Source organism: Dolichospermum planctonicum (genome assembly GCF_005402965.1).
Classification (GTDB): domain Bacteria; phylum Cyanobacteriota; class Cyanobacteriia; order Cyanobacteriales; family Nostocaceae; genus Dolichospermum; species Dolichospermum planctonicum.
The window spans coordinates 1-57,671 of sequence record NZ_BJCF01000016.1; the positions used below are offsets into that span (position 1 = coordinate 1).

The window sequence follows — 57,671 nt, forward strand, 5'->3', positions numbered from 1 at the left end:
CCCCACAAGATTTAACTATTTTAGGATAAGTCTGGCGGGCAAGATGCCCACCCCACAAGATTTAACTATTTTAGGATAAGTCTGGCGGGCAAGATGCCCACCCCACAAGATTTAACTATTTTAGGATAAGTCTGGCGGGCAAGATGCCCACCCCACAAGATTTAACTATTTTAGGATTATACAATTTAGGTGCGTAACAGCTTATCTAATAATTGTAATTGTCTGGGTGCGAAAAAAGATTAATAATTAAAAACGAGGAGAAAAACACAATGATTACCTGTACAGTTTGCGGCTATGATCAAAATTTAGACAATTCAGGATTTTGTAATGCTTGCGGTTCAGAACTACAAACCATAGCACAAATCACAATCACACCACAACCAAAAATAGAACCAACTTTAGCGCCTACAGTCATTCAACCAACCACACCACAACCCAACTATCCCCCAATTACCAACACATTTACCAAAGCCAAACTAACATCCAAACAAACAAAGGCCCCCATACCAGAATTTATCATAGATAATAACGCTATTGTGGGCATATTTGATCCAGACACAGGACCAGTAGAAATTGATTTAGAACAATTTTTCGGTGGAGAAACAGTTTCTCGCAATCATGCGGAAATTTATCAAGAATTAGGAACATGGAAAATCAAAGACTTAGGTTCTACCAACGGAGTATTTATCAAAGCACCAGGACAAACTCGCTTTAGTGCTAGAATTACCATACCCACACCCTTAAATTCGGGTGATGAAATAGCCTTTGGTAAAGTTAGATTTCTCTTTGAAGCCGGCTAAAAAAATCAAAAAGATTCTCTGGTGGAGTGGGCATCTTGCCCGCAATTCACTACTATAATTCTTATAAATCCATGAATGAACCCACAAATCAAAACCCATTAATAATTAAAGAAAACATCTGTTTTCAACTGCAAAACCTGCAAATAGAAATCATTTCCTATTTAGGACAACTCACACCTAATATTGATTATTTTCAGGTCAATATCGCATCAGAAAAACCCGGTTTACTGAGAATAGGTGCAATTGACAGCGCACTTAACCGAGAACTAGAACTGAGAAAAAAACTAGGTGATTACAAACTAATTACCGAACTACTGGCACACAGCGAAGACAATATAACTATTGATATTAAATTTGATATTAAATTTGATATTAAATTTGATATTAAACCACAAAATACACCAGAAATTGAAACTACCATTTCTCCTATTGCAGAAATAGATACAGCTTCAGAATATTTAGCAGAGGAATATTTAGCAGAGGAATATTATCCAGAAACAGAAATTAGCACCAATATATCAAATCAAAAACTGCTAATTCTTACCTATCTTCCCAGCGAAAATCAAACCTTAGAAACTTGGTTAAAAACTGAACACACTTTAGAAGAATCATTATTAATTACCGGGCAAATTTGTCAATTATTCCGCTATATATCCCAAAGAGAATGGTGTGTTATTAATATCTTACCGCAATTTATTAAAATAGGAACACCCATAGAATTTTTCGACCTGACCAATGCCTATCCTGTGAATGAAATTCTCACTTCTGGACTGGTGGGAAATTATTGTGATCCTGAATTAGCATACTGTAAAAGTCCTATTCAAGAAACAATGAGTAGTTATACAGTTGCAGCATTATTATATCAGATAATTCACAAACAAACATTACCAACAGACCAAAGGGAAGAAATAGAAATTAGTCCTATTCCTATTATCCATCAAATTCTCAAAATTTGCTTATCTACCCTACCACAAGAAAGATTTACATTAGAACAACTCCTACAAATATTAGTTAACACCCGTCAAGAAATCAGCACACCAAAGATTAACTGGGAAATAGCCAGCAGTTCTACGGTTGGCTTATCAATAAATAGGTTAAAAAATGAAGACAACTATGGCATTAAATACCAAAAAATCAGTGATACAGAAACTATGATTTTAGGGGCTATAGCTGATGGTATGGGGGGAATGTCCCAAGGAGAAATAGCTAGTAAATTGGCAATAAAAACAGTTTTAGAGACAGCAATTTTTCCCGAATATCCAAATATAGAACAATACCAGGAATGGTTAACAAACTTATTTACTCAAGCTAACGAAACAGTATCTAATCAAGTTAAGGAAGGAGGAACAACCCTAAGCGTTATTTTTGCCAGATCCCAACAATTAATAATTAGTCATGTTGGTGATAGTCGCATTTATTTACTACGTCAAGGAGAAATAAAACAACTCAGCGAAGATCATTCGCTTGTGGCTATGTTAGTAGCTAGTGGACAAATTACACCAAGCCAAAGTTTAGAACATCCAGATAGAAATGTGCTGATAAAATCCATCGGTACAAAACGCAGATTAAGTGATGGTTACGTCCAAAATCTCAAACAAACTACCCCAGAATTATCTATGCAACTAGCACATCAAGATATTCTTTTATTATGTTCTGATGGTGTTTGGGATCTTGTTTCTAAAAACGAACTAGAGGAAATTTTCACCATTGATCATGATCAAAACTTACAAACATCAGTGAATTTGACTATCAATAAAGTTTTAGAACGTGGTGCATCTGATAATGCTACCCTGTTAGCATTACAATTTTTAGTTAATACCTAGATTACTGACTATTACCCATTACCGATTATGTCTATTCAATGTCCAACCTGTCTGACTGACAACGATGATCATGAAAGTAGCTGTATCGCTTGCGGTACACCTTTAACCTCTTCTGCGACTACATCAAATCTGCATTTATCACCGGGAACATTATTAGGAAATGGCAGATATAGAATAGATAACATATTAGGACAAGGTGGGTTTGGTATTACATACACAGCCACTTATATCTCCAATTCTACCAAAGTCGCTATTAAAGAACTATGGCCAGAAAATGCTGCTAGACAAGGTAATACGGTTTTGTGGCCTATGTCCATTACTCCCGTACAGCGTCAACAACAACTACAACAGTTCCAAGTAGAGGCTCATTATCTACAAAAATGTGTTCATCCTCATATCGTCAGAATTTATGAGTGGTTTACAGAAAATGATACCGCATACATGATAATGGAATTACTTGTTGGTAAATCATTAGATAAAATCTTACTAGAAACAGGGATACTGGCGGAAAATCAAATTAAAAATTATTTTGTGCAAATTGCTGGGGCTTTAAAAGTTATTCATAGTCATAATTTACTGCATCGAGACATCAAACCCGAAAATATTATTATTGTTCCCCCGGATAAAGCCGTATTAATTGATTTTGGTGCAGCTAGAGAATTTATTGCCGGTCAAACTGGGGATATGACGCGAATATTAACCCCTGGATATGCACCTTATGAACAATATATTCAAAAAAGTAAGCGTTTTCCTAGTACAGACCTTTATGCCTTATGTGCATCAATGTATGAATTATTGACTGGGAAATTACCAATAGAAGCTACGGATAGAGCTAGTGCTTTTTTACAAGGTAGTTCCGTGGATAAATTAATATCACCCCGACAACTACGCTCTGATTTAAGTTTTTTAATGGAAAAAGTTATTCTCACAGGAATGCAATTTAGGGTAGAGGATAGATTTCAAACGGCTGATGAATTAATTAATGCACTTCAAGGTAAATTTGTCACTCCTCAACATCAACGGGCTAAAGAATTAGTCAAACAAGGTCAATTAGTTGATGCTGTTCAAGCATATCAAAAATATTTGCAAGTTGCACCAGATCATGGAGAAGCAGCGGTAGAACTAGCATTATTACAAATATATGTTGATGATCAACAAGCAGAAATAGCGGCAAAAAAAGCTATTCAATTACAACCAAATGACGGTAGAGGTTATGGAGTTTTAGGGTTGATTAATTGTCGGCAAAAAAATTGGCAAGAAGCAGTTAAAAATCTAGAAAAAGGGGTTAAATTATCTCCTGAACAAGTGTGGATACAGACTAATTTGGCGTGGGCTTTAGGTAAAGCTGGTAATTTAAAAATGGCGGAAAATACAGTCAATCAAGCATTACAGTTACAGCCTGATTGTACGTTTGCGTTGGGTTTACAAGCTTGGATATATATACAGCAACAACAATGGAAATTAGCCATTCGTGCGGCTACACAAGGAATTTTTAAATCACAGCAAATCCAAAATAATAACTATAATAATAACTATGATCATTTACCTTGGCTATATCCTTATTTGATTCTAGCTTTGGAAAAAGCCGTTTTTACTAAACAGGTTAATGATGTAGATAGAAGAATTGAGGAATTTATTAATCAGGTGCCTGATAGTGCTTTAGCTTGGGGTTTAAAGGCTTGGAAACAATGTAGTCAGGATTTATGGAATGAGGCCTTAACTAGTTTTCAACAAGCCAGCAGTCACAAGTTAGTTCCTGGATGGGTGTTAATTAATTATGGCATTACTCAGGAAAATTTACAAGGTTATCAAAGTGCTATTCAAATCTATGAGAATTTTTTACAAAAGTTTACTGAACCCCAAGCCCTTCAGGCTTTTGTTTTATTTCGTCTCGGTACTTTATATGGCCAGGTAGGAGAGTTGCAGAAGGCAAGGTTATGTCTGGAAAAAGCGATTAAATATAATCCTGGTTATGCTGAAGCTTATCATAATTTAGGTTGGGTATTGCTGAATATTAAAAGTCAAGATGGACAGGTGGAAAACAGCCGAGAAATGTTATCTGCTTATGGTAAAGCGGCGGAATTATATGCAAAGGAACAAAAATTACCAATGAGTTTAAGTATTAAACAGGCTTTTCAATTCATAGGAGTGAATATTTAGTTAAAGGTTGTTGATGCGCGATCGCTTACGGTGGGTGCTTTGCGCCATCGCTCTTTTTTTGTTTCCCGCAAAGACGCTAAGGAGCAAAAGAGGAAAATAAGGGTTTTGGGAAATGATACATAACATAAATTAACTTGTGGTTTCTACTTCCCATTCTTCTGTAGAAAGTTCTGCGGTTTCGATAGCTTTAATACAAAAAGCATTAATATCCCTCGCTGATAAATTTACATTAATGAACACCCCATTTTCTAATTTTCTCGTATCCCGAAATTCTTTTCCATCTCTACTAATAAAACGGGGAAATTGTTCCATAATATCTTTAAATTTATCTGGTTCTAAATCAGCGATCGCATTTAAAGTTGTTTCTAAAACATCCCGCCAACTTTTGACAGGATATTCCTTACCAAAAATTTTTAGTTTTTTGGGAGTTATACCAGTTAATTTACTTTTGGATGAAATGATCAGATTTTCATTACCAAAGTAAGGCCAAATTTGTAAAACTATCTCAGATAAATCTAAACTTCTTTTTTCTATATCCTCTCTTTTCCAAGTTTCTTGATTTTCAAAGTATTTATTGATTTCTAAATGACTATTAATCAATATTTCTTTTTTCTCAACAAATTCCAAATTATATAATTCACCATTGTAAGCTGTAATAGTTAGATTACCCAAAGAATGAAGTAGTAAATCATGAGTTATCCCCCAATCTTCGCCTAAGTGTTGTTGCCACCATTTATTTATAGTTTGTGGCATAATATGTTCAATCTCCAGTCCATCCAAAATGACCTGTTCTTTATGATTAAAAGATTCTTCAATAGATTTTAAAATTAATTGACCTTTTTTAGAACGTCCAGTACCGTATAATTTAACATCCAATAAACCTTTCTGAAATTCTGTATCTTTGGGATAATCACGATTTTGTAAATCTAGTTTTAATCTTTCCACAAAATCAGCATGAGCTAAATTACTTGCTTTGCTAACTTGAGAATACAGTACAGAAAAGATTCTATTTAATCCCCTGGTTTGAACATTACAAACAAATCGGCGAATAATGAAATTTTCTAAAATCTGCAAAACAGAAATAAAATCTGCTTCTGAAAGTTTATTTTCTTCATAATCATGATAACAATTAAGTAAAAAAGGATAAACAGTAGCTATTTCTAAACGGTTGATTCTTTCTAGAAACCGACGAATTTTTAAATTATCCTCTTTTTCAGGATCTAAAAGTTTTGCATAATATTCTGAAAATTTATATAAATTTTGTAAATAAGAAAGAGCTTCACTTTTACTCATTCTTTCTTTAATTTCAAAATAAACTTGATCTTTCTTAATTTCCAAACCATCTTTTGTTAAGTAATGCCTGATAAACTCTGTTAAATTATCATTATCATTTAGAGTTTCTTGCATTGGTAGCCAATATTTTTTATAAGCATTGTCTTGATTATCTGTATTAATTCTCATGAAGAAATAGTTACGAATTAAATCAGCTTGTGTTAAAGGTTCACCTTTAGCATTGAGACTTTCAAAGACTAAATAAGGATTATCTTCTGTGCTTAAAACAACGCTCACAATAGATAAATAACTAGAAATTACTTGCTTTATTCTCCCAAATTCCAGATTACTTTGTCTAATTTTCCTATCAAAAAATAAATAGCATTTTTTAATAATTGGGGCATTTTTATCAATATTATGTACTGACGTATCTAGTGAATTGATCAAACTATAAAATGATTCTCTGTCTACTTGAGTAGGTTGTAATTTATAAATTTCAGGATCTTGCTGATATTGATTAATAAGAAATTTATTATGTAATTCTTCTGCTAATTGCTTATTAGTATCTTTAACTTGATCTCGCAAAGCCGAAAACAGAATAAAAATAGTAGTTAATCTTTGTTGTCCATCAATTAATAAATATTTGCTGACTCCTTCTGGCAATCCAGAAACTGGTATAGTCACAATAGAACCCATAAAATGAGGACGAGGATTTTCCGTATTACATAATTCTAAAATATCATTCCATAATGCTTCCCACTGGGATTTTTTCCAACTGTACGGACGTTGAAATAAAGGTACAATATATTGTTTATCACCTTGAATAATCTCTCTGAGCTTAGTTTCTGATGCTTGCATTTTTAATGTAGCCTGATTTACTAAATAGTTATGCCTTTAGTATACAATAATCTTGTATAAATAGCACAAGATAGCGTAACAAAATTAAACATTTCTGATATCCAGGGAATAAATTAAGAGTCTAAAAGCAAAAGTCGGTTTTAACCGACTCATGAAAAATATCTTTTCCTCTTTGCGTGAGAAAATATTTTAACTTTGATTCGCTATCCAATTTACCAAATCATCAGGTTGTGAAAAATCCAAAATAGCTTCCGAAAGCTCATCTAACTTTTCACCAGATAACTCTTTAATTTGTGACTCCAATTTTGCGGAAATATCGCCAATACGACGTTTCAACAAACGGGAAATAATCTCTAACTTCCCACGGTTAATAATCTCCTGATAAATCACAGATTCTTCCATAGTTTCCTCCCGAAAATATTGTTTAATCAACTGTTTCTCAAACTTTAAACCAGCCAATAATTCCACACAAGCTGCTATAGTATTTTGTTGCGCTTGTTATTCTATTTTATCTATTTCTAAAGCAACTTGCTGAAGTAACTTATTTGGTTCATCTGTCTTGGCTAAAACTGCCAAAGGTAATAAAGCAGGAGATTTTAAAAGTGTTTCGCTGTCTTCTTCCCATACTCTAATTACTTGATATTGATGTCGTGTATTCCCCACTATCAATCTATCAACAAAAACATCAGGTGAATTTGTTTCTTTGAGAAAAATTACCACCTGTTGTATAGGACACAAATATTTACGATAAATCCTCAACCAATAATCTAACATTCTCACAGGCATGGGAGTATCAGATTTTGGTGTAGTTTGAATTTCCAAATGCAAAATGCGGTTTAATTTCGGTAGTCGAAACAACGCATCAGCACGAATGGGGTTAATAGGTAACTCGGTAGGTAGCACCTCAATTTCATTTATATCTTCTGCAATTAACCATTGCACAAAAGATAAAGGGTAAGTATCCGTGAGGTATCGGCAAATATTATCGTAAGCCAAAAGTTTTTACTAAATATCTAACATTGTTATATTATATAATATCGTGCAATACGAATGATGATCACAAACCCATGAGTAAAGAAAATATTACATTTAGAATAGACAGCAGCAAAAAAGCGGCTATAGACGCATTAGCAAAAGGCATAAACAGAGATAGAAGTTATATTCTCAATGAAGCAGTCAACGCTTATTTAGAGATGTATCAATGGCAAATCGAAGAAATCCAAAAAGGTATTGCTGAAGCGGATGCTGGAGATTTTGCCAGTGATGAAGAAGTAAAAGGGACATTTGCAAGGCTAACAAATGCAGGTTAAATGGCTACGTCGGGCGCTGCGTAACTTAGAACAAGCGCGTAACTACGTTTTCCAGGATAATCCTACCGCAGCACAGGAATTAATAATCAAGATTCAAAATGCTGCTAATCAATTACAAAATTATCCCTTTATGGGTAAAAATGGCAGAGTTGAAGGTACAAAAGAATTGATAATTTCTAATTCACCCTATATTCTGATTTACCGAATTAAAGAAGAAACTGTAGAAGTTCTGCGAATACTGCATACATCAAAATTCTATCCAAAATAACTAAAAGTAATAGTCGGTTAAAACCGACTATTTTTGTTTTTTAGTATTACTCTAGTTCATCAGGATTCACACCTAAAGCCTTTAATTTTTCAGCTAAAAGTTGCGTTTTTCTCCTTTCTGCGGCTAATGCTGTTTCTGCTTGTTCTAGAAGTTGGCAAATTTCCAGATATGAAGAAAATCTATTACCATCGGGACGATAAATTTGTAATTCTTCCCCTGATAAATCAAACTTAATTCCTAACCTGGGACTAACCCAATTTTCTATTTCTGAAATGACATCTAAACCATCTTCCGTTTTTAACCATCCTTTCAACTGATTGTTTTGAGGATTGTAAATATAATATTCTTCTACTCCATGTCTTTCATAAAATATCAATTTCCTCTCCATTTCGGTTTGGGAATTACTAGGAGAAAGAATTTCAAAAACCACCTGGGGGGCAATATGATTTTCTTGCCATTGTAAATAAGAACCGCGTTTACCTTTTGGTCGTCCAAATACAACCATAACATCTGGTGCATTGACTATATAATTTTTCCCTTCTATGGGATACCAAAATAAATCACCAGCCACAAAAACATCAGGGTTATCTGCAAATAACCAATCTAAATTTTGTTGAATAACTAATATCCAACGAAACTGTTCTGTATTATTAGCTATTGGTTGTCCATCACTGTCTGGGTAGATGACCTCTGATGTACTTAGCGTTAGAGGTTGAGTAACCATAACTTTAAATTAGTTAGTTGTTTACTTTACCAATATCTTAGCACTAAAGAATAGATACATTATTTCTTAATATCGGAAACTGCTGTATTTATTGAGAAACTTCTAAAAATCCTCATCATCAACAAAAAACTCGGCATCTTCATCTATTCCAGATTGGGACTCTCCCAACTCCCAAAGAGGCTGTAAAACGGCTGTAGCTAACAAACCGACGGCCACAGCAAAAGCTAACATTAACCCAAAGGGAATTTGTATTGATTGAAAAACCAAAAACTTTAAAGATACAGGAGTAGCATTTTGGACAGAAATGAGAGCGATCGCTACTACCCAAACAGCTATAATTAGTAATATTAAAAAATTGGCCAATATTTTGAATATCATAACTTAAATCTTTAAATAAATATCATCCCCCTCCTCGTTTGCGGGGAGGGGTTAGGGGTGGGGTTCTATGCTAACTTAGCGATTTCACCTTCCATGAATTTAGCAATCTGACTAAGTTTTTCTGGTGAGTTAGTTTCCATGTACACCCTCACCAAAGGTTCTGTACCAGAAGGACGCAGTAACACCCAGCTACCCTCTTCTAAATAGAGTTTAATACCATCTTTCCTTCCCACCTCTTTCACCTTAATTCCTGCCACTTCTGAGGGGGGATTTTGAGTATAACTATCAATCACAGCGATTTTATGAGCTTCTGTGAGGTGTAAATCCAAGCGATTGTTATACAAAGGACCATCCGCTTCGGCTATAGCTTCCTGTACCAACTGACTTAAAGGCTTACCTTCATAAGCGATCGCTTCAGCCACTAGCATATCTGCTAAAACCCCATCTTTTTCAGGAATATGGCCAATGATACTTAAACCACCGGATTCTTCCCCACCAATCAAAACGGCGGTTTCCCGCATTTTCTCACCAATGTATTTAAAACCCACCGCAGTTTCATAAATTTCCAGCCCATACTTAGCTGCAAAATTATCTAATAAGTGCGTAGTTGCCACAGTCCGAACGATCGCACCGCTTTTACCCTTGTTTTTAATCAAATGTCGTGCTAGGAGTAACAAAACTGTGTTGGGAGTGAGGACATTACCTTGTTCATCAACAATACCAAAGCGATCGCTATCACCATCGGTAGCCAAACCCAAATCCGCATGATCAGCCTTGACAGCGGCCACCAACTCAACTAACTGTTCCCCTTTGGGTTCAGGCATACCACCCCCAAAAAGCACATCTCGCCAGGTGTGGAAACTTTCTAATTGACAACCACACTGTTGCAGGACTTCATCTAAATAACCACGAGAGGTAGAATAAAGGGCATCATATTTGACCTTTAAATTTGCACTTTTAATTTTTTCCACATCCAACAAGGTGTAGATAAAATGCAAATAATCGGGTTTGGGATCAAAAGTAGAAATTGTACCAGATGGGTTACTTCCAGGTAATTCATCGGATGCCGTTTCTATATTGGCGACAATAGTATCAGTAATTTCTGGAGTTGCCGGACCTGCATAATCGGGTATATATTTAATCCCACAATAAGGTGCAGGATTATGACTAGCAGTAAACATCAAAGCCCCTGCGGAATTGAGGAGACGGGCATTGTAGGCAATTACTGGGGTGGGACAATCCCGGTCAGTAATTTGTACATTCCAACCCAAATCTGCTAAAACTGCGGCAGATGTTTGGGCGAACTCGTCGGCTAAAAACCTGGTATCGTAGGCGATTAAAACAGGTCTGTCCTTAGTATAGGCAGTTTCCAGATAACTAGCGATCGCCCTGGTTACTTTCCGCACATTTGGAAAAGTAAAATCATCAGCAATAATTCCGCGCCATCCATCAGTACCAAATTTTATCTTACCGGAATTACTAGGGTTGCTCATATTACCACTCTCTCCCGTGCATCATTATTACTATTTACTATCAGGAAATATGCCGCAAAGCTGTAGAACAGCCACTAAGCTGCAATTATCCCCAACGTAATTTCTCTCACTTAACAGTCCTAATGTCAACCGTTACGCAGCTAAATTGTACAATTCTAATATGGCCAAATCTTTATGGCCAAATCTTGTGGTGTGGGCATCCTGCCCGCTATAATTGTACAAATTAAATGCAGTACAGCTTACCTCCTATATTTTCCTGGATTTCCATTCCCACGCAGAGCATAAGCATAATGGCTTAGAACCTCCCGGTGGACTCCCAGTCTGGAGACTGGGAACGAGAAAAAGACCGGAAGAAAGGAAAAATAACCTTAAAAAGGCGGTAATTCTTTCAGGATTGTAAACCGAATATGGTTAATAGCTAAATCACCTAGTGAAATATCTTCTTTAGTCAAGCGAACTCCATTCTGGCTTAAAGTTTCAAAGGATATACCTTTGCCAATTTCGATATGATACCAGCATAAACCCATGAAAAAGCGTGTAGGATATGGTCCACCTTCTTCGAGATCATCAGGATTAGATTCCATGGGCAACCAACCCATACCGGGAATATAAAATTCTAACCAAACATGATTAAAATCGGGTTGGAGGGGAACTCCCTGATGTTCAGCATAAACTGGACATTTATATCTACCAACGGTGCGACAAGGAATACCATTCAAGCGACAAAGTGCCAGTAATACACCCACATATTCTCCACAGGAACCAACACCACGCTCTAAAACCACATCTGGCGAATCAATATGGGGTTTAATACCATAGGATAATTGATCATAGACGTAGTTGCGGATACTGTACATTTTCCGTAACAAGTTAGTTTCTGAACCGATAGCTGTCTTGGCCGCACGGATCACAATATCCGTATCCATTGCTAAATCATCATCATCTACCAGATAGCGAGTTTTTAATTCTGGTGGCAGTTCTGGTAACTTTTCCACGTCTCTGGGAGTAATGCGATATTTAATACTCCACACTTCCACAAGTGCTTTCCAGCCAAATATGTGGCGTTCTCCGGGGGTGAGGGTGTCAAATTTAAAAACCGCTACCCTTTGTCCGTCAATGATTTCTTCTGTGAAGGGTAAGCCAATCGCTTCAACTTGCTTAACTTTTTGCCGTTCCGTTTCTGAGGGTAGGGCAATACGCCATTCTATATCGCTTAAATAAACCTCATCAAGGGGGGAAATTTCCTCAAGATAAGACATTTCTATGAGATAACCATTAGAAAGGGCGTAGCGTTTATCCTCCTGGTAATGATATTGTAGAGCATGAATGAATGTGCGATCGCGGTATGTTAACTCATAACAGGGATCAGCATTAGGGTTATCGCGGATGTAAGGTTCTTCACTGGAGTATGCCACATAAAGACGATCTTTACCTGCGTCCTCCTGTCCATAAACAGCGATACCCGTTGGGGAATCAAAAGGAGTAATAACACTGAAACGGACTTCCCCGGTTGCCCTATCCATAGAGTAAACAGTTTGTTCCGTGCGATCGCATATCCACAGAGTTTCTTTTGTCACTGCTAAATTTTCTATGCCGACACCAGGGGCGTAAAATCTAGTGATTTCCCTGCGGGTATCACGGTCAAAAATTAAAATATAGCCAAGTCTTTGACAACTGACATAAACGGTAGATTCCCAAACAGCAACCCCGTCAGCAGGGTATGGTAAAGTCACAAAATGTTCTAAACCTAAAGAGGCGAATTTGCAAGAGTAGACACTATTACCACGAGTTACCCAGAGATAACCTTGCGACATAGCTAACCCGGTAACTTCCTTAAATTCACGGACTTGGTGGGGATTGATAATTTTGCTGTTATCGCTGAGGGGGTCAATTTCTAATAAATGACCTTTAATTGTATCAATAGCAATGAGTCTATTTTCGGTAAAAGCGATACCGTACAGGGTAGCAGCAGTAATTGGCCTAATAATTCTTTGCTGTTCAAAATTTTGGTTCACTGTCAAACTGGGTAGTGGGAAACTCGTGTTATTGAGCATAGTAGTCATAAATTATTACTTTTTAACGTCAGTTGTTATTTAGGGAATAGGACTTACGCAAAATATCTCCCAAAGCCTCTCTTATTTGTGATCTTCGCTCCTCTTGGGGAGGCTTTGCTGCAGCTTTCGCTTGCTTCGATGGTTCATTATTCCCTGACCTGTGCGTAAGTCCTGGAGAACAGGGAATAGGGAACAAGGAAGAATCTTTCCTAATTACCCAATTACCCAATTACCCAATTACCCAATTACCCAATTACCCAATTACCCAATTACCCAATTACCCAATTACCCAATTACCCAATTACCCAATTCCACATTTTCTGACCGAAAAAAAATCGGATACAAGCCCCGTCCTTCTAGGACAGCTTTATAGTAAACTAGATATAGTCGCCACAGGGCATTGGGAGACTATAAACGGACACTCCAGACTAGATCAGACTACTCTTAGGTAGCACCAGTCAGTGAAGTGTCAAGGAATCCTCGCTCATGAAAGGAAGAGAAGGTATGTCAATAACCCCACTCTGTCAATAACCCCACTCACTAATAACTAATAACCACAAATTCCCCATTTTCGGACATTGCTAAATTATGATCGAATCTTGTAACCATTTCCTGTAACTTACACAATGTCTGCTCATTCTTTACCTGAAGCTACCAACATCTGGCATGGTTTGGCAGTTGATAAAGCCCTAGAAATGCTAGATAGTGACGCAAACAACGGCTTAACGTCCCAAGAAGTTGAACAGCGTCGTCAAAAATATGGAACGAATGAACTAGAAGAACATGGAGGTCGTAGCCCTTGGCAAATTCTCCTAGATCAGTTTACCAATATCATGTTATTGATGTTGATTGCAGTTGCCTTCATTTCTGGTTTTTTGGATTTGATGGCTTTGTCTAGGGGGGACTTAAAACCCGGTGAAGTGCCATTTAAGGATACAATTGCCATTATGGCCATCGTTATTCTTAACGGTATTTTGGGCTATGTCCAAGAAAGCCGGGCCGAAAAAGCTTTAGCAGCTTTGAAAAAACTATCTTCTCCTTCGGTGCGAATCCTGCGTGACGGTAAACTGGGGGATATAGCAGCCAAGGATCTAGTCCCAGGGGATGTGATGCTGCTGGAAGCTGGAGTGCAAATAGCCGCTGATGGTCGCTTAATAGAACAATCTAATTTACAAGTGCGTGAATCTGCTTTAACGGGTGAAGCTGAGGCTGTTAATAAGCAAGCTATAATCACATTACCAGAAGATGCACCTTTAGGCGATCGCCTCAATTCAGTTTTTCAAGGCACGGAAGTTGTCCAAGGTCGGGCTAAGGTGTTGGTAACTAACACGGGAATGGCCACGGAATTAGGTAAAATTGCTATCATGTTACAATCTGTGGACGGTGAACCTACACCCCTACAGCAACGCATGACCCAACTGGGTAATGTCCTGGTCAGCGGTTCTTTAATTCTTGTAGCCATAGTCGTTGGTGGTGGACTTATTCATGATCTAACTAAAGGAATAGGCTGGAAAAATTTACAAGAATTAGTAGAAGTTTCTTTAAGTATGGCTGTGGCGGTAGTTCCCGAAGGTTTACCGGCTGTAATTACCGTTACCCTGGCTTTGGGAACTCAGCGCATGGTCAAACATAATGCTTTAATTCGCAAACTCCCAGCAGTAGAAACACTCGGTTCTGTAACTACTATTTGTTCTGACAAAACCGGAACTCTGACTCAAAATAAAATGGTAGTCCAGTCAGTTTATACCAATAATTCCACCTTTCGTGTCTCTGGGGATGGTTATACTCCTATTGGAGATTTTCACTTACATGGTAAAAAAGCCAGTTTAGATGAATTTCCAGAAATTTCCGCCCTGCTTGTTCCCTGTGCTGTTTGTAATGATGCTGTTTTGCAACAACAACAAGGACAATGGGTAATTTTAGGCGACCCCACGGAAGGGGCTTTAGTTACTTTGGCGGGGAAAGCAGGAATTGAGCAAGACCAATGGTATAGTAAATTACCTCGTGTAGCAGAATTTCCCTTTTCCTCTGAACGGAAGCGCATGAGTGTGATTTGTCAAATAGAAGCTGTGGCTACTGGCGAATCTTCTTTAATAGCTATTGACCCTGCTATTACTGGTTTTGTCGAATCGGAAAAATATCTCATGTTCACCAAGGGTTCACCAGAATTAACTCTGGAAAGGTGTACAAAAATCCATTTAGGTGATAAGGCTGTTTTTATCAACGCCGAACAACGCAGCCAAATTCTAGTAGCTAATGACCAAATGGCCAGTCAAGGTTTGCGGGTCTTAGGTTTTGCTTATAAACCCTTGAGGGAAGTTCCTGCCGATGGTTCAGAGGACATTTCTGAGGTAGATTTAGTTTGGTTGGGACTGGTGGGAATGTTAGACGCGCCCCGGCCAGAAGTGCGGGCTGCGGTCCAAGAATGTCGCCACGCTGGTATTCGTCCGGTAATGATTACTGGCGACCATCAATTAACCGCCCAGGCGATCGCTATTGATTTAGGAATCGCCCAAAAAGGTGATAGAGTTCTTACTGGTAAGGAATTGCAACTACTAAGTGACCAGGAATTAGAAGCACAGGTAGACCTAGTGAGTATTTACGCCAGGGTCTCCCCAGAACACAAATTAAGAATTGTGCAAGCATTGCAGCGACGCGGGCGATTTGTGGCTATGACAGGCGATGGCGTGAATGATGCTCCCGCCCTCAAACAAGCTGATATAGGCATTGCCATGGGCATCACAGGTACAGATGTGAGCAAGGAAGCCAGCGACATGATCCTGCTAGATGACAATTTTGCCACCATAGTCGCTGCCACTAAGGAAGGTAGAGTTGTTTATACTAATATTCGCAGGTTTATCAAGTATATTCTTGGTAGTAATATTGGAGAAGTTCTCACCATTGCGGCCGCACCCTTGTTAAATTTGGGCGGTGTTCCTTTGAGTCCTTTGCAAATTCTCTGGATGAATTTGGTTACAGACGGTTTACCAGCTTTAGCACTGGCTGTAGAACCTCCTGAACCTGATGTGATGCAGCGTCCCCCCTTTAGTCCCCGTGAAAGTATTTTTGCGAGAGGTTTGGGTGCTTATATGATTCGCATTGGGATTGTTTTCGCCATTATTACCATTATTCTCATGCAGTGGGCTTATCAACATTCTCACGCACCTGGATATCAAGGACATGAAGATACTTGGAAAACAATGGTATTTACTTCATTATGTCTAGCACAAATGGGTCATGCGATCGCCATTCGTTCTAATAATAGACTTACCATTGAAATGAATCCTTTCTCTAATATCTTTGTATTGGGGTCAGTCATTGTGACGACAATTTTGCAATTGATGTTAATTTATGTTCCCCCCCTGCGAAGTTTCTTTGGTACTCATGCACTCAGTTTACAAGAACTAGGAATTTGTATTGCATTTAGTGCTTTAATGTTTGTCTGGATTGAAGGTGAGAAATTATTTTTCCGCTTTAGGGGACAAAAAAATGTTTAATGGGTAAATTCTCAGAATCAGGACTTGCAAATTAACAGGATTTCAGAGGGAACAGGGAACGGGCAACAGGGAACAGAAAAAACTCATGTTTAAGTTTAAAAACATGAGATTGAAATAATGACACTGTTTTTTTTCGTGCTACGCATCTTTTAAAAACATCTTTTTCTTGACTGAGCTTTAAACTCAGTAACTTTTGTTTCTTATCTGTTCCCTATTCCCTGTTACCTGTTACCTGTTACCTGTTATCTGTTATCTGTTACCTGTTACCTGTTACCTGTTACCTGTTACCTGTTACCTGTTACCTGCTTTCACAGACAACTTATTCAGCAAACCCTAATTAGGAAATAGATATCATGGGTGAATCGAAACGTAGAAAACAACAAGATCCCAATTACGGGAAAGTTAAAAATCCTGTCAAAAATCTGATGAAAGTTTTTTGCCCGTTTTTTGAAGATTACGATAATTTACCTGATCTCAATTCTGATAATATATCATTGATGATCGCCAAAGCAGGATACAACAAAACGGGCTTGAGAGGAATAATTTTAAAAGGATTTCTAGCAGAACATTTAGTCAAAGATTATCCAGAGGAATCTGAACTAATACAAGCGTTCAAACAACATGGAAATATTTATGTAACTTCAACATTAGCCTCAGCTTATTTAGAAAATGCTATCAACAAAGAGGATAATCTGAGCAAATTTGCAACCTATAACCCGGAAAATGAATTTATACGCATTGACAGCGATTCTCAAAAGTACCAATTAGATTTGGTGACAGTACCTTAAGCAGGTTGGCGTTAAAAATTGTCGTTATAACAAGGGAACAGGGAACAGGGAATAGGGAATAGGGAATAGGGAATAGGGAATAGGGAACAGGAAGGACAGAATTGATACCTACTGAGTCTTGTATGGCTACGCCACGCAAGCTATCAAAAATCAAATAGGAGTCCTATATATGTTATATATATGTATTTAAAAACTTTACACCTGAAACAATTTCGTAATTACCAAGATCAAAAAGTTGAATTTACCGCTGCTAAAACTATTTTGGTGGGTAATAATGCTCAAGGAAAATCAAATCTATTGGAAGCTGTAGAATTATTAGCAACATTGCGATCGCACCGCATGACACGAGATCATGATTTAATTAAAGAAGGTGAATCTACAGCCCAAATTAGTGCTAATTTACAAAGGATTCATAGCAATAGTGATTTAACCCTCACTCTCCGTCGTCAAGGTCGTCGCACCGTCGCTATTAATGGGGAAATAGTTCCTAAACAAATGAACTTTTTAGGTGTCCTCAATGCAGTAGAATTTTCTAGTTTAGATTTAGAATTGGTGCGGGGTAGTCCGGTCGGTCGTCGTCATTGGTTGGATACATTATTAATTCAATTAGAACCAGTTTATGCCCATATTTTACATCAATATAACCAAATTTTACGCCAACGCAATGCTTTCTTAAAACGCTATATCAATACACAAGAAAAGTCTCTACAATCAGAATTAGCTATCTGGAATGCACAATTAGTTACCGCTGGTACAAGGGTAATTTTGAGACGAGATAGAGCCATTCAAAGATTGTCTCCCCTAGCTTCTGCATGGCATAATAGTATTAGTGGAGCATCGGAAAATCTAGAGATTAAATATGCTGCTAATATTCCTTTAGAAAAAATAGAAAAAAATTCTGCCCATGAATTACAAGGTGATTTTTTTGCTAAACTACAACAAAGAGCGATTACTGAATTACATCGAGGCATAACTTTAGTTGGACCCCACCGCGATGAAATAGAATTAATTATTAATCAAACTCCGGCGCGAAAATATGGTTCTCAAGGTCAACAAAGAACATTGGTTTTAGCTTTGAAATTAGCCGAATTACAATTAATTGAAGAAGTGATTAATGAACCACCTTTGTTATTATTAGATGATGTTTTAGCTGAATTAGATCCATCCCGTCAAGGTCAATTACTTGATGCTATTCAAGACCGATTTCAAACTTTGATTACTACTACTCATTTAGGTGCTTTTGATTCTCAATGGTTAAAATCTTCCCAGATTCTATCTGTGAGTGCGGGAAAAATATCAGAAAATGGTAATGGGTAATGGGTAATGGGTAATGGGTAATTGGTAATGGGTAATTGACAACTAATTAAATTTTTCTAGTCTTTTAAAGATGTGTAAAATAATTACAGTTAAAATAGCGCCCATTAATCCTAATTGCCATAAACCACACCCAGCAGCAATTCCCAAAGCAGCGGATACCCAAATTGCAGCAGCAGAAGTTAATCCGTGAACTTCTGGAGATTTTGATGTTTGGGAAGATTGACGCAAAATCTCCCCAGCGCCTAAAAATCCCACTCCAGCAGCGATACCTTGCACTACACGACTAATAGCATCAGCACTAAGTTGTGTTCCACCTGTTTGGATAGTAATTAGAGTAAACACAGATGAACCCAAACTGACTAGCATATGAGTTCTTAAACCAGCCGGCTTGTTTTTAATTTGCCTTTCCAGGCCAATTATAGCCCCAATAAACAAGGCCAAACACAGACGCAGCCCGGTATTCAACCAATCACTGCTGGTAATATAATAAGGATTTGTCAAGTTCTGTAGGTGTTAAATAGTTCAACGGTGGAATATGTGGAGTTAAAAACAAATAAAAACAAAATATAGTTCATTTTTGATATTAATTGGTAGTATAGTAACAAAAAGTATTTAATCAATAATATTTAATAATTTAACTTGTCTGACTACTTACTGACTCCCCCATCAGTCATATTTAACAACTTTCAGGTAAAACAGAATTACCATATAAACGGACACCTAATGAATTGAGTGGATAAACTCTATTGGCTTGACAAAATCACACTACAAGACCGCGCTAAAGTCGGCGTTTTAGCGTTTTACTTAAGCAAAATTCAACAACGAGGCTACCCTGTTCTCCCTGGTTTTGTGGTAGCAGCGGATATTTTACAGCAATTCCTAGAAAATCTCAACAGTTCAGAGTCTTTAATTGCTGATTTACCTCATTCTTCTCTACACTTAGATGTAAATAATTGGCGACAACTTCAGCAGGTAGCTGGCCGCTTGCGTCAGGAAATTATCTCGGCCAGTGTCCCACCTCATTGGCTAAGGACAATTTTTGCAGCTGCTAAACAATGGCCAGGAAGTAGTTTAATTTTGCGCCCTAGTCTGGCAATATCAAGTAATCAAGAAATGAAAAATGTGACCGGGTTATTAGATTCGGTATTTTGTCCTTGCGAAGAAGCGGAAATTGGGGCAGCTTTAAAGTTACTTTACAGTCAATTATTCCGTGCTAGAAGTTTACTATATTGGCGGAGTATGGGTATTACTTTACCACAAATTAATTTAGGAGTATTAGTACAACCAGTTGATTCTTGCATTGCCTCTGGTGTCCTGAATATTAACCCCTTGGCTTATGATATTGAAGCTACTTGGGGCGATTGTTTAGCAATTACTAATGGTGAAGTATTACCAGATGTTTACTACATAGAACCGGAAACCGGGGTGGTTTTAGAAAGACAATTGGGGAATAAAATTTTGGCTTATGGTCTTGATAATGGCACACATTTAGCCAGTGAAGAATTACAGCTAACATCAAATCATAATTGTTTACCGACTTATCTTTTACCAGAATCTCAACAACAAGAATACGCTTTACCAGAAGCATATTTACAAGAATTAATTGTTTTAGGAAATCGCCTAGTTGGTGAACTGGGTACAACTTTAACTGTAAAATGGAAACTTGTCCCCTCATATTTAGCCTCTACCTCTAAAATCTATATTACAGAGGTTACTGTTCCCCAACCGATAAAACCGAATATCCAATTTATTCAAGGTATTGGGGCAGCTAGGGGCAGAATTATTGCTAATGCTTATATTCTCAATTCAGCGCAAAAATTGCTACAAGTTCCCAAGGATGTAATTCTGATTACATCAGTCATTACTCCTGATTATTTACCATTATTACGGGGTGTTGCTGGCATTATTACGGAACAAGGCGGATTAACTAGTCATGGTGCAATTTTAGCCAGAGAATTAAGTATTCCTGCGGTGATTAGTGCCACGGGTGCGACGACTATTTTACAATCAGGTGAAAAATTATTACTAGATGGTGACAAAGGAGAAATATATCGTCTGACAGAAGAAGAGGAAAATTTTCCGATTGCGGAGATGGAAAAAACAATGAATGATGAGAAAATATCAGATCATCAATTTACAAATTTACCAATAATTGCCACTAGGTTAATGGTAAATTTAAGTCAACCTCAATTAATTAAACAAGTACAAAGTTTACCTGTAGATGGTGTGGGATTATTACGTTCGGAATTGATGATATTAAATATCCTCAAGGGAAAACATCCTCAACAATGGTTACTAGAAGGAAGAAAAAAGGAATTATTAGAGTTATTATCTGAGCAAATTATGGAGTTTGCTCGCGCTTTTTTACCTAGACCTATTTTTTATCGTTCTTTAGATTTACCAGCCTATAATTTAACATCATTGAGTGCAGATTCCCTCTTATCACAGTCATCAATTCTCGGTGAGAGGGGTGTTTTTAATTATATGCAGTATCCGGCGATTTTTGAATTGGAATTACAAGCTTTAGCGATAGTCCAAGCATCTGGTTATAGAAATATTAATTTGCTATTACCTTTTGTCCGCACTGTGGAAGAATTTGTATTTTGTCGTGATAAAGTTGCGGAATCTGGGTTAATAAAAAACCATCAGTTTCAATTATGGATCATGGCAGAAGTTCCTAGTATACTATTTCTTTTACCTGAATATATTAAAGCTGGTGTGATGGGTATTTCCATTGGCACAAATGATTTAACTCAATTATTATTAGGAGTAGATCGAGAACAGGGAAAATTTGCAACAATATTTGATGAAAGTCATCCAGTAGTCATGAAAGCAATATCTCAATTAATTAAAATGTCTCAAGCTGGAGGTATTCCCTGTTCTATCTGTGGTCAAGCTCCGGCACTTTATCCAGAAATAATTGATAAGTTAATAGAATGGGGCATTACTTCTATTTCTGTAGAACCGGAAGCTGTAGAAAAGACCTATAAAGCGATCGCTCGTGCTGAACAAAGATTAATTTTAGCAGCAGCACGCAAGCAACTAGGAAATTTGTAAATTTTTCTTAATTCTATCATCAATAACATAAAAAACAACTATTATAGATAATATAGCAATCCCCATAGTTAATTGATTTTTATATAAATGTCATTATAAATGTCATTCCCAAAATTTCAACAACATCTGACTAATTTAATAACGACAGCAGAAACTATGCTGGCTTCATCTCGGACTGGTAAACCAGAAGAAAATACAAAAGATAGTCTGATTGTCCCTTTTCTCGATGCACTAGGTTATACAACAGAATATCGGACACTTGAAGGATCAATTCGCAGCTTAATTGGCACTACTACATGGGTAGATTATTTATTACGTAATCAAGTAGGAAAACATCCAAAATTGATGTTTGAAGCTAAAAGTTTATGGGACAAAAATATCTGGGAAACCAATACACAACAAGTTTTAGATTACCTGAGAAACTATAGTTTAGATATTGGTACACAAGAACCTGTACTGTGGATTATTTTATCTAATTTTCGGGAATGGCACATTTTAAGATTACAAGATAGAAAACCTTTTTGGTCATTTACACTTGAGGATCTAAAAAATGATCCTGAACTGGTAAATAGAGTATATACTTGTCTGCATCGTGAAAATTTATCTAGTAACCGTTTAGAAGCATTTTATAGTGAAAAAACTAGAGAAGAATTAGGAACAAAATTTTTAGCAGACTTGAAAATTTGGCGCGTCATTCTTGCTAATGGTATTAAAAAATCCCAACCTGATTTAAGTTTAGAGAAAATTCGTGAAGCAGCGCAAATCATTTTAAATCGTTTTCTATTAATTAGACTTTTAGAGACATTTAGCCGAGAAATGCCATTTAATTATCTGGGTAGAGTTTATTATAACTGGCAACAAACTTTTCCCAACTTGCCTTTTATCGAACAACTAAGACAGGCTTTTCGGAGTACATGGTTAGACTATAATACTGAGTTATTTCAACCTTCTTGGATTGATGAATTAACAATTGATGTTGAGTATTTAGAATCAATTATTGTCATTAATGCAGTACCACAGCCAGGTATACTTGATACAATTACTGGAACATTAGCTAATTATCGTTCAATTTATAACTATGATTTCACCACTCTAACCCAGGATATATTAGGTACTGCTTATGAACAATTTTTAGCCCATCAATTAATTCTTGTTAACGATGTTGTGCAAATTTTAGAAAATCAAAAAAACCGCAAAAAAGAAGGTATTTTCTATACTCCTAACTATATAGTCCGTCGCATTGTTTATCAATCTTTGCAACCATTAGTAAAACCTAAAATTGATCAAGCTATTGGGTTATTAGAAAGGGGTGAATTACAGCAATCTCATGTAGTCGCAAAATCAGTTTTAGAAATTACAGTTCTTGATCCTGCTTGTGGTTCAGGTTTATTTTTATTAAGTGCATTTGATTATTTATTAACAGAAATTAAACGTTATAATCTCGCTTGTCAAAATGCGAAAATACCCAAAAATTTTGATTTATTTAGTCATGTAGCACCTCAACCAATTATTAATCCTGAAGAACAAATTTTAGTCAAAATGCTACATGGAGTAGATCGAGATCCCCAAGCAGTATTATTAGCAAAATTATCACTATGGACAAGATTATTACGTGCGCGTCCTGGAGAATATGGTAGACGCAATGGTTCTATATATTCTCATTTACCAGCGCTGACTTTAAATATTCGCGTTGGAGATAGTTTAATTCATAGTCCCACTAATTTAGAACTTTTTTCTCAACAATTAACAATAGTCGCAAATTTAGCTAATATTGCTAGAGATACTAGTCAAAGTGAAATAGAAAGAAATCAAGCAGTTAGTAATTTAGAAAATACAATTGCTGTGATTAATCAACAAGTTAATTCTGTTTTAACTGCTTTTTTTGCTAGTGATGAAAGTATCAATTCAGTAGTTTATGCAATTAAAAATAGAGCAGCTGAAGGAGCAGAAATAGAAGCAATTCGGCAATTTATTACAGAAAATATTAATTCTGAACAAACTTTAGAATCAACTTTAGAAAATTGGACATCTGCTGAATTAGCGAGAGTTAAATCTGAACTTATGAGTTTAGAAACTGCTCAAGAAGAGGTAATTATTAAACGTCCATTTAATTGGGAAGTTGAATTTTCCCATATTTTTGATCCGAGATTACCAAAATCGGAACAAGGGTTTTCTGTAATCATTGGTAATCCTCCTTATTTTAATGTTGATTCAACCTTTGGTAGAGGTGCATTAGAATTAAAATGGTTAAAATTTGCCTATCCTGATATTTACACTGATAAAACTGATATTTTGTTTTATTTCTTCCGTCGGGGATTTGAAATTTTAAAAGTAGATGGTTATTTAAGTTTTATTATTTCTCGTGCTTTTATTCAAGGTGATAAATCTAGAAGTTTGCGAGAATTTATCTGTAAAAATACCAAAATAGTCAATATTATTGATTTTTTAGGACATCAAGTTTTTCAAGCGGGAATTGCTACTTGTATTATTGAATTTCAAAGAAAAAAACCTCAACCAAAAGATACATTTACAACTTTCTATGTGTTGGATCTTGATGTTGTCAAAAAAACTTTTATCAGTGATGATTGTTCTTTACATTTAAGTCAAGGTGTAACTCAGGTAAATATTACTCAATCTAACTTAAATGATCATCGTTGGCAAATATCTCCATATAATGATATTTTTCATAAAATTGATTCTCAAGGTGTGAAACTCAGAGAATTACCTGAATGTGATTTAGTAGAGCAGGGTATTCAAACAGGAGAAAATAAGATTTTCGCACCTGAGCAGGGTTTTCCATCTAACTTTACCAAAGAAAAACTATACCAAATAGTCAAAAATTCGGGAATTTTAGCCTATGGCTTTATACCCGATAATTCTCAACTATTGTATATTGAAAGTAGTGAAAAATTTGAAGATTTATCAATAGCAATTCAAGAGTATTTACTTGCAAATAGAAACAAGCTAGAAACCAGAGCAGCTTATCAGGAAGGAAGTTGTGAATGGTATGCTCTACACAGATCAAGACGTAAAGATCAACACTCTCATTTTCGACCTAAAATTTTATGTCCATATCGTGCCACTAGTAATAGATTTAGTGTTGATTTAGAAGGTAATTTAGCAGGTTTAACAGATACTACAGCTATATTCCTACGAGATATATATTGTTATGATCCAGATGATTTAAAACTTGATAAACTATACGCTTTGGTTGCTTTACTTAATTCTCAAGTCCTGGAATTTCGTTATACTGCATTAGGTGGAATTGGTAAATTGACAGGAAAAGGAATATTTGAATATTTTGAAAATCAAGTTGGTGATTTACCAATTCCTCAGTTTAATGAAGAAAATCATCATGACTATCAAGAGTTAGCTAAATTAAGTCGTGAAGCTCATGATATTTGGCAAATTCGTTATCAAATTATCACAACTTATCAAGGTAAATCTTCAGCATTTCCTAGTAAAGAAGTATCATTAAATGAATATCACAAATTATCTAGTGATTATGCTGTAGATATTGAATGGGAAAGTCCTCATGCTAATGAAGAAGGACATTTACTAGAATTGAAAATTGAACCTAGTGCAAATGGATATATTATTTGGGGAGAAGTAACTGATGATGAAGATTGGAAGGAAAGTGATAGAAAATGGATAGAAATAGCTAATGTGAATATTCCTAACCCCTATTTACGGAGATATATGTTAGTAAGACTGATTTATTTAACTGAATTTGATTCATCTTTTCGTCGTAAACAAAAATTATCGCGGGAAATAGGAAACTTAGTTAATATTACTTTTGATGTTTTAAAAGTTAATAGATATGATCAAGACAGATTTAGTAATCTTAGGGCTTTAGAAATTATTGCACAGAGAGTTAAGCAGGAAGTTGGTAGATCAGATTTAGAAACAGTTTTACTTAGACAAATGGAAATCAAAAATCAAATTGACAAAAAAGCTTACCGGATGTATAAAGTAGAGGAATATGTAGATATAATTGAACAAGCTTTAAAAGTTGTTTTGTAATTTTAATCTCTAACCCCAGCGCCAGGAAGGAGGGGACTATTTTCCCATTACATACCTCTATTGGGTGTGTTGTCCACGAAAGAAAACACACCACTAGAGATTAATATCAATTAATATCAAATTAATATCGGCAAATAGCCGCTACTTTGACTCCGCTAGGCATTGCTTCTGGTTCAAGAGTATAAACTCTACCACCATTTAATATGGTGTGAATCACGGCAAAATCTAACATATCTTCATCATCTGGTGCTGGTTCTGGGTGTAATTCAACTGTGGCATTTGGTAAATCAAATTTACCCCATATATGTTGTTTTAAAGGCACAAACAAGGTATCAACTCTTTGATAATAAGCAGCAGGAATAATTGTTTTTATGTCATTAGTAATCTTGGTACTTTCTTCCCCCGCTAATTGCAGATAAACAGCCATTATATCTTCATATTCCTGTTGAAATAAAGGAGAAACAATTTCCCAAGCTGCACGATTTAATTCTTCGGTTTTCATCAATTCCACATTGCCAGTAATACCTGTTTCTAAAAAATGTGGATAGGTATTAGCCTTTTGGTAAATTGGTAATAAATAATCTACTCCTGCTAATATTAAAGGGGCTTTTTCATCTCGTAAAGTTTCATGTAATGCAGTATCAACAGCATAACAAAAATTTAAAATCTCTCGCTCATGTTTTTCCCGATCTGAACTACCCTGTCCATGGACAGAACCCGGTTGTTGAGCGGCATAACTTACACTTCTAGGTGTACCAACTCTGTGCTGTACACCTTTTTGAAATTCATCTTCTAGAAGTGTTTCCTCTAGATTTTGCGGCATATTTTCTACTGCTATTTCATCCAATTTGTAGCGCGTTCCTGAGTAAAATTTGACATGATTTTGACTCAATGCTAAAATATAGAATTTTCCATCATTATTAATCAGTTCTAGTAAAGGTTTGATATGAAAATTCTTGCCAACAATTGCCAATTGGGGAAAGGAAATTGGTAAACAATAGTAACGAAATAGATTGGGGGAACTAAAAATTACCAATCCCTGATTTTGATTTTCCCAAAAACCAATATTGTCTAATTCCATCGCTGGTTTAAGCAAATTTACCGACTCCGTAGGACGTAAACCGATTTCATCTAAGCGTTTTTCCGCTTCCCGAATTAAATTTTTAAACCGAATGGGATTTTGTCGTGTTTCTCCTCCCAATCTTTCTACAGGTAGATACAGGGAAACGCAGGGATACTGAGGATTTTGGACTAAATTTTTGAGTTCATCAAGAGAAAATATATTCATAGATTTTATCCACAAAGGATGACTAGAGAATATAAATTCTATTCAACTCTTGATATGGCAATTTTGCATCTTTCTTTTGATAAGAAATTACCCGCTTTATCTGCCTTTTTATAGATAGAATCAGATACGGGTGTACAAATACATACAGATTGTGATTATTTCCAGCAGGAATTATTGCTTTTTCAAAATACTGGGAATTGTTGTTAAGATGCGGGTGGCAATTTCTGCTGGTGTTTCGGTGGCAGTAATGGTAATATGTAAATCAGCTTGGGAATACTTATGTTGACGTTGTTCTAAGAGCGATCTTAATTTACCTTGAGGATCGGCATTTTGTAACAGTGGTCTTGTATTGTCCTCCGCCAAGCGCTCTAATATTATTTGGATTGGTACATCTAACCAAACTACCAAACCATGATGAAGATAACCCCAATTTTGCTGCTGCATGACAATACCGCCACCCGTAGCTACAATTAACTTAGTATAGGCACAGACTTGAGCTAAAACATCACTTTCCAATTGACGAAAATCATCTTCACCATTTTCGGTAAATATTTCGTTAATAGATTTACCTGCTGCTTTAACTATGATTTCATCTGTATCAACAAATCTATAACCGATTTCCTGTGCGAGTAATTTTCCTACCGTTGTTTTCCCAACTCCCATCATCCCAATTAAGTAGAGGTTAACCCCTTTTAATAAATTAGTCACCAGTCTTTTTCTCCTGTTAAATTATTAATTATTATGGCTTTTTTTGATTAATTTTGGCCATTGTAGTCGTAATCCACACCAGAAACATAAGGATTAAATCAACCGCAAAGACTCTTCATAGCATGAAGAAGGAAGAAAGGAAATCTCTTTGTAATAGTCTTAAATTAGCGTTTAGGCGGTTTATTTTCGTCCTTATCCTCAAAATCATCATCTTCAAAAAAATCCCAATCGTCATCATCTGCTTGATTTTTGCTCGGTTCTTTATAGGGAGGAATAATTACCCGATAATCAGCATCATAAATCGCCTCCGTTTTACCGACAGCAGTATTTTGTGGTGCTTGGGAACTGTAGGAATAAACGGAACTAGTTCGGGAATTACTTGTGGGAGAAGTTTTTGGTACTGATTCTAAATTTTCACCATCATCCCAATCATCTTGATCTTGATTTGTATTCCAATCATCTTGATCATTAAATTGACTCACGGGAGGTTGGGGGGGACTGCTGGGGGGTCGAGTATTTTGTTTAACACGCTGGGCAGTAGTCGGTGGCGATTTGGGTATAGATTGTTGTTCTGGTAAATTCAAATTAGTAGCAAATTTTAATAACCTGGTAATTACTAAAGATGTCAAAACACCAGCGATTATACTCAATAAAACCCACAATCCTAATGGTAATGATTGACTTCGCATTCCCAAAAATACCAGGGGCAGCGAATTCCCAAAATTTTGAACTAATATGATTATTAGTCCTAGGATTGTTGTCACCAAGATAATTAAGCGAATTACATCCATAAAAAATTTAAAGTTAAAGTAGGAGTTAAAAATACATTAGGGGAAAATCGCCATACATCAACCACTTCCATCTGAAAAATCTGATGTTTTCGGAATTAGAGTCACACCAAATAAATCATAATAAATCATAAAGTTGATCAAATTTATCTGCGGTAGTTTACTAAAAACGGAATTAAAAATTAAAAATAGAAGAACTCAATTTTTAATTTTTAATTTTTAATTTTTACTGACTACAAATGACCTTGCCATCGCTGTATAGGAATACAATCAATATCCAACTGATCTAAGGCACGAGCAACCACAAAATCCACCAAATCCTCAATAGTTTGAGGATTGTGATACCAAGCGGGAATAGCGGGAACAATTCTCACGCCTGTTTCTGCTAGGGTGGTTAAGTTACGCAGGTGAATTAAGCTAAAAGGAGTTTCTCTGGGGACAATTACCAGTTTACGTCCTTCTTTAATTTGTACGTCTGCTGCTCGTTCCAGTAAGTCGGAACTTAGTCCTCCAGCAAGTTTGGCAACTGTACTCATACTACAAGGAATAATGATCATGCCCAAGGTGCGAAAAGAACCACTGGCGATACCGGCACCAACGTCACTCCAAGGATGACAGCGGAGTTTACCTTGTCGGGGAACTTCCGCTTGTTCTCGCCAAAATTGCTCTTGTTTATCTGGTTCTCCTGGCATTCGGATTTCCTGTTCAGCTTGCCAAACTGTGTAAGTTGATTTAGAGGCTACTAATTCAATTTGATATTCTGCTGCTAAGAGGAATTTAAGAGCGCGAACGGCGTAAATTAGACCAGATGCCCCGGTTACGCCTAGGATTAAAGGTTTGGTTTTATTGGTCATTAGTTTACGGCAATGGACAACGGACTATTCCTCATCATCAAGTTCTGGCTCAAAGGATTCTGTTTGATTTGGTGGATCAATATCTGCTGCATCGTCATTGGTCGTATTTGCGCCCGTACTTTTGGGTAAACCATCAGCACCAACGGTAACTAAATCAATTTGTTGGCGGTAATAATCAACGCTCTTGACTTGCACCATACAGCTATCGCCTAATCGGTAGGAAGCGCGATTTTTCCGCCCAAATAAAGCCTGTTGTCTAGCGCGATATTCATACCAATCGTCTTTCAGGGAACTGACGTGAACCAGTCCTTCTACCCGTAAGGTATTAGCTAAGTTGTCTTCTGTGGGCGGTTCTATTGGTACTTCAATTTCTACAAAAAAGCCGTAGGATTGAACACCAGTAATCACCCCAGGAAATATTTCACCAATGCGTTGTTTCATTAATGAGGCTTTTTGTAGTCCGGCTAAATCTGCTTCAGCTTCTTGAACTTCTTTTTCCCGGTCGTTAATCTGTACTAGAACTCTGGTTAGGTCACTTTGAAGTTCTTGTTGCAGTTCTGGGGGGAGAACATTCCAATTAATTTCTTCATGACAGGAGGAGTGGCGCAGGTTAATCCGTTCTTTAACGCGGGTAGTCCGGCGATCGCGCCCATATTCCAGTAAGTTATGATACACCCGTTGCAGGAGAATATCTGGGTAACGACGCAAGGGGGCGGTAACGTGAACATATTGGGACAAAGCCAGTCCAAAATGAGAACTTTTAGTAGTGCTGTAGACAGAGGGTTTGAGTGTGTCCTGTAATAAATAGGTGAGAACTTGCTCCGAAGGAGAATCAGCAAAAGCGGCCGTTAAGTGTTGATAATCTAGGGGTTGGATTTCCAATTCTGGATCTAGTCCTAATTCCACACCCAAATTAACGGCCAGTTTGAGCATTTCCTGCACATCTTCGGGGTCAGGTGTGCCTTGGACTCGCCAAAGACAAGGAACTCCCAGAGCGCTCAGGTGATCGGCCATCAGTTGATTAACTAATATTACCAACTCTGTTATTAGCGATCGCCCAGGTAAGTCATTAACCACCACAGACCCCAAAGCCCCTTCATCATAGTAAGGATTATGACTGGGTGGGAGATTCAACTGTAAGCTACCACGATTTAGGCGCGTCTGTTTAATAGCAACAGCTAAAGTTTGCAAATCTTGTAATTGCTCTTGTACTTGGGCAGATACTTTAGTAACTTCATCGCAGAAAATGCTATGTAATTCTACTTGATTAATCTCGTAGTCTACATTGATTACACTCTCGTGAATTTCCCATTCCACCACTGCTCCTGATTGGGGGTTAATGGTAATTATGAGAGTCATACTCAAGCGATCGCTACCAGGGACTAAAGAACACCGTTCTGTTACCATGGGCGGCAACATTGGTAATAATAATTCTCCCAAATACACCGATTTACCGCGCTTGAGTGCTTCCCTGTCTAGGGCTTCATCTGGTTGAATATAGTGGGAAACATCCGTAATGTGAAATAGTAATCGCCAATTATCGGTGCTAGTTTTTTCCACACTGAAAGCATTTTCAAATACAGACTCATCACCGTTGACAGTTTTGATGGTGAAAGTAAAAACATCACGTAAATCCAGACGATTTTTCAGGTCTGCCTTGAGGAGTTTCTTGGGTAACTTGGATGCTGCATCGAGGACATGATCGGGGAAAGTGCGGGATAAATCATGTTTACAAGTTACCAAATCTATATCGGCTGCGGCTTCGGCATCACTACCCAGGATTTGCACCACTCTCCCCAAGGGGGGATATTGTGCTAAGGGGTAGCGAAGAATTTCCACGTGAGCTAAATGATCAATTGCTGCTTCCAACTTCATGCTGTTGAGTTGTAATTTCAGTTCAAACAGCAATCTGTCATCTAAAGGAACAGCCCGAAAACCTCCATCTACCTGTTTAATTCTGGCTAGTAAAGTGTGATTAGATCGTTCCATGATCAACTTAACTTCGCCCTCTGGTGAGCGCCGACGACTACCTTCCTTGAGGACCCTTACTAAAACGCGATCGCCATTCCAGGCATTACTCAAATGACTTTCGCGGATGTAAATATCCTCCGAGCCTTCGCTATCTTGAATTGCAAAGCAAAAGCCCTTACTGGAACAACGCAGTTTCGCCTCAATCAAGCCCTCCTCGGTGATGCGGCGGTATTTCCCCCGTTCCTTAACCAAAAGCCCAATTTTTTCCAGGACATCCAAAGTAATTTGTAGTTTTTCTAGACTTTCTTCATCCTCACAACCTAGTTTCTTTTCTAGAACCTTACGAGCCACCAATTTATCATCTGTGAAATTGGCAAGAAGTGTAGCGATTGAAAATTCCATGCAGTGAACCGACCTTTGGTCAAAACATCATTTTTTAGGGAATAGGGAATAGGGAACAGCATGATTGCCTCTTGCCTCCTCTTGGGTTACATCATGCCAGTCCGCCCTCATCTGTGACACGAATTACCCCTACTTCGCGCGTAGTGTTTTGTAGAGAAAGTAAGGCTGCCGATAGCGCAGCATGGACTTAACCATAGTTGCGGTTACGCTAGGAGAAATCTCCCCTTGTGACTTCTCACAGCACAACAATTTCAGAGTTTGCTGGCGTGACCCCTAGTTTTATCTAAACAATACCCATCATGCACTCCTGATACTCAATGATTAACCACTCGGTAACTTAGATTATGGGTTAGTGAGAGACTTAGTTTGAAGAACTCAAGGTTAGCATCCAAAAACTATACACAGCTTTAACCACAGGTGTTTAGTCCTTGAGAATGAAGGTAATTTCACGCCATCAGATACTGATAGCATAGCGTGGCGTTAGCCATATCTTCACCCTAAGAAACTGCCGAAAACCCCCAATTTTTCCTTTATGTAGAATTGATAACAATCAGGTAAGCAGTAAAACACCAGGAGCGAGGGCGAACCCGATCTTTATTATTGTAGATTTCGGGCGCACTTGGTGAGAAAATACTTCTAGATATCTAATTGGGTATTTAGTATAGCATTTAAGGGTAGAGGAAAATTTATCTAGTCAGTTGACGGTTGACAGTTATGAGTTTTCAATTGTCTATTGTGCATTTTTCCATAAGTGGCAAGGTGTGTTATTTTTGAAAATTCAGATAAAAATGATTGAAAGTATGATGTTGGCGCAATTCCATAACTTGTACCCCAACGGCTGTATAATATCAGAGCTAATAGAAATTTTTCAAGGGAAATATATCGTCCGTGTTAGTATACAACTCGAAGGTATCACCCGTGCGACGGCGATCGCCGGAGCAGAAACAGTAGAAGCGGCGGAAGATCATGCCATAAACCGAGCTTTGACGGTGTTGGGGATCAAAAATGTAGCGACAGAAGTGACAAAATCTATCTCATCATTGGTTGCTCCACCACCAATAAAATCTAACTTAGAAGAATCAAAACCTGTTCCTTCTGTCAGTAACACACAGATACATACACCCCCCTTACTAGAAGATAAAATTGATACTAAAGTTGCAAAACCAGAAATATTTTCGAGATTTTCGAGTGCAGAACCAGAGTATCAACCCTTGTCAGAAGTCTCTCCTAGTGATCCTAGTCATGTCACACCTTTTACTCCTCGTAGTTATACCCCTGAGGAGGATACTGGTGTACAGTCAACCCTTGGTAAAAAGAGGAGACAAAAAGAACCAGTAAATTTATCTGATGTCATCGCCCAAACAGATGTAGAAATCGAGCGGTTAGGCTGGACACCAGAACAGGGAAAAGATTATCTGGTGAAAACCTACAGTAAACGAGGGCGTTCTCTGCTCAGTGAAGAAGAATTAAGGAGTTTTCTCACTTACCTCAAATCTCAACCAGATCCAATTGCGGGATTTTAGTTGGTGTCAGTGGTCAGTGGTCAGTTGTTAGTTAACCAATGACCACTAACTAATAACTAATAACTAAACCAGAGCTACAGGACGACTACCGGCGGCGTGACGGTCAATTACTTGGTCAATTAAGCCATATTCCCTGGCTTCATGGGGAGACATAAAGAAATCACGTTCAGTATCTTCAGAAATCCGCTCATAAGGTTGACCAGTATGTTCAGCTAGATACTGATTGAGCCGTTGCTTGTGATACAAAATTTCTCTAGCTTGAATAGCGATGTCGGTAGCTTGTCCTTGAGCGCCACCCAGAGGTTGGTGAATCATAATCCGTGAATGAGGTAAACTCATGCGCTTACCCTTTGTACCAGCACTGAGGAGAAAAGCGCCCATACTGGCTGCTAATCCAGTACAAATTGTACAGACATCGGGGCGGATATGCTTCATAGTGTCAAAAATACCCATTCCCGCTGTCACCGAACCACCAGGAGAATTAATGTACATATATATGTCCTTCTCCGCGTCCTCGGAATCTAAAAACAGGAGTTGGGCAACAATCAAGTTAGCCAGATTGCTATCAACCTGTTCTCCCAAAAAAATAATCCGCTCACGCAACAGCCGTGAATAGATATCAAAGGCGCGTTCGCCTCTACCCGATTGTTCAATAACGATAGGAATCATTTAGCGTGTTTTTAGCTATTTTCCATTTATTCTATCGGTGACAAGGGGTGATTGTGTTGAAGTTGTTAAGAGGATGCTTTAAAAGTATTTTTCTGGTAAATATTAACACCAAAATCTTCAGAATCTAACCCCCCGGTTTCAAAATATCGGAAACTGCTGTAAGAAGGGAAAAGATGACAATGTATTTTATAGATTTTATATAAATATCAGTATTTTTACTGGTTTTCATGGTTGGGTAACTAGAGTAAAACAGTTGGTTAATGGCATAAACTTAAAAATAAATTTATATTTTCAGGACACTTTTTCAGGAAAACAAACGTCTAAGTTGTTAGGTAAATATAAAAAGAGAGCTAGATCACATTTGAGAAAAATGTTCTCAAATGTTCTCAAATGATATTTACCTAATCCGATAGATCGAAAATACAAATTGTATTAAGAATAACAATTTCCAGAAGAAATTCCATCCATATATCCATATAAATAAAGAGAGGTACTATGCTAGAAAGACTTATACAAGCAGCCTTTATTACATTTTTGTTGCAACTGATAGCAGTATTGAGTAATACTACTCACCTTCCGCGACCCAAAGCCATCTCACATATTTCTCAAAAGCCAGTACCTATAATTAGTTCGACTTTTCAGGGTTCGGACTAGAATTTAGGGAACTCTTAACTCTTAACTCTTAACTCTTAACTCTTAACTCTTAACTGGGAACAGTTTTAACTGTCTGGATATCCTCAATTTTCCAAATCCGACAAAGAAAAATGCAATTCATTTAATTCTTGTGTCATTTGCATTAGGCTCCAATTTAGCTATATTAATTTAGCTATATTTTAGTTTTAATTCCGCTCTGGAGTGCTAGTGACGATTTTACTTTTGATCTTCTGATTATTTCCACCTGTAATGCTGTGGAAATATAGACCACCAATAGTAACGAGAAATAGTAAATATCCCACAAATTGAACAATATAAATTTTATCTCGATAACCAAATAAAGATTTAAGCATGATACCGGGAAAATGTTCATCAGAGAGGATTTTTTCGGTATTCCAGACTATTGGACCTAAGATACAGGAGTGAATTTTGGTAAAGTGTTCGTAATAGAAACAAAGATTTTCTGAAGAACGACTACTCAAAGCTAAATTAGCTATAGCTTCATCAAAATGATGCAACCCAGAAACCACTAAACCAGAAACAATTAATATTAATAAAACGCCCATAATTTGGAAGAATTGGCGGATATTAATTTTCACACCCCATTTAAATAATAAGACACCAATGGCTGCGGCGGCGGCTAAACCTGCAAGGGCGCCTAAAGTTGGTAATAAACCTTGTTGAAAATTAGCTGCAACAAATAAAACGGTTTCAAATCCTTCGCGGACAATGGCGACTAAAATTAAACTAAAAACTCCCCAAGCTGCATTTGTATTTTTACCTAATGCGTCGTTTACTGCTCCCTCAACTTGGGCTTTCATGAATCTGGCTTGTTTTGTCATCCAAATCAGCATCCAACTGAGCATAATTATTGCTAATATGCTAAATACACCTTCTAATGTTGGCTCAACTACAGAGGTATATTCAGGATTAATAGATGCTAGGAATTTAATGATCCCGGTAAATAAAATACCGATTAAACCACTAACAATAATACCTACGACCACACCAGCATACACCCAAAGATTGAGTTGAGATTGTTTGGCTTTTTTCAATAATGCGAGGACAATACCCACAACTAGAGCGGCTTCTACACCTTCTCGGAGGGTAATTACAAAAGTAGGTAAGGCGGTACTAAAATTCATTTTATTAGTTAGTTATCATTTATCATTTGTCATTTTTCAGTTGTCAGTGGTCAGTTGTAGATTTTGCTGCTCCTGACTTCTGACTCCTGACTCCTGCTGTATTAGCTGAAATCCCGTAACATTTTTTTGAGTTCGAGATTGTGCATTTCTTCTTGTCCGATCATACCACGGGTAAATTCTTCTAGATAGATACTAGCATTAGTGACTGTTTCTAGAAGACTTTTGTACATATCCAAAGCTTTCTTTTCATGGGATAAACTTTCTTGTAAGATGTCTTTAACGTTATGTTTGAAAGTTTCTTCTATGGGAGCGATTCTTAATGTAGGATGTCCTTCTAAACCTGTGAGAATTTCTCCTACTTGTTGAGCATGAAGTAAAGATTCAGCGGCTTGGGCTTTGAAAAATGCCACAATAGGAATACGATTAGGTCCTGTCACCATTAAGGAATAATGGGTGTAGCGAACTACCCCTGCTAGTTCAAATTCCATAATGGAATTGAGAATATCAATGGTTTTTTGGTGGTTAAGTTCTTGCATGAGTTGTTAAGTTGAGCAAAATTACATGAGCAGAGTTTTTAGATACTAATTATGAGTGAGAAGTTATACTTTTTTCTGGTTGGGAAAAATAAAAGAAAAATAAAAATATTCTCACTCTTAGCTATCAATTATTTTCTCTCTTATTTATGATTTTAAACTGTTTATTCTGGACTTATAATAGTGTGAAAATACTAACTCATGCTTTGACTGTGAGTTTTTTCTCGCACTTTTCGAGTATTTTCCTCGATGGTTTTTACTAGTTTGGTAACATCTTCTGGAGTTTTGACTGCTTGCGCTGGGGGAATAGCAGCAGGCCAAACTTTGACTAATTCTCCAAAAGCTGTATCTATGGCTTTGTGTGCTTCGGGATTTTCTTGGATCATTTGGTTAGAAATACTTTTATATATTTCTTGAGAATAGATTACAAAGCCACGAGAATCTTGATATTCAATGGGGGCGGTAATTTTACCTTTTGCTACCGCTGCACCATATTCTGAGTTAGCGGCATCTAATAAACTGTTGATTACTGGTAGAATAAATTCCGGTTGGCTACGTTGTTCGGTTGGTAAAACAGCGATCGCATTATCAACAGCTTGCATAGCAGTGGTAAAATTAGTTTTTATTTTAGCATCCTTGGGATTAGATTTGACTAAATCTGTTAAACTGACTAAGTTGCTTTTAAATTCTTTAACTTTACGTTCTTCTAATTGTTCTTCAATATCAATATAAATCTCTTCTACTGGGTGTCCAATATGGGGTTGAGCTTGTTTGGGTTGATTTTGATCTAACAGTTCTTGGGCTACCAAAAGATGTCCTTTCATTAATCCCAATTTTGTCATATAGTCAATATCTTTGGCTTCACCTGTTAACACCACTTCCTCCACTGTCACCATATCTTTGATTTGGTCAAACTGTGGTTGAGTAATTACTTTTTTGCTGACTAAGTCTTCGGAACTAGCGTAAGGACGGTTAGCCTGAATTTTATTTGATAAAGCCGGAATTCCTAATGTGGCCTCCAATTTATCTAACTGCGACAAAATTGCATTATTGATATTAATTTTAGCTTTACCACTATGACCGCTATGGGTGCTAGTTTCTGTCGCTTGGGCTACAGTTGGTGTTGATTTAATATCTGATTTTACTTTATTGCCGGTACAAGAACTCAAGGAAATTAAGGTACAAGCAGCAATAGACAAGAATAAATAACGGAATTTAATCATTTTTACTCCAAAATAGGGATTTAAGTCAAAGTTTTGGCTATTTTTCTGATATCCAGTCAAAAACCAATAAATATTCGCAATAGCTATCTATGGTAATTTACCATAAATAAAAGTTTTTATCAACTAGTTTAGAGAAATTGAGTATAATTTGAATATTTTATTTTTATTTTCTCTTAATGCTCCGACTTCAAGGTATTAAAGCTTATAATCTAATTGGGTACTCATTCCCAGGTGGCCGCCTGGAAATGAGAAACTAAAAACAAGAAAACCTAGTTAGACTCCATTGCAAATGCTTGTGTCAAAGCTGCATGGGGTCTTTACTTTGCAGAATCGGAGTAATATTTGCTTTCAGCGGGTAAGGACTTAATATAAAAGCCCTTAAACTTTTCTTTCTGGCTAACGCGCATCATAGATGTAGGATAAGTAACAGTCAAGAGAGAAAAAACCCCAACTAAAAGCCAGATATATTTGTGTAAATCTCTCCCTGATATCTTTTCTTTGCTAGTATTCTCTGTTGTTTGTGTTTGCATAATTCAGTCCTTTGATTTTTTGCTTGATTTAGGTTAATGGTAAATAGGGAAAAAGAGGATGCCAACTCATTGCTGTAGCAGCAACCATTAAGGCAAACAGCCAAAAAAATATCGTTCTCGATTTAATCTTTTTGTTGTTCCAAAGTAGGGAAAGAATAGCCCAACTCACCAACCAACTAATAAGTAAGATTGTTTCTTTCCCAGAATAACTGCCAATATTACCCCACATTTTACTGGGGTTATGGCTGCCTGGTATCCAACTTCCCAATGACCAAATCATTTTCTCTATGTTTTTATTAGTATCAGAAAAATGATGTGCCACCATCATTGTAAAACATCCAATTGCTGCACTAATTAAAGCTGCCGCTGCCGGTCCAGAAACCGTTGGTGGATGATTTGAACCTGCTGCTAAAAATCGGGGAAATTGTTTACATGACTGCCAAAATCTACCATATATAGGTTTTGGTTCTGGTGCGATTTCAGAAAATTGAGATTGTTTATTCATCAAATAATCCTCAAGAATTTAATTACAAAGCTAATTACAAAGCGTGAATTTTAGCGACACCAATTCCAGTTACTAAACCACCCATGGCAAAAAACATCATGGCTATTAAAGCCACACAAGTAGCTGTGAGAACGGGACGGTTTTGTTTTTCTAAAATTGAGTCGCCATATTGCCATAAAATCCAGCTACAAGCTACCCCTAATGGCAAGGTAAATAAAACGCTAAATTCGTGGTATTCCATAAGTACATATTGGACTAAAGGGGAGTTTTCTTTTAGCCAAGCTCTTGCACCACCAAATTCTATTCCAGCCCGATAACGCATATATGCTAAATTGCCTGTAGCGATACCCAAAAATGCAATTACACTAGACCAAAATGTTAGGGTACGCATCTGCGGTAATATCTTACTTGCACCTCGTAGCAAGGGAAAGGCTAAATGTCCTGTATACACAGCAACAACTGTTGCCAGCAATGCTCCTACGCCGTGAATTGTGCCTATGGAACGCTGCCAAGGGCTGGGATGTAAAAGATTAAAAAATGGCAAAAATAGAAACATTCCTGCTGATAAAATACTCAATCCATACACAGTAACTTTGGCGATATCTAGCTGTTTGGGAAAGGTTTCTGAAGTTGAATTAATGCCTGAGTCTAACACTATCAATGCTCCTGTAATGATGTGATCAAAAATCCTCATTCAATTACCAAAATCTCTATTTCACCTATAACTGCTAAATTTACCCCAAATAACTCCTAAGTTTGGGAATTTTTTTAGCAGAATTAACTTTGTCTGATGTGCTATTAATTTGATAATCGGATGATATTTTTGTGATTATTAAATCATACATTCTTTTAGCAAAAAAGAATTTTTTTTATTTTTTTATTTTTTATATTTTCCTTTATTTATGATAATTATTACTTATATATGAAGCTAATAAATTTGTCAGAATATGAAAATTTATAGAACTATAATAGAACTATATTTGATCTGGGAACGGGTTTTTAGATAAAAACTTGATTCCATAAATATTTTAGTCTCAATATATTTTCAAAATATAAAATTCCTAACTTTTTCAATACTCAAAGTTTTAGGAGTCTTTTTCTGAAATTACTGCAAATTGTCCCATACAACCGCTTTCAGCGATCGCATCTTGGTGAGGATGAAACATATACTTACCTGGATACTTAAAAGCAAATTCTAAAATATGTCTTTCTGCTACACCCATGGTTAAAACATCCGTTTTTACACTGGGATTCATTGTCATTCCCGAAGGATAAACATCGAAGAAATTAGCGTGAAGATGAAACGTTACAGCGGGGTCAAATTCAATAATATTCAAAACATAGGCACGAATTAACTGATTTTGATAAATTTGAATAGGATGGTGCATATAATGATGTGGCACGCCATTAAAAGCATAATACTCATTGCGGTTATCATCATTTACATCATAGCCAGACATGATTAAAACAATTTCGTCAGCAGGGGGACGGGGTTTAGGAGGATCAATAATAAACATTCCATACAATCCCTTGGCAACGTGACGAGTAACCGGAGCGACATGACAGTGATATAAATGAACGCCATAGGGTTCGGCATCAAATTCATATATAGTTGCTTTACCATTACCTATGGGTTTAATACCATCCATTTCAGCGGGATGAACTCCATGAAAGTGCAAAGAATGGGAATGTCCAGCATTATTGAGAAAAAGTATTCTTATTTTTTCTCCTTCCTTAGCCCGGAGTGTGGGGCCAGGAATGCGCCCATTTAAATCCCAAATGTTATAGGAGACAGCGCTATTCAGCTGAATGGTGGAAGTACCAGCAATTAAGCGAAATTCCCGGACTGTGCGCCCATTTTCCTGTTTAATTGTCCCATAATCAAAATCTCGTAACACCTGCATGGGGTTAGTAGCACCATTAGAAGCTGTTATTTTCATGGGTGGTATTTTGACACTGGCATAATTTTTGCTGTTTAACATTTGCCAAATTGTCCCTGTCGTGATCATGAATGCACCGGAAAGTCCCAGTTGTAGCAGTTGACGACGATGCCAAATTTTATCTTTACTCTCAGTAAAGTTGTCAGACATAAGACTAATAGGGGTATGCAGGTACGGTAAATTGCAAATAATTTGCAATTAGCTTTATATATATTAAAGGAATCAGGAATTATTGTCAATAACTTGGAAAAATAATTTTCAGGACTATTTATGATATATTGGTTCATTTACCGCTGACTAGAGAACAAATGGCACTTGCACCCTAGTACATTGGGGATTACAGCGGATACAATGGCGACTGTGGGAAACTTTGAGCAAATTTAGCGGTTGAGGTCAAGGATAGCACTACAGGGGCAGCTATTAAAGATGTAAGATTGCGAGTAAAAGCGATCGCTTTGGAAGATAATTTAACAGTATTTAGACAAGAGGTAGCATCTGGAAAACTACAATTTCTAAATCAGGAAAATCTAAAGGAGATATGTTTTGATGTTCTGTGATAATTTCTCGATTTTGATAACCTTCTGCTGTGGGATTTCTAAATACAATTAACTCGCGTTTCACTACATCTAATACCCAATAATCCTTAATTCCTGCTTGAGAATAAGCTTTAGCTTTGATTTCTGTATCTAGTTTTAAACTACTATCTGCAACTTCGATAATTAAATAAATTTCTGCTGGAGTAGGATGATGATCTGCATAGTCTAGGGGATCTATTTTCACTACAGCAATATCTGGTTCTGGTTCAGACCTTTCATTTAATTTTACAGGGTCTTGAATAGCTATGCAAGCTTTATGACCAATTCTATTTTCCAACAACTTATATGTTCTTCCCACTGCTGAACGGTGGGCTGTTCCTTTAGCAATCATCCAGATTATTTTCCCCTCTAATAATTCTACCCGTTCACTTGGTTCAAATATTCCTGCTTCAGCCATTCTGTGGTATTCATCAACAGTCCACAGCCGTAATTGTAAGGGTGATTCTGTGGTTTGCATAGTTAATTAAGGTGAATATTTATTCACTATTATATGATATTTTATTTGTCTGAATCAGGATTTACAGGATTTCAGGATTTACAGGATTTTTTATGAGATAATATAAACAAAGACTTAAACCTGATTCTCACAGCTATTTAATCTATCTTTACTAGTTGAGCGATGGTTGGATCAAGTATCTTTTGACCTCGTTCATTGAACCTAATTGCTAAAGATACTTTGTTTCCTAATCCAAAAACATGAGTTATTTGACCAGTACCAAATGTTTTGTGCATTACATGATCACCTACATTCCAGAGTTGCTGTAATTGTTTGTGAGATTTATTATTCTCTTGCAGTTCAAGTTCTCTAATTCTATCCAGAGCATATTTATAAAACTTCTGATCACCTTGTCTATAAGATAAATCAGCAGCTTGTTTAACATCCTCAATTGCACCTTGGTTATCTCCCAAAAAATATCGTGCTTGTCCCCGGTTTTTGTAAATAACAGCATCATTAGGATTTATTAGTAAGGCTTGATTATAATGAAAAACAGCACCTTCATAATCTTTTTTATCAAGACATTCATCGCCTAAACTGATATATTTATCAGAATCGTAAGATACTAAACTATCTAAATAACCACGCAAACCACCAGAATAAAGTAATTCATCTATTCCTACTATAGCTTCATTAAAAGCAGATTTAATTATATTGGTTGGTAAAAAACCAACCATAATCAAACGATAGTCTTTTTCCATTTCACTAAATTCTTCTTGACATAAAATACAAACTAAAACAGCATTTTTTTCAATTTCTTCTCGGCTAATTGACCATTTAATTGTGTCAAAATTCCCATAACGGGCTTTAACCTGAATACCAATTGATGAATCAGACGTTAAGGTAAAATCAATTTTTCCATCTCCACCAATGCGTTTTTCATAATCAACCTCAGTTACAAAATCACCTAAACGGATTTTAACAACTTCCTCACCCAGCTTTCCCTTCATATTGTTGATAAAGACATCACGAATAGGATTTGAAGAAGTGCGTCTATATTTTTCAGCCATATCCCAGCAAAAATCCCGTAATTGCTGTAACTTCTCTCCAGAGATAACCGTCAACTCACTATGCTGGCCTTCCTTCTCACAATGGAGTAAGTCACCAGATTTCAGTCTTTGAATAAAATCAGTCTGCTGTGCTTTGAGTATAGTTGTCCAGTCCATTTGTCAAAACTCACCTTTATCTGGCAAAAAGTATTTATTCTATTATTCCCTATTAAGCAACAAAAAGCACTAATCTAGATCACATTGCAGTTTTTTGAGTCCAACCGAAAAGTATTGAATCCTCAAACCCTAAAAACGCAACTCAAGCAAACATCCTGTAAATCCTTAAATCCTGGATATCCTGATATGGCTACGCCACGCTTCGCTATCAGACAATTGAGATTTAATTAACTAACAGCAAAATCTGTATATTTGCGGACTGAAGGCAATTGAAAACCTAAAACAATATCTTCTTTTGGTACACCTAATTCAACCAATTCATTAGCAATTCCCACCTCTGTACCATCCTGCTGAATCCAGATTTTATCATCAATAATATCTAGATGTAAAACAGGTCCATAAATACGAGTTTGATCACGCCAACCTAGATAAATTAATTGATAATGGTTATTTTCAAGATCAAAAATTGTCTGTGCTTGAATGCGTTTATCCCAAACCATACTAGCGTGTTGTTTCAGTAAGTTCTGAATATATTGCCGATATTCTTCTAATTTTGCCATTCTGCTATTACCTCTTTTTCAATATTATAAACTACTAAATAAAGTTGATTCATTTTAATCACTGCTTGAATAAAAGGCAGTATAAAAAATTCATTGTAAACAGTAATAGGAACTGCTAAATATAATGTCCGTTCTGGTTCTTGTTCTTGTAAAGCAAGACGATAAATTATAAATTGTCCTAATGCAGCATAAAGTTCTGTAATTTTTGAAGGATTAAGAAAACTTTTGATTTCTATAGCTATTTTTTGTCCTTCTTTTTCGGCTGCAATAACTTTTTCTGCTCCTAAATCAATATATAATTCTAATGTTCCCGCTTGCAATGGATAAGGATCATGACTGATGAACCAGCCCTCTTTTTCTAGTGCTGTTTTGACAATGTTATGAAAAGCATCTTTAGCTAATCTCTTGCAGCGGATAGAAATCTGAGAAGATGTCATAAATATTTATAAATGTTAATAATTCACAAAATAAATATATAATTTGACGTATTTTTTATTACAAAAATTCTCTAAATAAAATCCCAAAACATCTACCAATAGGGTATTCTCAAGACAGATAAATTTTAGTTTGCTATTAATTTTGTTAATTGTTACATAGCTGAAATTAGTGTAAAGAAAACACAAAAGTAGGACTTTTCATGCACATACCTGATGGATTTGTTTCTGTACCAGTTGCCGCAGTCACCAGTTTAGCCAGTGCGGCGGCTTTATTTGTAGCTTTTGATCGATCGCAAACAGCTTTTGGTATTCGTCGCGCCCCCATATTAGGTTTAACCACAGCCTTTATTTTCGCCGCCCAAATGGTTAATTTTCCCGTAGCGGGGGGGACTAGCGGCCACCTATTGGGAGGGGCTTTAGCAGCGATTATCTTGGGTAGTCCTTGGGCGGGAATGTTATGTATTGCGACGGTTTTGATCATTCAAGCCGTGTTATTTGCCGATGGTGGAATTACTGCCTTGGGAGCAAATATTTTTAACATGGGAGTCATCGGCGTGTGGGTAGCTTGGGGATTAACCCAAACTTTGCAAAGACTCTTTGGCGGTTTTCAAAGACTTTTACCCCTAGCGGCGGGAATAGCAGCGGGAGTTAGCGTAGTTGTTGCCGCTATAGCTTGTGCTATTGAATTAGCCCTTTCGGGGACAGCACCAGCCAACCTAGTGTTACCCACGATGACAGGTATACATATTTTGATCGGTGTTGGGGAAGGGGCGATTACCGGAGGTGTTCTAAATTACCTATCTACAACTCGTCCAGATTTATTACCAGGTGAAGAACAGAAAATTAGAGGTTGGTTAGTTCCCGTTGTCAGTATTTTACTGATTTCAGGTGTATTATCCCTATGCGCTTCGGCTTGGCCTGATGGTTTGGAAAAGGTAGCAGAAAACTTAGGATTTATTGATTTAGCGGAAAACGTGCGGGTAATTGTGCCGACACCTTTAGCTGATTACAATATTCAGGGTTTGGGGAAAATTGGCACTAGTATTACCGGGTTGGTAGGTGCTACAGCTTGCTTTGCTGTGGCTTTTGGCATTGCCAAAATTATCAGACCGAAAAATGCTTAATTAATTATGATGCAAATTTCCTTGCCATTACGCTTGCAATTGTCCCTAATTATCGTAATTGGGGCAGCTTTTTTAAAGTATCATAGTTGGTCTAATTTACTTGTCTATGGAGCGATCGCTCTTGTGTGGGTTTATTTGTTACAAATACCCCTACCCAAATTAGGCGGTCTACTGGGTGCAGAATTAATTTTTTTATCCTTCGTGGCCTTACCATTGGGATGGGAACGAGCTAGTTTTTTGCTTGTGCGTTCCCTAATTTGTTTAATTGTCATGAATGGCTTTTTATTAACCCTACCTCCCCATAGTTTGGGTATCGCTCTCAAAAGCTTACCGATACCTGCACCATTAAAAGAAAACCTGATTCTCGCTGGACAATACTTAGAAATATTACTCTTAGAAGTGACGCGAATGCAGCGCAGCGCCCAACTACGTGGTTTAAATGGTACAGCAGGGTGGCTACGTTATGCTAGTGCTGCCATGATTGGGGCTTTATATCTCCGCACCCTAGACAGAGCCGAAAGAGTTTATGCTGCTATGGTAGCCCGTGGATATAACGGAAAATTACCCCTAGATTCCCCCCTCAAACCGAAAGAACGCTTTACCCTATTAATAGCTGGGGTGATAGCTACTTGTTTAACCCTAAGTTCCTACCTTACTGTTATTTGAGTGGTGAATCTTGACATCATTAACTTCTAATCCCCAAATTTCCCTTTCGCAACCCCATACTGCTGTTGTTGAAGTCCAAAATCTGGCTTACGCTTATTCACAACAGCACCCCGTATTACAAGAAATTTCCTTTAGCTTACAAACAGGCGATCGGGTCGCTTTAATGGGAGCTACTGGTTCAGGTAAAAGCACCTTATTAGAAAACCTGATTGGCTTAAAACATCCCCAAAGCGGCAAAATTTGGATTAACGGTATACCGATATTGCCAAACACTTTACCGCAAATTAGACAACAAATTGGTTTTAGCTTTCAAGATCCTAATGACCAATTATTTATGCCCACAATCCTGGAAGATATCACCTTTGGACCCCTTAACTATGGCATTTCCCCCATAGCTGCAAAGGATAAAGCCCATCAACTATTAGCCGACTTTGGATTAGAAGCCTACGCCCACCGTTCTGCTCATGAACTTTCTGGAGGACAAAGGCGTTTAGCCGCCTTAGCGGCGATTTTAGCCCTAGATCCTGACATTCTCATCTTAGACGAACCCACCAACGGACTAGACCCAGCATGGCGACGACATTTAGCCCAAGTATTATTAAAATTGCCTGTAAAAGTCATGTTAATAGCTTCCCATGATCTCCAGTGGCTAGGAAGAGTCACCCAACGGGCTTTAGTCTTATCTAATGGTAAAATCCAAATAGATAGCGATATTCAACCACTGTTGCAAGATGGCAAAACCTTAGATAAACTGGGTTTGCCAGTAGATTGGTAAACTGGGGCTAACAGTGATTTTGCTGGCCAATGAACCACGGTTTTTGTTTCGCGCAGAGGCGCGAAGTAGGAAAGGCGCGAAGGAAGAAGGTAATCTGCGGTTTAAATAGATAAAAACTGCTGTGATATCTCTAATCTATGCTCTGCTTCCTATTTTCCTAAATTTTGGGGTTTAAGTCCCCGTTTCCCACTCTCTTGAATTTTAAATTTTTAAGTTCTTAAATTCTTAAATTCTTAAATGTTGTTTTCTCGTTATCCAGTTATTGCTCCTGTTACTCTGAGCATTGCTTTATTAATTACTAGTTGTAGTGACAGTAAAACCTCCCAATGTCAGCGACTAATTAAAGCCGTTAATCAGGGTACATCACTGATTGATACGAAAAAAGGTCAGCAAGTATCAACTAGTTTAAAGTTATCTAAAGACTTGAAAAATGTCACTCAGGAACTTCAGAAATTAAACTTAAAAGATCCTAAATTAAAAGAATTTGAAAGCGGTTTTATCAAAGTCTTTGATCATCTCAGTCAGGCCATAGGTAAAGCTGCTAAGGCTCTTGGTGATACTAAAACAGCAGAAGCATCTTCAGATGGTAAAATCACAATTCAAAAAGCTAGAAGAGAAATTGATTCCGCACTGACAACCGCAGCCAAAACCGCTGGTAAACAATCAGATACTTTAGCTGTTGAGTTGAATAAATATTGTAGCCAAGAACAATCAATTAAGAATTAAAAATGATCATTAACAAATGATAATTAATTTCTACAATTATCACAATGTCCACAACGCCAATTAACAGTTGGTGTTTCAAAGCCAAAAGCATTTAATAAAAACCGCCAACGACACTGTTTAGTAGTGAGATATTCACTCAGTTTACCAGTTTGTAATTGGGTTTGTGCTGGCTTTCTTGACTGAGAAGAAATAGAATAATGAAAAGGATCAAGCCATTCCAATTGTCCGTTACTATGGAGAAGAGAAAGAGCCACCGCACTATTGGGAAATTCTTTAATTACACTATTTATTTCCCCTTGGGGTGGTAATTTCTTGACTAATTTTCGCGCTCTTTGTTGTTGTAATTGTAGTTGTTGTTCAAAAAATTTTTGTCTTTGTTTATCCCCATCATCTAAAAATCCTGTCGGTTCACTGACCAAGGTTAAAACATCAGCAGGTTTCCCGTCTCTTCCCGCTCTTCCTATTTCTTGTACATATTCGGATAATAAATATGGTGCATGAAAATGAACCACCCAACGCACATCAGATTTATTTATCCCCATACCAAAAGCACAAGTAGAGACCACAAACAGGATTTTTCCACTTAACCAATTGGCTTCAATATTCCGGCGCTCTGTAGGGCTTAATCCTGCATGATAACTAGCAGTATGATAACCCCTTTCTATTAACCATTGGCTGAGATATTCGCTATCTTTTCGAGTTCTTACATAAATTAAACCAACTTGATTTGGTCGTTTTTGTATAAACTTTAATAATTGTTGTTTTCTTCCTCTAGGAGTCCACGCAATTCGGACAATAGGGTTTAAATTTTCTCGGTAGGGATTAATCTTAAAAATATCAGGTTTGTCTAATTTTAAAACTTGAGAAATAATCTTTTCAGCTAAAGGATCAGCAGTGGCGGTAAAAGCTGCTAGACTAATTTTTGTTCCTGGTGGTTTTGATTTTAGTAAAGCTTCCCGCACAGTTCCTAACCGTCGGTAAGCTGGACGAAAACTATCACCCCATTGGACTAAACAATGGGCTTCATCTAGTATTAAACCATTAATTTGTAGTTGAGGATTAGACAACTTTTGCCAAACTATTGGACTCAGTAAGGTTTCAGGAGATAAATATAATAATCTTAATTCCTTGTTTTCCAAAGCTTGCAAAGTTTTTTGTCGTTGTAATGCGGGTAATTCACTGTGTAAAAGTCCTGCTTTTTGCTGTTTTTGACGTAATTCCTCAACTTGGTTTTCCATGAGCGCCACCAAAGGAGAAATGACTAAAGTTAATCCTGTGTTTAGTAGTGCGGGAAGTTGAAAACAAATAGATTTTCCCCCACCTGTGGGCATAATAATTAAAGCATCTTTTTGTGATATTAAACAGTTAATAATTTCCTTTTGGGGAGGACGAAAATCGTCATATCCCCAAATTGCTTTTAATGCTGTGCGAAGATCATGATCAGATTGTGTTAAGGGAATACTCATTTTTTACCCATTACCCATTACCCATTACCCATTACTAATTACCCATTACCCATTACCCATGACCAATTAATTCTTGATCATTCCATTCTAAAGTATCACCAATGTTTTCTCCATTATGGTAAGCAGCCAGTAATACCTCACAGGTTTTACCATAGGATATCATGCCAGTGGCATCTAGAGCGATCGCTCCAAAATCCCTGTTATTTTGCCGCGCTTCTGTAAATGATTTCTGCATTGCATCCTGTAGGGACATTCCATCTGTTACCCTCACCACAACCTTAGCGGCTAAACACTCATCAATAATATCTTCACCAATACCTGTACAACTAACACCTGCATGAAAATTTGCATAATTACCCGCTGGCATCGCTGAATCACTAACGCGGCCAATTCTTTCAAAGCCTTTACCACCTGTAGAAGTACCAGCAGCTAATTTACCATCACCATCTAAAGCCACAACACCAATAGTTCCCCTCCCCGCATTACTACTTAATGCCATCTCTGGTTCTGCTACCACACCAGCCATAGTTCTTTGAAAATTACCTTGACGTTCTAGAGTCCATTCTTGCAACCGCAAATCGGTTAAACCATTGTAACTAGGCATTTGTAACTCCCGCGCTAACTCGGCCGCACCATAATCAGACAAAACCCGGTCATCGGAATTTTGTAAAAATAGTGCCATTTCAATGGGGTTTTTTACCCGTGACACATTAATTACACCACTAAAACGGCCAGTAGTCCCATCCATGATAGAAGCACTCATGCGAATTTGTCCATCAGATTGCAGTACAGAACCAGTACCAGCATTAAAGCGTGGTTCATCTTCTAACATTTGACAACCCCGAACTACAGCCTCGGTTGCATTTGCACCATTTAGTAAAAGATCATAAACATCCGCAACGATTTTAGATAGAGAATTACGAACCGCTATCAATCCCCCCTTACCTTGCAGGGAACTACCAGCGCCACCATGAATAATTAATTTAGGTTGTACTTGTAATGTCATGTTATCTTCTTATTTGTTCGTTATTATGTTAAATATTAATTGTCAATTAACCATTGTCAATAGGACTGATGCAAGTGTCACAAAAAATTATAGATAAAATCAAATAAAATCAAATAAAATCAAATAAAATCAAATAAAATATTTATAAATATAATTTGTTTGTAGTCAGGGCTAAAGCCCTGATCAGTCTTACCATAGTGTTTGGCAGATAAGACTAAAGTCTTACAGCAGTTTCCGATATTCACAAAGTACAGATATTAATAATAAAACTCTTGTGGTGCGGGCATCTTGCCCGCACAAAGTGTACCTCACTCAAAGCTACTTACTGTAACTACGATTTCATTTTATTATCCCAGTTGCGTCAGTCGTGGTCAATGTTCCCTAAGTCTCATTTTGAGCGTGAGAACGACGACGACGACAACGTTCCGAACAATATTTTACTTCATCCCAACAATCTTGCCATTTTTTCCGCCAAGTAAAAGGACGTTGACAGACTACACAGACTTTTTCCGGTAAATCGGATTTAGAACGAACACGACCCATAATAATCAAGGTAATTGGTAATTGGTAATTGGTGATAAAATCCCTGTTTTCATCCTTGAATCATAAATATCCTAATTCTGACAGTATAGTTATAGCTTTTTTGATCTTGTATAAACTGTTTACTGTTTATATGTTATATAATAAAGTCGTTTCAGTCTAAGCCCATTTGGGGAAAGCTTTTTTGTGGTCTGCACTTCAACAAGCTCAGACACAATAAACTAGGGATTTCAGCCTCGACAGTGTTTAAGTCTTAAAATCTGACAATTTTACTGTTTTTTAACTTAAAAGGCGAAAAAAATGACTCAAAATCAGAATTACATCAATAATCTTCTGAATCCAGCCATTCCTGGCGTTTATGATACCTTATTTGAATATGCTTGTTCTCAGAATTTCTGGACAATATTAGGGACAGCTTTCGGGTCTAGTTACAATCGCTTACAAGCAGAGTCTATTCTTGCTCAGTGGAAATCAAAAAATTTCAGTGCTTTACCAAATATTCAAGTCGTTAGTGGTACAGTGCTAGGGAACGCAAGAGGAGGCTATGCTGCAACTCAGAATAAGATTTATCTATCTGATAGTTTTCTCAATACTGCCACTGTAAATCAAATTCAGGCTATTCTTTTAGAAGAAATTGGGCATTATTTAGACGCTCAAATCAACCTCACAGACACCAGAGGAGATGAAGGTGAATATTTTTCTGCTTTAGTGCGTGGTGTATCTGTAAGTGCTACGGAAATAAATCGTATCCAAAATGAAAATGATCATCGGACTATTACCCTAAATGGCCAAAATATTGCCATTGAAGAAGCGGGGATTACCGTCTATGAGACAGTTAAGTTAGCTAGTTTGGGAAGTGCTTCTTTGGGAGGTGCTTCTGTTAAATCTTCCGGTAGTAATTACGTTTGGGTAGCTCGCAAGGGAGCAAATTCTGTTCTTAACCTCTACAACGGCACAACAACATTACCAATTGCCAATAGTGTTTATTCAGGTTTCGATGTTCTACCTTTAGGTAGTCTAATTTCAGATTCAGATGCAAACCCTTCAACTACTCTAAGTAATATCAGCATTTCTGGTAATACAGTTGTTTATGCCAAAAAAGATGGTAATGACTACGAAATTTATCGTTACAGTGGTGGCACAACAACCAAACTGACCAATAACACAATTAACGACTACGCACCTCAGATTGCTGGTAATAATGTCCTCTGGTATGCTAATGATGGCACGGATGTGGAAATATTCCGCAATAATGGCACAACCACAACTCAACTTACCAATAACGACACAGACGAAAGGGATTTAAAACTATCAGGTAGTAATGCTGTCTGGGTTGGTTGGGATGGTAATGACTACGAAATTTATCTGAACAACGGAACTACTACAACTCAACTGACAAACAACACCACCGACGATTATAGTCCTGTTATTTCTGATAATAAGGTGGCCTGGTTTAACTGGAATGGTACGGCAGAAAACTTGTTTTTCTACAATGGCACAACCACTACCCGAATTACCAATAACATTGAGGTTTATAATCCACTAGTTTCTGGGGATAAGGTTGTCTACTCTAAATATAATGGCACAAATTATTCTCTTCAGCTTTACAATGGTACTACTAACACCACAACCCAACTAGCCAGTCAGTTGTCGTCACAAGAAGACTTTAATCAGTTGTCGTCACAAGGAAACTTTAAAATTGACGGTAATTGGGTTGTTTGGGTAGATAAAACAACAAATAGTAATAGTTATCCTAGTTACACATTGAAACTCTACAATGGAACTTCAACGGTAACACTAAGTAATTCCTACCCTTTTTATTACGATTCTCTTTATTCTGACAGCAATTTCACTGTTGCCAATAACAAGGTGGCATGGGTAGGCACTAGTAATAGTAATACTAGCAGTAATCGTGATATCTTTCTTTACGATGGCACAACAACCACCCAAATTACCACTGGTGGTGGTTATTTTAACTATAACTCAAGTAACTTAACCATTGTTGGCAATAGTGTTCTGTCAATACGAGACAATGACTTATACATTACCCAACCTTCCACAAAGCCTGGTCTAAGTATCAATAGTGTCACAGTAATAGAAGGGCAAACCTCCCCACAAAATGCGGTTTTAACCGTCACCCTTTCTGCGGCCAGTACAACTACTGTAACTGTCCGATATGCCACCAGCTCCTCCTATCCAGGAGGCTACACTGCTTCTCCGGGTAATGACTACACTACCACTACAGGTACACTGACTTTTAACGCTGGGGAAACCACAAAGACTATTAACGTCCCCATTTTGGATGATAACTTTTCAGAATTTGATGAAACCTTTAGCGTCACACTTTCCAATCCTACGGGTGCTTTGTTTATACCGGGGCAAAATACAGGCATAGTAACTATTAGTGACACTTTACAATCTAGTGCTACTACTACCCTACCCGCAGGTGTAGAAAACCTGACCTTGACCGGAACTGGGAATATTAACGGTACTGGCAACATTAACAGTAACACTATCCGGGGCAACAGCGGCAATAATATCCTTAATGGTGGTGCAGGAGGTTTTGATACCTTTCTTGGAGGCGCGGGTGACGATACTTACATTGTAAGTGGTAATTCTTTTCCTTCATTTATTACTGAAAATGCCAATGAAGGAACTGATACTGTCCAGTATTCTTCTGGTGCAAGCCCTTTTGTTAGTTACACATTAGGAGCTAACCTAGAAAACCTCACTTTTACTGGTACGAATGGTATAAGTGGGTATGGCAACGAATTGAATAACGTTATTACTGGTAACAGTGGTAGTAACTTCCTGTATGGATACGGTGGTAACGATACATTAGATGGTGGATTAGGTGCAGATACCTTGATTGGTGGTGCAGGTAATGATACTTACATCGTAGACAGTGATTCCATTCAAGAAGATGCCAACGCAGGTACAGATACAATTCAATCTAGTATCACCTGGAGTATTGCCACTTTGACAAACATCGAAAACCTGACTTTAACGGGAACAACCGCAATTAATGGTACTGGTAATGCAGGTAATAACGTCATTACTGGTAATACTGGTAATAACACCATAACTGGCGGTACAGGAAAAGATACTCTAACCGGAGGACTGGGAATAGACCGTTTTGATTACCGTAATTTAGCTGATTCTGTCTTCAGTAGTTTTGATGTGATTACAGACTTCAATGCTACTGCCAATAATGATTTATTCCTTGTTTCCACTGCCCGCAGTGTATTTTCTGATGTGGGATCTGTGGCAACACTGAATACAACCGGAATTGCAGCTAAGTTAACCAATACTGCTTTTGTAGCTAACTCCGCTGCTCAATTTACCTTTGGTACTGGTGCTAGTATCCGTAGTTTTGTCGCTATTAATGATGGAACGGCAGGATTTAGTGCTGCTACTGATGCTATTATAGAGGTGACGGGCTTAACGGGGACTTTGGCATTAGCTAATTTTGTCACGGTTTAGTTAATAGACATCAGGTGAACATTTAATGTTTTAATGTGCGTTACGGCTTTGCCTAACGCACCCTACAAGTAGTATATTATTTTCTGTAATTCCCTAATTTAACTGACTAGTAACCTAAATTGGATATTTATAAAGCATTAGTTGGTCATTTTTTATTTACTCTGGTGAAAACAGACCCAGAGTGGTTACACAAACAAACTATTAGTAGTCTCAATTGGCTGGCAAAAACCAGCTATTATCCGGCTAATAATTGTTTAAATCATCTCCTTTACCAATCTTTATCGCTCCAACACCCACGACTAGAACAAACTATACTGGGAATGAAATTTCCTAATCCTTTGGGTTTGGCTGCTGGATTTGACAAAGACGGTGTTGGCGCTAGTTTGTGGCATAATTTTGGGTTTGGTTTTGCTGAATTGGGTACTGTTACTTATCACCCCCAACCGGGAAATCCCCCCCCTCGGTTATTTCGTTTACCTTTAGATCAAGCAGCACTTAACCGGATGGGTTTTAATAATGCCGGTGCTGTCGCTATGGCCGCAAGACTCAAGGAGGGGAAAGAAAACTTGAATTATCCAATACCTATACCTATAGGTATAAATTTAGGTAAATCCAAGATCACAGCTTTGGAATTAGCAGCCCAGGATTACCTAGAGAGTTTTCGATTACTCAAGGATTTGGGTGATTATTTTGTAGTTAATGTTTCTTCTCCTAATACTCCGGGATTGCGATCGCTCCAGGATGCTGCTATGCTCAGTCAAATCATAGATGTATTGCAACGAGAAAATAGGGCAAATAAACCCATCTTTGTGAAAATAGCCCCCGATTTAGAATGGGAGGCCATAGCTGATATTATTAGTCTAGCTAAAACTTACCAAATCGCTGGTTTAATCGCTACCAACACCACTATTAGTCGGGAAGGACTGAAAACCCAAATCATTGAAAAAACTGGTAAATCCCCCCAAGAGGAGGGGGGAGGAATTAGCGGAAAACCAGTGAGAGATCGTTCTACAGAGGTAATTCGTTTTATTTACGAACAAACCCAAGGACAGATGCCAATCATTGGTGTAGGTGGTATATTTAGCGCTGAGGATGCTTGGGAAAAAATCACAGCGGGAGCTTGTCTGATTCAAACTTATACAGGCTGGATTTATGAGGGTCCAATGATGGTACGTCGTATCCTCGCTGGGTTATTAACTAAACTGGAAGAAAAGGGCTTGACATCTATCAGTCAAGCGATAGGGGTGGGTAATAGCTGATTGGATTTTGGATTTTGGATTTTGGATTTTGGATTTTAGATTTTGGATTGTATGGTAGTTTACTCCTCCCGACCCCTAACTCCAGAACCCTATTCTTTTATGGGGAAAAAATCCTTAGATTTACGAGAATAGGACCAAGCAATACCATCAGGATCACGGCTACGACTCCACTCAGGGAAATCTGGGTCGTTGCGTCGCTTGTAAACTGTACTGGAATAGACATTGAGCCTTTTAGCTAATTCAGATTGAATCAGTGAACCAAAAACTAACTGTTTTTCTAAGGGTTTTTTGATTTCCTCCGGGGTTGGTTCGGGTAAAGATTCAAATTCAGATTTCTCTTCCTGGGGTATTGAAGTCGGTGGAGCTAAAAACGAACGGGCAACTTTAGTAACTGGTTGTCTGGGAATATCTTCCGAATATTCACTACTATCAAGAATATCGCCGAGAATACTGGCAGTGATAAAATAGTAGGATTGTCCCTCATTTTCCGATTCGAGTACACTAGCGCCAAATTCCTTGGCCTTAGCATCTAAATAACGTTTTCCCGTCTCTCCAGAAAAATTAGCCTTAATTGCCAAATCCATGGGTGTAATTTTTCCCTGGTTTTCCTGAATTAACTCGTAGAAAATTGGGTTAACTTGATTACACCACTTTTCCCATGTATATTGCTGCCAAATAGTCAAAACCATTAACAGCAATAAGATTACGAGTAAAACTTTCCAGGTATTGACCAGTAAAACAATCACAAATGATATCGGCAAAATTAGAACGAGAAAACTTTTCCCGTAATTTTCTATGGTTTTTTCACTCATGCTGATTTTTGCCAAGTTATTTTCTATAAAATAATATTTCTATCTTGGCAAAAATTTGGACATTTGTTTGTATCTTTCGGCAAAAATGTCGCTAATTACTTGGCAAAAGCTAGTTACTTGTGTAAAAATAACAGGTTACACTGATAACGGATATACCCCCAATGGACAATTTACCGTACCAATGGATACTGAGGAGGAGGGGAAAATATCCTGATACTGGGTTAGTTATGTAAATATTCCTTGATGTGGAGCGAAATTTTTATAAAGTGGTGCTAAGGTAACTTTACACATATATAATTTGTAAGTTGATATTTGATCAAACTTCCAAAGCAAAGTGAAGTATTGATAATACTCTCAAATCATGCCTACAATTGATGAAAAAATATATTGATGAATATCAGTCTATTCTCTACCCCAAATTAGTTATCATACCCCTTTAGTAGTAAAATTGAATATTATCTAGTTCGGAATGCTGTTACTAGGTCAATTTTATTGGTAAATTTTGATCAGAGGATGTTTTAAAAGTATTTTTGGTAATATTAAAGCCTCAGTAAACCAACCCCCATCCCTTCCCTACCTGCTACGAGAAGAGACAAAAGGAAAAACTTTTGTTACTGGGGGAGTAAGAGTCACAGTCTCTCCTCCTGCGGGAAAGAGATTTACAAGAGGGGTAGTATACTTTGTGACTTCTCAAACATCTTCTGCTTTTGAGAAAATTTTAATCAGTACCGGAGGTGGAACAAGTTAAATAATTGGGATCTGATCTGGGATATTTTAGCCAAGTTTTGGCTTCTAAAGTGGTAAGATCATAGCTATATATAATTATGTGCATTAGATATCTTAGCAAAATTACGACTTGATAATTGCTATAATCTATTCTTACCTCTAACATTCTTATCTATTATTAGGTGTAAATTTTTATGGGTTCTCCAATGAATCGTCTGTCTATTTTTGTAGACGGAAACAATATGTTCTATGCTCAACAGAAAAATGGTTGGTTTTTTGACCCCCGGCGTGTTTTAGAATATTTCAAGTATGAACAGTCTGACACAACATTGATCAATGCTTTCTGGTATACTGGATTAAAAGACCCCCAGGATCAACGCGGTTTTCGAGATGCACTCATCAGTTTAGGTTATACAGTCCGCACGAAAATCCTCAAGGAGTATTATGATGATGCTTCCGGTCGTTACTCCCAAAAAGCCAATTTAGATATTGAAATTGTCGTTGATATGTTTAATACGGTAGATCAATATGACAGAGTTGTATTATTCAGCGGAGATGGTGATTTTGAAAGGGCTATCGAGTTATTACGCTCCAAGAATACACATATTACAGTAGTATCAACGGAAGGGATGATTGCTAGAGAGCTACGTAATGCTACTGATAGATATATAGACTTGAATGATATTAGAGACAGAATAGAAAAAACTGACGGTTAATTACCTTAGTATTTATTTACAAATCTCAAAATTAAAAACTAAAGTTCATAGTTCAAGCTATTTTATCAAGAAAGAATATAGGAATTAGCAGTCAATAAATGATCATAAATTCCGTAGAATTAACAAATAACAAATCAAAATATTGATTCTAATTCCATTATTTTTTTTGATTCAGCCCATGATCAAAATCAAAAGAGGTGAAGCTAATGAGCAGACAAACCGATAGAATTATCATCTTTGACACCACATTGCGCGACGGGGAACAGTGTCCAGGAGCAACTCTCAATATAGATGAAAAGCTAGTTATTGCTAAACAATTAGCACGTTTAGGAGTAGATATTATTGAAGCAGGATTTGCTTTTGCTAGTCCTGGAGATTTTGAAGCGGTTAGCAAAATTGCTCAAACTGTAGGAACGGAAGATGGTCCAGTAATTTGTAGTTTAGCCAGAGCTAGACATGATGATATTAAATCCGCAGCAGCAGCTATAAAACCAGCTGCTAAAGGGAGAATTCATACTTTTATCGCTACTTCTGATATTCACTTGCAATATAAGTTAAAAAA

General features: G+C 37.2%; 48 protein-coding genes and 2 pseudogenes (1 of these 50 running past the window's edge). 20 read left to right on the plus strand and 30 right to left on the minus strand.

The window, feature by feature from the left end; translation table 11 throughout:
* The first annotated feature begins 269 nt into the window (after positions 1 to 269).
* The 3 genes from FFO06_RS08985 to FFO06_RS08995 all read left to right on the plus strand — a co-directional run bounded on the left by FFO06_RS08985 (position 270) and on the right by FFO06_RS08995 (position 4,783).
* Positions 270 to 800, plus strand: coding sequence for an FHA domain-containing protein (locus tag FFO06_RS08985; protein ID WP_137907737.1), 531 nt, complete (start codon positions 270 to 272; stop codon positions 798 to 800).
* 71 nt (positions 801 to 871) lie between these two features.
* Complete coding sequence (locus FFO06_RS08990) at positions 872 to 2,623, plus strand: PP2C family protein-serine/threonine phosphatase (protein ID WP_137907738.1); 1,752 nt, start codon at positions 872 to 874, stop codon at positions 2,621 to 2,623.
* A 27-nt stretch (positions 2,624 to 2,650) separates the two neighbouring features.
* Positions 2,651 to 4,783 (plus strand): protein kinase domain-containing protein, encoded by a 2,133-nt coding sequence (locus FFO06_RS08995; RefSeq protein WP_137907739.1) that lies wholly within the window; start codon positions 2,651 to 2,653, stop codon positions 4,781 to 4,783.
* A gap of 129 nt (positions 4,784 to 4,912) precedes the next feature.
* Here the strand turns inward: FFO06_RS08995 and FFO06_RS09000 are convergent, their stop codons facing one another.
* The 3 genes from FFO06_RS09000 to FFO06_RS22450 form a co-directional block, all read right to left on the minus strand.
* Positions 4,913 to 6,913, minus strand: coding sequence for a DUF262 domain-containing protein (locus FFO06_RS09000; protein ID WP_137907740.1), 2,001 nt, complete (start codon positions 6,911 to 6,913; stop codon positions 4,913 to 4,915).
* Positions 6,914 to 7,102: 189 nt separating this feature from the next.
* On the minus strand, positions 7,103 to 7,381 hold the full coding sequence (locus FFO06_RS22445; protein ID WP_306420203.1) for a DUF4351 domain-containing protein: 279 nt from the start codon (positions 7,379 to 7,381) through the stop codon (positions 7,103 to 7,105).
* 30 nt (positions 7,382 to 7,411) lie between these two features.
* Positions 7,412 to 7,909, minus strand: a complete 498-nt coding sequence (locus FFO06_RS22450; RefSeq protein WP_306420204.1) for an RpnC/YadD family protein — start codon at positions 7,907 to 7,909, stop codon at positions 7,412 to 7,414.
* A gap of 71 nt (positions 7,910 to 7,980) precedes the next feature.
* Here FFO06_RS22450 and FFO06_RS09010 point away from each other — a divergent pair, with 71 nt between their 5' ends.
* Positions 7,981 to 8,223, plus strand: coding sequence for a CopG family ribbon-helix-helix protein (locus FFO06_RS09010; protein ID WP_028090194.1), 243 nt, complete (start codon positions 7,981 to 7,983; stop codon positions 8,221 to 8,223).
* Positions 8,213 to 8,491, plus strand: a complete 279-nt coding sequence (locus FFO06_RS09015) for a type II toxin-antitoxin system RelE/ParE family toxin (protein WP_137907741.1) — start codon at positions 8,213 to 8,215, stop codon at positions 8,489 to 8,491. Before FFO06_RS09010 ends, FFO06_RS09015 begins: the two co-directional genes overlap by 11 nt.
* A gap of 46 nt (positions 8,492 to 8,537) precedes the next feature.
* Here FFO06_RS09015 and FFO06_RS09020 read toward each other — a convergent pair whose 3' ends face one another.
* From FFO06_RS09020 to FFO06_RS09035, 4 genes are all read right to left on the minus strand, one after another.
* Positions 8,538 to 9,215, minus strand: coding sequence for a Uma2 family endonuclease (locus FFO06_RS09020; RefSeq protein WP_137907742.1), 678 nt, complete (start codon positions 9,213 to 9,215; stop codon positions 8,538 to 8,540).
* Positions 9,216 to 9,317: 102 nt separating this feature from the next.
* On the minus strand, positions 9,318 to 9,593 hold the full coding sequence (locus FFO06_RS09025) for a lipopolysaccharide assembly protein LapA domain-containing protein (RefSeq protein ID WP_137907743.1): 276 nt from the start codon (positions 9,591 to 9,593) through the stop codon (positions 9,318 to 9,320).
* Between the two features lie 65 nt (positions 9,594 to 9,658).
* Positions 9,659 to 11,086, minus strand: coding sequence for a phosphoglucomutase/phosphomannomutase family protein (locus tag FFO06_RS09030; RefSeq protein ID WP_137907744.1), 1,428 nt, complete (start codon positions 11,084 to 11,086; stop codon positions 9,659 to 9,661).
* Positions 11,087 to 11,454: 368 nt separating this feature from the next.
* Entirely contained in the window at positions 11,455 to 13,140 is a 1,686-nt protein-coding gene (locus FFO06_RS09035; protein WP_137907795.1) for a transglutaminase domain-containing protein, read from the minus strand.
* Positions 13,141 to 13,766: 626 nt separating this feature from the next.
* On the opposite strand from FFO06_RS09035, the gene FFO06_RS09040 reads away from it, so the two are divergent.
* From FFO06_RS09040 to recF, 3 genes are all read left to right on the plus strand, one after another.
* Positions 13,767 to 16,637 carry a cation-translocating P-type ATPase gene (locus FFO06_RS09040; RefSeq protein WP_137907745.1) on the plus strand — a complete coding sequence of 957 codons (2,871 nt, stop codon included), beginning with the start codon at positions 13,767 to 13,769 and terminating at the stop codon, positions 16,635 to 16,637.
* Between the two features lie 353 nt (positions 16,638 to 16,990).
* Entirely contained in the window at positions 16,991 to 17,425 is a 435-nt protein-coding gene (locus FFO06_RS09050; RefSeq protein ID WP_137907746.1) for a hypothetical protein, read from the plus strand.
* A gap of 180 nt (positions 17,426 to 17,605) precedes the next feature.
* On the plus strand, positions 17,606 to 18,742 hold the full coding sequence (gene recF, locus FFO06_RS09055; protein ID WP_137907747.1) for a DNA replication/repair protein RecF: 1,137 nt from the start codon (positions 17,606 to 17,608) through the stop codon (positions 18,740 to 18,742).
* Positions 18,743 to 18,784: 42 nt separating this feature from the next.
* Here the strand turns inward: recF and FFO06_RS09060 are convergent, their stop codons facing one another.
* Positions 18,785 to 19,243 carry an MgtC/SapB family protein gene (locus FFO06_RS09060; protein WP_137907748.1) on the minus strand — a complete coding sequence of 153 codons (459 nt, stop codon included), beginning with the start codon at positions 19,241 to 19,243 and terminating at the stop codon, positions 18,785 to 18,787.
* Positions 19,244 to 19,474: 231 nt separating this feature from the next.
* Here FFO06_RS09060 and FFO06_RS09065 point away from each other — a divergent pair, with 231 nt between their 5' ends.
* Both FFO06_RS09065 and FFO06_RS09070 read left to right on the plus strand, forming a co-directional pair.
* Positions 19,475 to 21,799 (plus strand): putative PEP-binding protein, encoded by a 2,325-nt coding sequence (locus FFO06_RS09065; protein WP_137907749.1) that lies wholly within the window; start codon positions 19,475 to 19,477, stop codon positions 21,797 to 21,799.
* Between the two features lie 99 nt (positions 21,800 to 21,898).
* On the plus strand, positions 21,899 to 25,822 hold the full coding sequence (locus FFO06_RS09070; RefSeq protein WP_137907750.1) for an Eco57I restriction-modification methylase domain-containing protein: 3,924 nt from the start codon (positions 21,899 to 21,901) through the stop codon (positions 25,820 to 25,822).
* A 121-nt stretch (positions 25,823 to 25,943) separates the two neighbouring features.
* Here the strand turns inward: FFO06_RS09070 and FFO06_RS09075 are convergent, their stop codons facing one another.
* The 5 genes from FFO06_RS09075 to FFO06_RS09095 all read right to left on the minus strand — a co-directional run bounded on the left by FFO06_RS09075 (position 25,944) and on the right by FFO06_RS09095 (position 31,833).
* Positions 25,944 to 27,110, minus strand: coding sequence for a baeRF7 domain-containing protein (locus FFO06_RS09075; RefSeq protein WP_137907751.1), 1,167 nt, complete (start codon positions 27,108 to 27,110; stop codon positions 25,944 to 25,946).
* Between the two features lie 171 nt (positions 27,111 to 27,281).
* On the minus strand, positions 27,282 to 27,818 hold the full coding sequence (locus FFO06_RS09080; protein WP_137907752.1) for a shikimate kinase: 537 nt from the start codon (positions 27,816 to 27,818) through the stop codon (positions 27,282 to 27,284).
* Between the two features lie 164 nt (positions 27,819 to 27,982).
* The gene (locus FFO06_RS09085) at positions 27,983 to 28,507 is read right to left on the minus strand and encodes a LapA family protein (protein WP_306420205.1); all 525 of its coding nucleotides are present in this window, start codon (positions 28,505 to 28,507) and stop codon (positions 27,983 to 27,985) included.
* 332 nt (positions 28,508 to 28,839) lie between these two features.
* Positions 28,840 to 29,460, minus strand: coding sequence for a flavin prenyltransferase UbiX (locus tag FFO06_RS09090; RefSeq protein ID WP_137907754.1), 621 nt, complete (start codon positions 29,458 to 29,460; stop codon positions 28,840 to 28,842).
* A 24-nt stretch (positions 29,461 to 29,484) separates the two neighbouring features.
* On the minus strand, positions 29,485 to 31,833 hold the full coding sequence (locus tag FFO06_RS09095; RefSeq protein WP_137907755.1) for a ribonuclease R family protein: 2,349 nt from the start codon (positions 31,831 to 31,833) through the stop codon (positions 29,485 to 29,487).
* Positions 31,834 to 32,636: 803 nt separating this feature from the next.
* On the opposite strand from FFO06_RS09095, the gene FFO06_RS09100 reads away from it, so the two are divergent.
* Positions 32,637 to 33,356 carry a slr1353 family protein gene (locus FFO06_RS09100; protein WP_137907796.1) on the plus strand — a complete coding sequence of 240 codons (720 nt, stop codon included), beginning with the start codon at positions 32,637 to 32,639 and terminating at the stop codon, positions 33,354 to 33,356.
* Positions 33,357 to 33,419: 63 nt separating this feature from the next.
* Here the strand turns inward: FFO06_RS09100 and clpP are convergent, their stop codons facing one another.
* On the minus strand, positions 33,420 to 34,025 hold the full coding sequence (gene clpP / locus FFO06_RS09105; RefSeq protein ID WP_137907756.1) for an ATP-dependent Clp endopeptidase proteolytic subunit ClpP: 606 nt from the start codon (positions 34,023 to 34,025) through the stop codon (positions 33,420 to 33,422).
* A 495-nt stretch (positions 34,026 to 34,520) separates the two neighbouring features.
* Here clpP and FFO06_RS22695 point away from each other — a divergent pair, with 495 nt between their 5' ends.
* Positions 34,521 to 34,679 (plus strand): QAALIT motif small membrane protein, encoded by a 159-nt coding sequence (locus FFO06_RS22695; RefSeq protein WP_503100514.1) that lies wholly within the window; start codon positions 34,521 to 34,523, stop codon positions 34,677 to 34,679.
* A gap of 185 nt (positions 34,680 to 34,864) precedes the next feature.
* Here FFO06_RS22695 and FFO06_RS09110 read toward each other — a convergent pair whose 3' ends face one another.
* The 12 genes and pseudogenes from FFO06_RS09110 to FFO06_RS09160 form a co-directional block, all read right to left on the minus strand.
* On the minus strand, positions 34,865 to 35,824 hold the full coding sequence (locus tag FFO06_RS09110; protein WP_137907757.1) for an FTR1 family iron permease: 960 nt from the start codon (positions 35,822 to 35,824) through the stop codon (positions 34,865 to 34,867).
* Between the two features lie 101 nt (positions 35,825 to 35,925).
* Positions 35,926 to 36,360 carry a ferritin-like domain-containing protein gene (locus tag FFO06_RS09115; protein WP_028090216.1) on the minus strand — a complete coding sequence of 145 codons (435 nt, stop codon included), beginning with the start codon at positions 36,358 to 36,360 and terminating at the stop codon, positions 35,926 to 35,928.
* Between the two features lie 191 nt (positions 36,361 to 36,551).
* Positions 36,552 to 37,580 carry a ComEA family DNA-binding protein gene (locus tag FFO06_RS09120; RefSeq protein ID WP_137907758.1) on the minus strand — a complete coding sequence of 343 codons (1,029 nt, stop codon included), beginning with the start codon at positions 37,578 to 37,580 and terminating at the stop codon, positions 36,552 to 36,554.
* Positions 37,581 to 37,897: 317 nt separating this feature from the next.
* On the minus strand, positions 37,898 to 38,110 hold the full coding sequence (locus tag FFO06_RS09125; protein WP_137907759.1) for a hypothetical protein: 213 nt from the start codon (positions 38,108 to 38,110) through the stop codon (positions 37,898 to 37,900).
* A gap of 28 nt (positions 38,111 to 38,138) precedes the next feature.
* A complete protein-coding gene (locus FFO06_RS09130; RefSeq protein ID WP_137907760.1) occupies positions 38,139 to 38,615 on the minus strand; it encodes a hypothetical protein in 477 nt (158 codons plus the stop codon).
* Between the two features lie 34 nt (positions 38,616 to 38,649).
* Entirely contained in the window at positions 38,650 to 39,270 is a 621-nt protein-coding gene (locus FFO06_RS09135) for a hypothetical protein (RefSeq protein WP_137907761.1), read from the minus strand.
* Between the two features lie 430 nt (positions 39,271 to 39,700).
* Positions 39,701 to 40,705 carry a multicopper oxidase domain-containing protein gene (locus FFO06_RS09140; RefSeq protein ID WP_137907762.1) on the minus strand — a complete coding sequence of 335 codons (1,005 nt, stop codon included), beginning with the start codon at positions 40,703 to 40,705 and terminating at the stop codon, positions 39,701 to 39,703.
* A gap of 327 nt (positions 40,706 to 41,032) precedes the next feature.
* Positions 41,033 to 41,608: a Uma2 family endonuclease gene (locus tag FFO06_RS09145; protein ID WP_028090221.1), complete on the minus strand. Its 576-nt coding sequence runs from the start codon at positions 41,606 to 41,608 to the stop codon at positions 41,033 to 41,035.
* Positions 41,609 to 41,745: 137 nt separating this feature from the next.
* Positions 41,746 to 41,904, minus strand: a pseudogene (locus FFO06_RS22555) (hypothetical protein); the annotation flags it as partial.
* A 213-nt stretch (positions 41,905 to 42,117) separates the two neighbouring features.
* Positions 42,118 to 42,813, minus strand: a pseudogene (locus FFO06_RS22455) (tetratricopeptide repeat protein); the annotation flags it as partial.
* Positions 42,814 to 43,040: 227 nt separating this feature from the next.
* On the minus strand, positions 43,041 to 43,373 hold the full coding sequence (locus FFO06_RS09155) for a XisI protein (protein ID WP_137907763.1): 333 nt from the start codon (positions 43,371 to 43,373) through the stop codon (positions 43,041 to 43,043).
* The gene (locus FFO06_RS09160; RefSeq protein ID WP_137907764.1) at positions 43,361 to 43,810 is read right to left on the minus strand and encodes an element excision factor XisH family protein; all 450 of its coding nucleotides are present in this window, start codon (positions 43,808 to 43,810) and stop codon (positions 43,361 to 43,363) included. Before FFO06_RS09160 ends, FFO06_RS09155 begins: the two co-directional genes overlap by 13 nt.
* A gap of 200 nt (positions 43,811 to 44,010) precedes the next feature.
* Between FFO06_RS09160 and FFO06_RS09165 the strand changes: the two genes are divergently transcribed.
* The 4 genes from FFO06_RS09165 (at position 44,011) to FFO06_RS09180 (ending at position 47,101) form a co-directional block, all read left to right on the plus strand.
* Positions 44,011 to 44,934, plus strand: coding sequence for an energy-coupling factor ABC transporter permease (locus tag FFO06_RS09165; RefSeq protein WP_137907765.1), 924 nt, complete (start codon positions 44,011 to 44,013; stop codon positions 44,932 to 44,934).
* A gap of 6 nt (positions 44,935 to 44,940) precedes the next feature.
* A complete protein-coding gene (locus FFO06_RS09170) occupies positions 44,941 to 45,600 on the plus strand; it encodes an energy-coupling factor transporter transmembrane component T family protein (RefSeq protein WP_137907766.1) in 660 nt (219 codons plus the stop codon).
* A 10-nt stretch (positions 45,601 to 45,610) separates the two neighbouring features.
* Entirely contained in the window at positions 45,611 to 46,375 is a 765-nt protein-coding gene (locus FFO06_RS09175; protein WP_137907767.1) for an energy-coupling factor ABC transporter ATP-binding protein, read from the plus strand.
* 237 nt (positions 46,376 to 46,612) lie between these two features.
* Entirely contained in the window at positions 46,613 to 47,101 is a 489-nt protein-coding gene (locus tag FFO06_RS09180; protein WP_137907768.1) for a hypothetical protein, read from the plus strand.
* 23 nt (positions 47,102 to 47,124) lie between these two features.
* Here FFO06_RS09180 and FFO06_RS09185 read toward each other — a convergent pair whose 3' ends face one another.
* From FFO06_RS09185 to FFO06_RS09195, 3 genes are all read right to left on the minus strand, one after another.
* Positions 47,125 to 48,567: a RecQ family ATP-dependent DNA helicase gene (locus FFO06_RS09185; RefSeq protein ID WP_137907769.1), complete on the minus strand. Its 1,443-nt coding sequence runs from the start codon at positions 48,565 to 48,567 to the stop codon at positions 47,125 to 47,127.
* A gap of 52 nt (positions 48,568 to 48,619) precedes the next feature.
* Positions 48,620 to 49,573, minus strand: a complete 954-nt coding sequence (locus tag FFO06_RS09190) for an isoaspartyl peptidase/L-asparaginase (RefSeq protein WP_137907770.1) — start codon at positions 49,571 to 49,573, stop codon at positions 48,620 to 48,622.
* A 381-nt stretch (positions 49,574 to 49,954) separates the two neighbouring features.
* A complete protein-coding gene (locus tag FFO06_RS09195) occupies positions 49,955 to 50,116 on the minus strand; it encodes a DUF2256 domain-containing protein (RefSeq protein WP_137907771.1) in 162 nt (53 codons plus the stop codon).
* 297 nt (positions 50,117 to 50,413) lie between these two features.
* On the opposite strand from FFO06_RS09195, the gene FFO06_RS21935 reads away from it, so the two are divergent.
* Positions 50,414 to 53,596: a bluetail domain-containing putative surface protein gene (locus FFO06_RS21935; RefSeq protein ID WP_137907772.1), complete on the plus strand. Its 3,183-nt coding sequence runs from the start codon at positions 50,414 to 50,416 to the stop codon at positions 53,594 to 53,596.
* 119 nt (positions 53,597 to 53,715) lie between these two features.
* Entirely contained in the window at positions 53,716 to 54,855 is a 1,140-nt protein-coding gene (locus FFO06_RS09205; protein WP_137907773.1) for a quinone-dependent dihydroorotate dehydrogenase, read from the plus strand.
* Between the two features lie 89 nt (positions 54,856 to 54,944).
* Here FFO06_RS09205 and FFO06_RS09210 read toward each other — a convergent pair whose 3' ends face one another.
* Positions 54,945 to 55,667 carry a hypothetical protein gene (locus tag FFO06_RS09210; protein ID WP_137907774.1) on the minus strand — a complete coding sequence of 241 codons (723 nt, stop codon included), beginning with the start codon at positions 55,665 to 55,667 and terminating at the stop codon, positions 54,945 to 54,947.
* Between the two features lie 920 nt (positions 55,668 to 56,587).
* Between FFO06_RS09210 and FFO06_RS09215 the strand changes: the two genes are divergently transcribed.
* Together FFO06_RS09215 and FFO06_RS09220 are read left to right on the plus strand one after the other, a co-directional pair.
* Positions 56,588 to 57,109: a LabA-like NYN domain-containing protein gene (locus FFO06_RS09215; protein WP_027402274.1), complete on the plus strand. Its 522-nt coding sequence runs from the start codon at positions 56,588 to 56,590 to the stop codon at positions 57,107 to 57,109.
* Between the two features lie 206 nt (positions 57,110 to 57,315).
* Positions 57,316 to 57,671, plus strand: the start of a protein-coding gene (locus FFO06_RS09220; RefSeq protein ID WP_137907775.1) for a 2-isopropylmalate synthase. Its footprint extends 1,237 nt past the window's final position; the window shows 356 of its 1,593 coding nt (coding positions 1-356); the start codon lies at positions 57,316 to 57,318; its stop codon lies off the right edge, out of view.

Bases quoted from the DNA above. Each gene is read 5' to 3' on its own strand.
- FFO06_RS08985 (WP_137907737.1), top strand. From the start codon at position 270: ATGATTACCTGTACAGTTTGCGGCTATGATCAAAATTTAGACAATTCA.
- FFO06_RS08990 (WP_137907738.1), top strand. From the start codon at position 872: ATGAATGAACCCACAAATCAAAACCCATTAATAATTAAAGAAAACATC.
- FFO06_RS08995 (WP_137907739.1), top strand. From the start codon at position 2,651: ATGTCTATTCAATGTCCAACCTGTCTGACTGACAACGATGATCATGAA.
- FFO06_RS09000 (WP_137907740.1), bottom strand. From the start codon at position 6,913: ATGCAAGCATCAGAAACTAAGCTCAGAGAGATTATTCAAGGTGATAAA.
- FFO06_RS09010 (WP_028090194.1), top strand. From the start codon at position 7,981: ATGAGTAAAGAAAATATTACATTTAGAATAGACAGCAGCAAAAAAGCG.
- FFO06_RS09015 (WP_137907741.1), top strand. From the start codon at position 8,213: ATGCAGGTTAAATGGCTACGTCGGGCGCTGCGTAACTTAGAACAAGCG.
- FFO06_RS09020 (WP_137907742.1), bottom strand. From the start codon at position 9,215: ATGGTTACTCAACCTCTAACGCTAAGTACATCAGAGGTCATCTACCCA.
- FFO06_RS09025 (WP_137907743.1), bottom strand. From the start codon at position 9,593: ATGATATTCAAAATATTGGCCAATTTTTTAATATTACTAATTATAGCT.
- FFO06_RS09030 (WP_137907744.1), bottom strand. From the start codon at position 11,086: ATGAGCAACCCTAGTAATTCCGGTAAGATAAAATTTGGTACTGATGGA.
- FFO06_RS09035 (WP_137907795.1), bottom strand. From the start codon at position 13,140: ATGCTCAATAACACGAGTTTCCCACTACCCAGTTTGACAGTGAACCAA.
- FFO06_RS09040 (WP_137907745.1), top strand. From the start codon at position 13,767: ATGTCTGCTCATTCTTTACCTGAAGCTACCAACATCTGGCATGGTTTG.
- FFO06_RS09050 (WP_137907746.1), top strand. From the start codon at position 16,991: ATGGGTGAATCGAAACGTAGAAAACAACAAGATCCCAATTACGGGAAA.
- recF (WP_137907747.1), top strand. From the start codon at position 17,606: ATGTATTTAAAAACTTTACACCTGAAACAATTTCGTAATTACCAAGAT.
- FFO06_RS09070 (WP_137907750.1), top strand. From the start codon at position 21,899: ATGTCATTCCCAAAATTTCAACAACATCTGACTAATTTAATAACGACA.
- FFO06_RS09075 (WP_137907751.1), bottom strand. From the start codon at position 27,110: ATGAATATATTTTCTCTTGATGAACTCAAAAATTTAGTCCAAAATCCT.
- FFO06_RS09085 (WP_306420205.1), bottom strand. From the start codon at position 28,507: ATGCGAAGTCAATCATTACCATTAGGATTGTGGGTTTTATTGAGTATA.
- FFO06_RS09090 (WP_137907754.1), bottom strand. From the start codon at position 29,460: ATGACCAATAAAACCAAACCTTTAATCCTAGGCGTAACCGGGGCATCT.
- FFO06_RS09095 (WP_137907755.1), bottom strand. From the start codon at position 31,833: ATGGAATTTTCAATCGCTACACTTCTTGCCAATTTCACAGATGATAAA.
- FFO06_RS09100 (WP_137907796.1), top strand. From the start codon at position 32,637: ATGTTGGCGCAATTCCATAACTTGTACCCCAACGGCTGTATAATATCA.
- clpP (WP_137907756.1), bottom strand. From the start codon at position 34,025: ATGATTCCTATCGTTATTGAACAATCGGGTAGAGGCGAACGCGCCTTT.
- FFO06_RS22695 (WP_503100514.1), top strand. From the start codon at position 34,521: ATGCTAGAAAGACTTATACAAGCAGCCTTTATTACATTTTTGTTGCAA.
- FFO06_RS09110 (WP_137907757.1), bottom strand. From the start codon at position 35,824: ATGAATTTTAGTACCGCCTTACCTACTTTTGTAATTACCCTCCGAGAA.
- FFO06_RS09115 (WP_028090216.1), bottom strand. From the start codon at position 36,360: ATGCAAGAACTTAACCACCAAAAAACCATTGATATTCTCAATTCCATT.
- FFO06_RS09120 (WP_137907758.1), bottom strand. From the start codon at position 37,580: ATGATTAAATTCCGTTATTTATTCTTGTCTATTGCTGCTTGTACCTTA.
- FFO06_RS09125 (WP_137907759.1), bottom strand. From the start codon at position 38,110: ATGCAAACACAAACAACAGAGAATACTAGCAAAGAAAAGATATCAGGG.
- FFO06_RS09130 (WP_137907760.1), bottom strand. From the start codon at position 38,615: ATGAATAAACAATCTCAATTTTCTGAAATCGCACCAGAACCAAAACCT.
- FFO06_RS09140 (WP_137907762.1), bottom strand. From the start codon at position 40,705: ATGTCTGACAACTTTACTGAGAGTAAAGATAAAATTTGGCATCGTCGT.
- FFO06_RS09145 (WP_028090221.1), bottom strand. From the start codon at position 41,608: ATGCAAACCACAGAATCACCCTTACAATTACGGCTGTGGACTGTTGAT.
- FFO06_RS09155 (WP_137907763.1), bottom strand. From the start codon at position 43,373: ATGGCAAAATTAGAAGAATATCGGCAATATATTCAGAACTTACTGAAA.
- FFO06_RS09160 (WP_137907764.1), bottom strand. From the start codon at position 43,810: ATGACATCTTCTCAGATTTCTATCCGCTGCAAGAGATTAGCTAAAGAT.
- FFO06_RS09165 (WP_137907765.1), top strand. From the start codon at position 44,011: ATGCACATACCTGATGGATTTGTTTCTGTACCAGTTGCCGCAGTCACC.
- FFO06_RS09170 (WP_137907766.1), top strand. From the start codon at position 44,941: ATGATGCAAATTTCCTTGCCATTACGCTTGCAATTGTCCCTAATTATC.
- FFO06_RS09180 (WP_137907768.1), top strand. From the start codon at position 46,613: ATGTTGTTTTCTCGTTATCCAGTTATTGCTCCTGTTACTCTGAGCATT.
- FFO06_RS09185 (WP_137907769.1), bottom strand. From the start codon at position 48,567: ATGAGTATTCCCTTAACACAATCTGATCATGATCTTCGCACAGCATTA.
- FFO06_RS09190 (WP_137907770.1), bottom strand. From the start codon at position 49,573: ATGACATTACAAGTACAACCTAAATTAATTATTCATGGTGGCGCTGGT.
- FFO06_RS09195 (WP_137907771.1), bottom strand. From the start codon at position 50,116: ATGGGTCGTGTTCGTTCTAAATCCGATTTACCGGAAAAAGTCTGTGTA.
- FFO06_RS21935 (WP_137907772.1), top strand. From the start codon at position 50,414: ATGACTCAAAATCAGAATTACATCAATAATCTTCTGAATCCAGCCATT.
- FFO06_RS09210 (WP_137907774.1), bottom strand. From the start codon at position 55,667: ATGAGTGAAAAAACCATAGAAAATTACGGGAAAAGTTTTCTCGTTCTA.
- FFO06_RS09215 (WP_027402274.1), top strand. From the start codon at position 56,588: ATGGGTTCTCCAATGAATCGTCTGTCTATTTTTGTAGACGGAAACAAT.